This is a genomic window from Streptomyces sp. NPDC097129 (genome assembly GCF_055668065.1).
In genome coordinates, this window is record NZ_JBVOQE010000002.1 from 453244 (window position 1) to 510440 (window position 57197).

47 protein-coding genes (2 of these 47 only partly in view) are annotated in these 57197 nt (G+C 72.7%); 19 read left to right on the plus strand and 28 right to left on the minus strand.

Features of this window, described 5'->3' with window-relative positions; translation table 11 throughout:
- Nucleotides 1–68: the 3' portion of a VOC family protein gene (locus tag AC0B9F_RS07975; RefSeq protein WP_471999742.1), read on the plus strand. 283 nt of this gene lie to the left of the window's left edge; the window shows 68 of its 351 coding nt (coding positions 284–351); the start codon falls outside the window, past its left edge; the stop codon is at nucleotides 66–68.
- A 114-nt stretch (nucleotides 69–182) separates the two neighbouring features.
- Here AC0B9F_RS07975 and AC0B9F_RS07980 read toward each other — a convergent pair whose 3' ends face one another.
- From AC0B9F_RS07980 to AC0B9F_RS08035, 12 genes are all read right to left on the minus strand, one after another.
- Entirely contained in the window at nucleotides 183–2138 is a 1956-nt protein-coding gene (locus AC0B9F_RS07980) for a DUF5107 domain-containing protein (RefSeq protein WP_471999745.1), read from the minus strand.
- A 115-nt stretch (nucleotides 2139–2253) separates the two neighbouring features.
- Complete coding sequence (locus AC0B9F_RS07985) at nucleotides 2254–2805, minus strand: GNAT family N-acetyltransferase (protein WP_471999747.1); 552 nt, start codon at nucleotides 2803–2805, stop codon at nucleotides 2254–2256.
- A 33-nt stretch (nucleotides 2806–2838) separates the two neighbouring features.
- Entirely contained in the window at nucleotides 2839–4608 is a 1770-nt protein-coding gene (locus AC0B9F_RS07990) for a CocE/NonD family hydrolase (protein WP_471999749.1), read from the minus strand.
- Between the two features lie 175 nt (nucleotides 4609–4783).
- A complete protein-coding gene (locus tag AC0B9F_RS07995) occupies nucleotides 4784–5707 on the minus strand; it encodes a S66 peptidase family protein (protein WP_471999752.1) in 924 nt (307 codons plus the stop codon).
- Entirely contained in the window at nucleotides 5704–7635 is a 1932-nt protein-coding gene (locus tag AC0B9F_RS08000) for a S9 family peptidase (RefSeq protein ID WP_471999754.1), read from the minus strand. Before AC0B9F_RS08000 ends, AC0B9F_RS07995 begins: the two co-directional genes overlap by 4 nt.
- Before the next feature lie 12 nt (nucleotides 7636–7647).
- A complete protein-coding gene (locus AC0B9F_RS08005) occupies nucleotides 7648–8952 on the minus strand; it encodes a M20/M25/M40 family metallo-hydrolase (RefSeq protein ID WP_471999756.1) in 1305 nt (434 codons plus the stop codon).
- Nucleotides 8945–9778 carry a M55 family metallopeptidase gene (locus tag AC0B9F_RS08010; protein WP_471999758.1) on the minus strand — a complete coding sequence of 278 codons (834 nt, stop codon included), beginning with the start codon at nucleotides 9776–9778 and terminating at the stop codon, nucleotides 8945–8947. Before AC0B9F_RS08010 ends, AC0B9F_RS08005 begins: the two co-directional genes overlap by 8 nt.
- Before the next feature lie 686 nt (nucleotides 9779–10464).
- Entirely contained in the window at nucleotides 10465–10812 is a 348-nt protein-coding gene (locus AC0B9F_RS08015; RefSeq protein WP_471999761.1) for a DoxX family protein, read from the minus strand.
- A gap of 104 nt (nucleotides 10813–10916) precedes the next feature.
- Nucleotides 10917–11642: a methyltransferase domain-containing protein gene (locus AC0B9F_RS08020; protein ID WP_471999763.1), complete on the minus strand. Its 726-nt coding sequence runs from the start codon at nucleotides 11640–11642 to the stop codon at nucleotides 10917–10919.
- Between the two features lie 100 nt (nucleotides 11643–11742).
- A complete protein-coding gene (locus AC0B9F_RS08025; protein WP_471999766.1) occupies nucleotides 11743–14193 on the minus strand; it encodes an ATP-binding SpoIIE family protein phosphatase in 2451 nt (816 codons plus the stop codon).
- A gap of 160 nt (nucleotides 14194–14353) precedes the next feature.
- The gene (locus AC0B9F_RS08030; RefSeq protein ID WP_471999769.1) at nucleotides 14354–16807 is read right to left on the minus strand and encodes an MFS transporter; all 2454 of its coding nucleotides are present in this window, start codon (nucleotides 16805–16807) and stop codon (nucleotides 14354–14356) included.
- Between the two features lie 178 nt (nucleotides 16808–16985).
- Complete coding sequence (locus AC0B9F_RS08035) at nucleotides 16986–17429, minus strand: SRPBCC family protein (RefSeq protein ID WP_471999771.1); 444 nt, start codon at nucleotides 17427–17429, stop codon at nucleotides 16986–16988.
- Between the two features lie 201 nt (nucleotides 17430–17630).
- Here AC0B9F_RS08035 and AC0B9F_RS08040 point away from each other — a divergent pair, with 201 nt between their 5' ends.
- The 3 genes from AC0B9F_RS08040 (at nucleotide 17631) to AC0B9F_RS08050 (ending at nucleotide 20839) form a co-directional block, all read left to right on the plus strand.
- A complete protein-coding gene (locus AC0B9F_RS08040) occupies nucleotides 17631–18674 on the plus strand; it encodes an Rv2578c family radical SAM protein (RefSeq protein WP_471999773.1) in 1044 nt (347 codons plus the stop codon).
- Between the two features lie 136 nt (nucleotides 18675–18810).
- Entirely contained in the window at nucleotides 18811–20379 is a 1569-nt protein-coding gene (locus AC0B9F_RS08045; protein ID WP_471999775.1) for an alpha/beta hydrolase, read from the plus strand.
- Nucleotides 20380–20440: 61 nt separating this feature from the next.
- Nucleotides 20441–20839 carry a RidA family protein gene (locus AC0B9F_RS08050; protein WP_471999777.1) on the plus strand — a complete coding sequence of 133 codons (399 nt, stop codon included), beginning with the start codon at nucleotides 20441–20443 and terminating at the stop codon, nucleotides 20837–20839.
- Between the two features lie 7 nt (nucleotides 20840–20846).
- Here the strand turns inward: AC0B9F_RS08050 and AC0B9F_RS08055 are convergent, their stop codons facing one another.
- Nucleotides 20847–21422, minus strand: a complete 576-nt coding sequence (locus tag AC0B9F_RS08055; RefSeq protein WP_471999779.1) for an adenylosuccinate lyase — start codon at nucleotides 21420–21422, stop codon at nucleotides 20847–20849.
- 408 nt (nucleotides 21423–21830) lie between these two features.
- Here AC0B9F_RS08055 and AC0B9F_RS08060 point away from each other — a divergent pair, with 408 nt between their 5' ends.
- From AC0B9F_RS08060 to pssA, 9 genes are all read left to right on the plus strand, one after another.
- On the plus strand, nucleotides 21831–23636 hold the full coding sequence (locus AC0B9F_RS08060; RefSeq protein WP_471999782.1) for a 3-hydroxyacyl-CoA dehydrogenase family protein: 1806 nt from the start codon (nucleotides 21831–21833) through the stop codon (nucleotides 23634–23636).
- Between the two features lie 145 nt (nucleotides 23637–23781).
- Nucleotides 23782–24594 carry a TetR family transcriptional regulator gene (locus AC0B9F_RS08065; RefSeq protein WP_471999784.1) on the plus strand — a complete coding sequence of 271 codons (813 nt, stop codon included), beginning with the start codon at nucleotides 23782–23784 and terminating at the stop codon, nucleotides 24592–24594.
- A gap of 419 nt (nucleotides 24595–25013) precedes the next feature.
- Nucleotides 25014–26351: a crotonyl-CoA carboxylase/reductase gene (gene ccrA, locus AC0B9F_RS08070; protein ID WP_472000876.1), complete on the plus strand. Its 1338-nt coding sequence runs from the start codon at nucleotides 25014–25016 to the stop codon at nucleotides 26349–26351.
- 16 nt (nucleotides 26352–26367) lie between these two features.
- On the plus strand, nucleotides 26368–28416 hold the full coding sequence (locus AC0B9F_RS08075) for a protein meaA (RefSeq protein ID WP_471999787.1): 2049 nt from the start codon (nucleotides 26368–26370) through the stop codon (nucleotides 28414–28416).
- Nucleotides 28413–29375, plus strand: coding sequence for an HpcH/HpaI aldolase/citrate lyase family protein (locus tag AC0B9F_RS08080; protein WP_361684927.1), 963 nt, complete (start codon nucleotides 28413–28415; stop codon nucleotides 29373–29375). Before AC0B9F_RS08075 ends, AC0B9F_RS08080 begins: the two co-directional genes overlap by 4 nt.
- 5 nt (nucleotides 29376–29380) lie before the next feature.
- The gene (locus AC0B9F_RS08085) at nucleotides 29381–29893 is read left to right on the plus strand and encodes a MaoC family dehydratase (protein ID WP_030948303.1); all 513 of its coding nucleotides are present in this window, start codon (nucleotides 29381–29383) and stop codon (nucleotides 29891–29893) included.
- A gap of 3 nt (nucleotides 29894–29896) precedes the next feature.
- A complete protein-coding gene (locus tag AC0B9F_RS08090) occupies nucleotides 29897–31102 on the plus strand; it encodes an acyl-CoA dehydrogenase family protein (RefSeq protein WP_361627317.1) in 1206 nt (401 codons plus the stop codon).
- 170 nt (nucleotides 31103–31272) lie between these two features.
- The gene (locus AC0B9F_RS08095; protein WP_471999793.1) at nucleotides 31273–31926 is read left to right on the plus strand and encodes a phosphatidylserine decarboxylase; all 654 of its coding nucleotides are present in this window, start codon (nucleotides 31273–31275) and stop codon (nucleotides 31924–31926) included.
- Between the two features lie 22 nt (nucleotides 31927–31948).
- A complete protein-coding gene (pssA, locus tag AC0B9F_RS08100) occupies nucleotides 31949–32764 on the plus strand; it encodes a CDP-diacylglycerol--serine O-phosphatidyltransferase (protein ID WP_472000877.1) in 816 nt (271 codons plus the stop codon).
- A gap of 1224 nt (nucleotides 32765–33988) precedes the next feature.
- Here pssA and AC0B9F_RS08105 read toward each other — a convergent pair.
- Nucleotides 33989–35140: a glycerate kinase gene (locus AC0B9F_RS08105; protein WP_471999796.1), complete on the minus strand. Its 1152-nt coding sequence runs from the start codon at nucleotides 35138–35140 to the stop codon at nucleotides 33989–33991.
- Nucleotides 35141–35296: 156 nt separating this feature from the next.
- On the opposite strand from AC0B9F_RS08105, the gene AC0B9F_RS08110 reads away from it, so the two are divergent.
- Both AC0B9F_RS08110 and AC0B9F_RS08115 read left to right on the plus strand, forming a co-directional pair.
- On the plus strand, nucleotides 35297–36373 hold the full coding sequence (locus AC0B9F_RS08110; RefSeq protein ID WP_471999798.1) for an ADP-ribosylglycohydrolase family protein: 1077 nt from the start codon (nucleotides 35297–35299) through the stop codon (nucleotides 36371–36373).
- Between the two features lie 38 nt (nucleotides 36374–36411).
- Nucleotides 36412–36918 (plus strand): NUDIX domain-containing protein, encoded by a 507-nt coding sequence (locus AC0B9F_RS08115; RefSeq protein ID WP_471999800.1) that lies wholly within the window; start codon nucleotides 36412–36414, stop codon nucleotides 36916–36918.
- 32 nt (nucleotides 36919–36950) lie between these two features.
- Here AC0B9F_RS08115 and AC0B9F_RS08120 read toward each other — a convergent pair whose 3' ends face one another.
- A complete protein-coding gene (locus AC0B9F_RS08120; protein WP_471999803.1) occupies nucleotides 36951–37493 on the minus strand; it encodes a GNAT family N-acetyltransferase in 543 nt (180 codons plus the stop codon).
- Between the two features lie 117 nt (nucleotides 37494–37610).
- On the opposite strand from AC0B9F_RS08120, the gene AC0B9F_RS08125 reads away from it, so the two are divergent.
- Nucleotides 37611–38348, plus strand: a complete 738-nt coding sequence (locus AC0B9F_RS08125; protein WP_471999810.1) for an SIR2 family NAD-dependent protein deacylase — start codon at nucleotides 37611–37613, stop codon at nucleotides 38346–38348.
- Nucleotides 38349–38418: 70 nt separating this feature from the next.
- On the opposite strand, the gene AC0B9F_RS08130 is transcribed toward AC0B9F_RS08125, so the two are convergent.
- The 5 genes from AC0B9F_RS08130 to AC0B9F_RS08150 all read right to left on the minus strand — a co-directional run bounded on the left by AC0B9F_RS08130 (nucleotide 38419) and on the right by AC0B9F_RS08150 (nucleotide 41725).
- A complete protein-coding gene (locus AC0B9F_RS08130) occupies nucleotides 38419–38631 on the minus strand; it encodes a hypothetical protein (RefSeq protein WP_471999814.1) in 213 nt (70 codons plus the stop codon).
- A 451-nt stretch (nucleotides 38632–39082) separates the two neighbouring features.
- Nucleotides 39083–39259, minus strand: coding sequence for a hypothetical protein (locus AC0B9F_RS08135; protein ID WP_471999817.1), 177 nt, complete (start codon nucleotides 39257–39259; stop codon nucleotides 39083–39085).
- 109 nt (nucleotides 39260–39368) lie between these two features.
- Nucleotides 39369–39851 (minus strand): methylated-DNA--[protein]-cysteine S-methyltransferase, encoded by a 483-nt coding sequence (locus tag AC0B9F_RS08140; RefSeq protein ID WP_471999820.1) that lies wholly within the window; start codon nucleotides 39849–39851, stop codon nucleotides 39369–39371.
- Between the two features lie 8 nt (nucleotides 39852–39859).
- On the minus strand, nucleotides 39860–41329 hold the full coding sequence (locus tag AC0B9F_RS08145) for an AlkA N-terminal domain-containing protein (RefSeq protein WP_472000880.1): 1470 nt from the start codon (nucleotides 41327–41329) through the stop codon (nucleotides 39860–39862).
- Nucleotides 41330–41554: 225 nt separating this feature from the next.
- Nucleotides 41555–41725 carry a hypothetical protein gene (locus AC0B9F_RS08150; RefSeq protein ID WP_471999822.1) on the minus strand — a complete coding sequence of 57 codons (171 nt, stop codon included), beginning with the start codon at nucleotides 41723–41725 and terminating at the stop codon, nucleotides 41555–41557.
- Between the two features lie 35 nt (nucleotides 41726–41760).
- Here AC0B9F_RS08150 and AC0B9F_RS08155 point away from each other — a divergent pair, with 35 nt between their 5' ends.
- Complete coding sequence (locus tag AC0B9F_RS08155) at nucleotides 41761–42585, plus strand: MFS transporter (RefSeq protein ID WP_471999824.1); 825 nt, start codon at nucleotides 41761–41763, stop codon at nucleotides 42583–42585.
- Between the two features lie 96 nt (nucleotides 42586–42681).
- Here AC0B9F_RS08155 and lpdA read toward each other — a convergent pair whose 3' ends face one another.
- From lpdA to AC0B9F_RS08195, 8 genes are all read right to left on the minus strand, one after another.
- Nucleotides 42682–44094: a dihydrolipoyl dehydrogenase gene (lpdA, locus tag AC0B9F_RS08160; protein WP_471999826.1), complete on the minus strand. Its 1413-nt coding sequence runs from the start codon at nucleotides 44092–44094 to the stop codon at nucleotides 42682–42684.
- A gap of 246 nt (nucleotides 44095–44340) precedes the next feature.
- Nucleotides 44341–48237 carry a glycoside hydrolase family 2 TIM barrel-domain containing protein gene (locus AC0B9F_RS08165; RefSeq protein ID WP_471999828.1) on the minus strand — a complete coding sequence of 1299 codons (3897 nt, stop codon included), beginning with the start codon at nucleotides 48235–48237 and terminating at the stop codon, nucleotides 44341–44343.
- 232 nt (nucleotides 48238–48469) lie between these two features.
- Nucleotides 48470–48979, minus strand: a complete 510-nt coding sequence (locus AC0B9F_RS08170; protein WP_471999829.1) for an SRPBCC family protein — start codon at nucleotides 48977–48979, stop codon at nucleotides 48470–48472.
- 140 nt (nucleotides 48980–49119) lie between these two features.
- Nucleotides 49120–49629 carry an O-acetyl-ADP-ribose deacetylase gene (locus AC0B9F_RS08175; RefSeq protein WP_471999831.1) on the minus strand — a complete coding sequence of 170 codons (510 nt, stop codon included), beginning with the start codon at nucleotides 49627–49629 and terminating at the stop codon, nucleotides 49120–49122.
- Nucleotides 49626–51035 (minus strand): phytoene desaturase family protein, encoded by a 1410-nt coding sequence (locus AC0B9F_RS08180; RefSeq protein WP_471999834.1) that lies wholly within the window; start codon nucleotides 51033–51035, stop codon nucleotides 49626–49628. Before AC0B9F_RS08180 ends, AC0B9F_RS08175 begins: the two co-directional genes overlap by 4 nt.
- 262 nt (nucleotides 51036–51297) lie before the next feature.
- The gene (locus AC0B9F_RS08185) at nucleotides 51298–52134 is read right to left on the minus strand and encodes an inositol monophosphatase family protein (protein WP_471999837.1); all 837 of its coding nucleotides are present in this window, start codon (nucleotides 52132–52134) and stop codon (nucleotides 51298–51300) included.
- A gap of 144 nt (nucleotides 52135–52278) precedes the next feature.
- Complete coding sequence (locus AC0B9F_RS08190) at nucleotides 52279–54117, minus strand: gamma-glutamyltransferase family protein (protein WP_471999839.1); 1839 nt, start codon at nucleotides 54115–54117, stop codon at nucleotides 52279–52281.
- Between the two features lie 289 nt (nucleotides 54118–54406).
- Nucleotides 54407–54811, minus strand: a complete 405-nt coding sequence (locus tag AC0B9F_RS08195; RefSeq protein ID WP_471999842.1) for an ATP-binding protein — start codon at nucleotides 54809–54811, stop codon at nucleotides 54407–54409.
- 323 nt (nucleotides 54812–55134) lie between these two features.
- Here AC0B9F_RS08195 and AC0B9F_RS08200 point away from each other — a divergent pair, with 323 nt between their 5' ends.
- Complete coding sequence (locus AC0B9F_RS08200) at nucleotides 55135–55665, plus strand: methanogen output domain 1-containing protein (protein ID WP_471999843.1); 531 nt, start codon at nucleotides 55135–55137, stop codon at nucleotides 55663–55665.
- On the plus strand, nucleotides 55662–57197 hold the 5' portion of the coding sequence (locus AC0B9F_RS08205; RefSeq protein ID WP_471999847.1) for a SpoIIE family protein phosphatase. 57 nt of this gene lie beyond the right edge of the window; 1536 of the gene's 1593 nt are visible here — the first part of the coding sequence; its start codon is at nucleotides 55662–55664; its stop codon lies beyond the right edge, outside the window. Before AC0B9F_RS08200 ends, AC0B9F_RS08205 begins: the two co-directional genes overlap by 4 nt.

The following is a 57197-nucleotide window of genomic DNA, read 5'->3' on the forward strand; positions in this document are numbered from 1 at the left end:
GCCGCAATCTGATCGCCCGCCACCCGGACGGCGCGGTGTACGAGTACGTGGACCGCAACCGCCCCTAGCCTCACTGCCGCGCCCGTGGCCTCGCTGCCGCGCCCCTAGCCCGCCGCCGCGCCCCTGGCCTCGCCGCCGCGACCGTGGCCTGACCCCGCCGCGGGGCCGCCGCCGTCACCGCCTCACGACGGCCGCATCCGGAAGTCGTAGCGGTCCGGGAGGGGTTCGTCGGTGAGCCGGGCCCACAGCCGCCCGATCACCTCGTCCCCTTCCCTGAGGTCGGCGACCTCGAAGCCCGCGTCGAACACGGCCCGCGCCTGGACGCCGCGGCCCTCGGCGAGCAGCAGGGCCGCCTCGATCAGCCGGAACCGGCCGCGTTCCCGGGTCTCGGGGTGCAGCCGCTCCCACACGGCCCGTGCCGCGTCCGTCCGTCCGGCCGCGAGCAGCGCCTCGATGGCCTCGCGGCCGAGTGCGGCGCCGGCGGCCGTCCATTCGGGTCCGTCGCCGCGCGGCTCACGGCACAGGTCGTCGAAGGCCTCGGCGTACCGTTCGGCGGCCCGTTCCCCGTGGCCGCCCTCCCGGTCGGCGACGGCGAGGCAGCGCAGCAGCGGCCACCGCGCGGGCGCGAGCGGCAGCGCCCGTTCCCAGCTGCGCACGGCCTGGGCGCGGTCGCCGGCGTGCCACTGGGCGACTCCGAGGTGGTACTCGGTGTGCGGGGAGGCCGGCGCGGTCTCCAGCATGTCCCGCCAGTGCGGGGCGACGAGGCTCTCCCCGGGCGGCCGTTGCGGGTGCGGCGCGGGCAGCGCCCCGGTGCGCAGCAGCGTCAGCCACGGCGCCTGATCCTCGCCCAGGGTGCTCTCCGCGAAGGGCGTGCCGGGCAGCTTGAAGCCGCCGCGCAGGACCTCCAGCGCGCCCCAGCCGGAGCCGGTCGCGAGGGTATCGACGGGCTCGGTGTCGGCGTGACGCAGCCACGCGGCGTGGGCGGCGTCGACGTCGGCGGGCGGCAGTACGGCCGCCAGCCGGGCCTCGGCCCGGTCGACGACGGCGTTCCACTCCCCCTCGGGGTCGGCGTCGAGGGGGCCGTACGCCTCCAGCCAGGCGATCTCGCTCTCCTCCTCCAGCCGCACATGTTCCAGCTGGGTGCGGGCGAGGCCGGCCTGGATCTCGCAGTAGCCGCCGGTGCCGGGTTCGGTGAGCCACTGCTGCCAGCGGCGGCCGCCGGGCAGATGACCCCACACGAACAGCTTGCGTCCGCGCAGCCCGTCGGTGGAGGTCTGCACCAGGCCGTGGCCGCCTTCGTCGAGCGCGGCGATCCAGGGCCGGCGCCGCTCGGGCACGTCGTAGAAGTAGTCGGCGGCGTACGGGCTGCCCAGCGGGTAGGTGCGGTCGGCGCCGTCGTACGCCGGGACCGGGACCCGGCGCAGCCGGCGCTCGTAGCCGAAGTGGTAGGCCTCGGTGGCCGGGGCGAGCACCCGGCACTCCTCGGGGACGGCGATGTTGGACCACCAGTAGGTGGGCACGGGCCGCTCGTGCGGGTTGCGGACGCGGACGCCGACGTACAGGAAGTCGGAGCCGTCCGGCAGCCACAGGTCGACCTGGAAGGGCAGGTCGCGCAGCCGTTCCCACTCCCACAGGCGCAGCATGTCGGTGCCGTCGGGGCCGGGGACGCGGGCGGCGTGCAGGGGCGCGCAGGACAGGGTCGTATGGCCGGTGGCGCCGATGTTCCACTCGATGCCGCCGGAGTACCAGGCGCCGTTGAGGGCGAAGTTGGCGGGCTGCAACACCGGGTTGCGGTAGAGGAGTTCGCGTCCGGTCGGCTGGTGCAGCAGGGAGACGATCCGGCCGCCGAGGCCGGGCAGGACGGTGGCGCGCAGCCGGTCGTTCTCAAGGACGAGGGCGTCGAAGCGGCGCGGTGCGCGGTCGCGGCCGTAGCCGTCGCGCACCCGCACGGGCAGCAGGCCGGTCAGCGGGGCATAGCCGATCTGCCGGGCCATGTCGCGCGGCAGATCCTCCTTGTCACGGTCGTCGATGCGGTGCGTCTCGTCGAGGGCGCGCAGCGCGGGCAGCGGATTGTCCGGGCCGAGGTCCGCGGCGGACAGCGTCAGTACCTCACGTCGGATCGTCGTCACGATCACCATGGAAGCGGTTGCCCGGTGATCCGGCCAGGGTCACTGCGGGTCAGGATTGCGCAAAGCCACCGCTCGGGGCCGGTGCCGCTTACGGGCTGTGGTGCCGGACGCTCAGGACGCTCGATCAGTTGCCGGTGCGCATCTCGACGGTGAGCGCCCAGCGTTCGTGATCGCGCCAGGCCCCGTCGATGAAGAGCATCTTCGGCGAGAAGCCCTCGAGCCGGAAGCCGCAGGCGCGGGCGAGGCCGATGGAGGCGGCGTTGCCCGGCTGGACGTTGATCTCCAGCCGGTGCAGCCGCAGCGGGCCGAAGGCGTGGCCGACGACGAGGTCGAGGCCCTCCTTCATCAGCCCGCGTCCGGCCGCGTGCGCGAAGGCGCCGTAGCCGAGGGCGCCGCTGAGGAAGGCGCCCTCGACGATGTTGTTGATGTTGATGAATCCGGCGATGTCCCCGCTGTCCTTCTCGCACACCAGGAACCCGGCCTTCGACGGGTCCTCGATCAGCCGGGACGCGTACGCCGTGTAGGCGTCGGCGGTGTCCGGCGGGAACAGCCACGGGTGGTGCAGGTCCTTGCTCTCCCTGGCCCGGGCGGTGAACTCGGGGCCGTCGTCGTAGCTGAAGGGGCGTATGCCCACGCGGGGCCCTTCCGCCGGCCGGCGGGATGCGGTGTGCGGCATTCCGTCACTGTACGACGGGTGCTCCCGGGGCGCTCAGCCGCCGGTGACCGGCAGCTCCAGTACGCCGGTGTCCTGGGGTGAGCTGACCACGGTGACCGGCTTGATCCCCCGGTTGCCGGCGTACGCGTCGTCGCTGGCGGCGACCACGAACCGCAGCCGGTGGCCGGGCGCGTAGCGGTGCACGATGCCCGGCAGGGTCACGGTGAACGCCTTGGTGACGTCCGGGACGCGGACGGGCGCGACCAGGCGGTGCACCAGGGTCTGGGTGCCGTCGGGTGCCACGTCGTACAGCTTGGCGAACAGCACCAGCTTGTCGGCGGCGTTCGACGAGGTCTGTGTGCGCTCGGCCACGGGCGAGACCACCTTGAGCGTGGCGCGCGGCGCGCCGACGAGGTCCACGGGGTGCGTCAGCGGCTCGCTGGTCCAGGCGAGGCAGGTGCCCTTGGTGTCGTAGGGTGCCGGGTCGGGCAGGCCGATCAGTCCGGCCAGCGAGCTCTCCGAATGGCTCGTGGGGATCAGCCAGTTGGTGTAGGTGCGGCTGCCGCGGGCGACCTTGGCCCGGTTGTCGACGAGCTTGCCGTCGCCGGAGAGGTAGAGCTTCTGGCTGAGTGCGGGCAGGCGGCCGGCGGTGGCGTAGGTGGCCGACGGGTCGGTGATCCAGTCGCGGTAGTAGGCGAAGGCGGGCCCGGTGTCGGTTGGCTGCTTGCGCAGATAGCGGTCGAACCAGGCGAGGACGCGCCGGCCCACGTAGGAGGTCTCCAGGTTGCCGGTGGCGACGTTGAGTTCACCGGCGGCGGGGTCGGTGAGGCCGCCGCTGTGGCCCCAGGACTGCCAGATCATCTTGGCGGGTGTGCCCTGCGCCGTCAGCGCCTTGTACGTCGCGGTCGCCTCGTTGAGGTTGAACAGGCTGTCGGCCTGGCCCTGCACGAGCAGGGTGGGCGCGCTCACGTGGCGCAGGTAGCTGCGCGGGGACACGCTGCGGGCGTAGGAGAGCAGCTCGGCGGTCCGTTCGGGCGGGTAGCTGCCGGAGTCGAGCGTGCGCACGGTCCGGCAGGCCCGGGTGACGAAGTGCAGGCAGGCCAGGGAGTTGATGCGGGACGGGTCGAGACTCGGGGAGAGGAGCGGCTGCCCCTCGCCGATGAGGTAGAAGCCGTTGGTCCACTGCCACTTGAAGGCGCCGGGCACGTCGCCGGCGCCGGCCGCGTTGTTCGGGTCGAGCGAGTAGGCGAGGTCGTTCCAGGTGATGAAGGGGACGAGCGCGTCGACGCGGTGGTCGACGGAGGCGGTCGCCAGCTGGACCGCCCCGCCGTAGGAGGCGCCGATCATGCCGACGCGCGGGTCGCCCGCCCGGTCGAGGGTGACGAAGTCCGCGCGGGTGCCGTCGTCGGCGGCCCGGCTGCCGGCGAGGAAGTCGACCAGGCGGGAGGCGGCGCGGCCGTCGATGGCCGGGTCGTCCAGGGAGACCAGGCAGCCGGAATGGCCGAAGCCGAGACCGGAGTAGGTGAGGGCGACGTAGCCGCGCCGGGCGAAGGCCTTGCCGAGGGCGTCGGTCGAGCCGTCGGACTTGCTGCCGCCGAAGCCGTTGGTGGCCAGTACGGCGGGTGCCGGGTGGTCCCGGTCGGTGCCGGCCGGGCGGTACAGGTCGGCGTCGACGGCGCAGGTGCGGTCGCCCGCCTGGACGGTGAATCTCAGCGGGGTGACGGTGTACTGGCCGGTGGCGGAAGCGGGTGTGGCGGTCAGCGCCAGGGGTGTGGTCAGGGCGGCGCAGATGGCGGCGGCGAGGGCGGTTCGGGATCTGGGCACACGTCGGGGCACGTCGAAGACCTCCACACTGAGGACAACCCGAATACCGACCAGTAGGTACTGGCCGGTAGTCATGCTGTGACACGTGTCAGACGGCGGTCAATCGGCGTGACGGCGCTTTCTTGACGGAGATTCAGTGAAGACGCGCAGCGGCCGCGGCAGGCACAGTCGCCACTCACTCCAGCGCCGGCTCCTCCAGCGTCAACCTGCCTGCGTCCGTGTCGAGTTCCGCCATGACGCCGAACGGGATCGTCAACGCCCCCGGCCCGTGCCCGAATCCGAACTCCTCGGCGACGGGCACGCCGAGCCCGCCGAGCCGGTCGGCGAGCATCGCCCGGACCAGCTCGTAGGGGCCGCACTGCTCCCACGAGCCGAGCAGCACCCCGCGTACGCCCTCCAGCCAGCCGGCGCGCAGGAGTTGGGTCAGGTAACGGTCCAGGCGGTAGGGCTCCTCGCCCACGTCCTCCAGGCACAGCAGGGCGCCCCGCGCCGACGGCCGGGCGTGCTCGGTGCCCAGTTCGGCGGCGAGCAAGGACAGGCAGCCGCCGAGCAGCACGCCCCGCGCCCGCCCGGGTACCAGCGCGCCACCACAGGAGCCGATCGTGCGGACCGTGTCCGGCGCGAACAGCGTGGCCCGCAGATGCTCCTGGGCGTGGGCGTTCTTGACGAAGTCGATCCCGGCGGCCATCGGGCCGTGCAGGGTGACCAGGCCCAACCGGGTCGCGAACGCCTCGTGCAGCGCCGTGATGTCGCTGAAGCCGACGAACACCTTCGGACCGGCCGCCGCCATCGCGTCCCAGTCGAGCAGGTCGGCCATGCGCTGCACGCCGTAACCGCCCCGCGCGCACAGCACGGCGTCGACGGCCGGATCGCACCAGGCGGCCTGGAGGTCGGCGGCCCGGTCCGCGTCGGAGCCCGCGAGGTAGTCGAAGTCCCGGTGCCGGTCCAGCACATGGGGTGCCACGACCGGGTCCAGGTCCCAGCCGCGCAGCACGTCGAGCCCGGCCTGCAGCCGCTCCTCCGGGACGGGGCCGCTGGGGGCGACGACGGCCACACGGGCGCCGGGGGCGAGGCGGCGCGGCCGCAGCAGCGGCTTCACTTGGTCAGCTCCAGCCGCGGGACGCCTGTCACATCCAGCCCGAACACCTGGGCGTACAGGGACAGTTCCGCCTCCAGGGCGCGCACCATGGTCTCGGCCCGCCGGAAGCCGTGGCCCTCCCCCTCGAAGGCGATGTAGGCGTGCGGCAGCCGCCGGCCCTCGATGCGGGCGAGGAACCGCTCGCACTGATCCGGTGGGCAGATCACGTCGTCGAGCCCCTGCAGCAGCAGGAAGGGCGCGGTGATCCGGTCGGCGTGCGTCAGGGGCGAACGCCCGGCGTAGCGCTCCGGGCTGAACGGCCCGACGAGGGAGTCGAGATAGCGGGACTCGAAGTCGTGGGTGCCGCCCGACGCCCAGCCGGTGAGGTCGAGCACCGGGTAGATGATCGTGCCGCAGGCGTAGAGGTCCGTCGTGGCCAGGGAGGCGGCCGCGGTCCAGCCGCCGGCGCTGCCGCCGCGGATCGCCAGCCGGGCCCGGTCGGCGGCGCCCTCCTCGGCGAGGGCGAGCGCGACGGCCGCGCAGTCCTCCACGTCGACCACGCCCCACTGCTCCCGCAGCCGCTCGCGGTAGGCGCGCCCGTACCCGGTGGAGCCGCCGTAGTTGACCTCGGCGACGCCGATGCCGCGCGAGGTGAAGTAGGCGATCTCCAGGTCCAGCACGAGCGGGGACCGGCTGGTGGGCCCGCCGTGCGCCCACACGACGTACGGGGGCAGCTCGCCGTCCGGTGCCGCGCAGTGCGGGTGGTGGGGCGGGTACACGTGCGCGTGGATCTCGCGTCCGCCGGGACCGGTGAAGGTCCGGGTCTGCGGCTCGGGGCAGTAGGCGGGGTCGACGGCGTCCTCGTGGGCGGCGCCGACCACCCTGGCGCGTCCGGTGCGGGTGTCCAGCTCGACCACCTCGGGCCCGGTGCGCGGGCTCGCGCCGACGGCGAGGACCCGGTCGCCGTGCACGGCGAGGGTGGCGGCGAACTCGGTCCACGGGCCGACCGCGTCGGCCAGGTCGCCGGTCTCCGGGTCCAGTATCCCGAGTGCGGCGGGTCCGCGGCCGTGCAGCACGGCGATCAGTCCGCTGTCCAGCGGCGCGAACCAGCGCTGCCCCAGCGTCCACAGCGGCCCGCCGAACTCCTCCTCGCGCGGGCAGAGCGGCTCGCCGTCGCGGTAGAGGTTCCACCAGCCGGTGCGGTCGCTCGCGTACAGCAGCCGCCCGTCCGCCGACCAGTCGGCCTGCGCGACGGACTCCTGCGCACCGCCCGCGACGACCCGCGGCTCGGCGAAGGCGCCGTCCGCGCCGACGTCGGCGACCAGCAGCTCGGTGCCGTCCCACGGCATCCGCGGATGGTCCCACGCCAGCCAGGCCGCCCGGCGCCCGTCCGGTGCGAGCCGCGGCCCGGAGACGAACCGGTGCCGCTCGCCGGTCAGTTCGCGCACCGCGCCCCGGTCCTCGGCGGCCGATCCGTCCAGCGGTACGGCGGCCAGGACACGTCGCACGTCGGTGGGCGCCGGGCCGGTGAACTCCTCCAGCACGCACCACACCTCGCCGCGGTCGAGCAGGATCTGCGGCTCGGCCCAGCGCGGCCCCGCCGGGGTGAGCGGGCGGGGCTCGCCGCCGGGCTCGTACCTGTACAGCCGCTGGTCGGCGAAGTGCGTGAACACCACGAGCGGCCGGCCCCGGTCCAGAACCCCGGCCCAGGGCCGTCCGCCGTACTCGATGACCCGGCTGCGCACGTTCCACGGCGCGGGCAGCACCGGCTCCGCGCGGCCGTCGGCGTGCCGCCGCACCAGGGCGCGCCGGCCGCCCTCGGTGGGGCGCGGCTCGGTCCACCAGGCCTCGTCGCCGACGAAGCCGACGTGCTCGGGGCGCCCGTCGTGGGCCGCGGCGAGCGCCGCGTCGACCGGCGACGGCCACGATCCGTAGGGCAGGATCTGCACGGTGAGTCTCTCCTAGGCGGTGCGCAGGAAACGGTCGAGGACCCGGACGCCGAAGTGCAGGGCGTCGACGGGTACGCGCTCGTCGACGCCGTGGAAGAGGGCCTGGTAGTCGAAGCCCTCGGGCAGCTTCAGCGGGGTGAAGCCGTAGCCGGTGATGCCGAGCCGCGAGAACTGCTTGGCGTCGGTGCCGCCGGACATGCAGTACGGCACCACGTGCCCCTCCGGCGCGAACTCCTCCACGGCGGACCGCATCTTGGCGTACGTCGGTGAGTCCAGCGGTGCCTGGAGGGCGACCTCGCGATGGTGGAAGTCCCAGTCGACGTCCGGCCCGGTGAGGTCGTCGAGGGTGGCGCGGAACTCGTCCTCGTGGCCCGGGAGACAGCGCCCGTCGACGTGGGCGACGGCCTCGCCGGGGATGACGTTGACCTTGTAACCGGCGTCCAGCATGGTCGGATTGGCGCTGTTGCGGATCGTGGCCTCGACCAGCTGGGCGGCCGGGCCGAGCTTGCCCAGCAGCGCGTCCACGTCGTCGAGGTCGGGCTCGACGCCGTACAGCGCGGCGAGTTCGGTGAGCGCGGCCCGCACGGTCGGGGTCAGCCGTGCCGGCCAGCTGTGCTCGCCGATGCGGGTGACGGCGGCGGCGAGCCGGGTCACCGCGTTCTCCCGGTTGACCTTGGAGCCGTGTCCGGCCCGGCCGCGCGCGGTCAGCTTCAGCCAGGCGGTGCCGCGCTCGCCGGCGGCGATGGGGTAGATCTGCCGCCCGGAACCGTCGTGGAAGGTGAAGGCGCCGGACTCGCTGACGCCCTCGGTGCAGCCCTCGAACAGGTGCGGGTGATGGTCGGCGAGGAAGCCGGAGCCGTCCTCGGCGCTGGCCTCCTCGTCGGCGGTGAACGCGACGACGACGTCCCGGCGGGGCCGGAAGCCCTCGCGGGCCCAGGCTCGCACGACGGCGAGGATCATCGCGTCCATGTTCTTCATGTCGACGGCCCCGCGCCCCCACACGACGCCGTCGCGCACCTCCCCGGAGAAGGGGTCCACGCTCCAGTCCCGCGCCTCGGCCGGTACGACGTCCAGGTGACCGTGGAGCAGCAGCGCGTCCGCGGACGGGTCGGTGCCCTCGATACGGGCGACGACGTTGGTACGGCCCGGCGTCCGCTCCAGCAGCACGGGCTCCAGACCTGCCCCGGCGAGCCGCTCGGCGGCGTACTCGGCGGCGGGCCGCTCCCGGCAGTCGCCGCCGCCTCGGTTGGTGGTGTCGATACGGATGAGGCCGGAGGTGAAGTCGACGACCTCCTCCAGGGCCTGCTGGTCAGCCATACTGCTCCTCCACGGCGGCCGAGGCGATGGTGGTGACCGCCTTGAACGTGCGGATCCCCTCGTACATGGTGTCGCTGGTGTACGCCACCTTCCGCTCCCCGATCCGGCCGACGCCCGGCACGACGGTCGCGGCCATCGCCAGGTGCTCGGCGTCGAACTCGACGGCGACCGTGAACGGGCCTGCGGCGACCGCTTCCTGACGGACCGCCAGTCGCGCGGCCTCCTTGGCGGCGGCGCGGATGTCGGCGGCGGTGCGGGCGGGGGTGCGGCACACGGCGGCGTACCGCGACACATGGTCCTTGACGGCGACCTTCAGCGCCTCGGGGGCGTAGCCGAGGGCGTCCTCGCAGGCGACGTCGTCACCGGTCACCAGGACCACGGGGACCCCGTACTCGGCGACCACATGAGCGTTCAGCAGACCCTCGCTGGCCCGTACGTCGTTCAGCCAGACACCGGTGATCTGGTTGGCGAGGTAGGTGTGCGCGAGGACGCCCTCCATGCCGGCGCCCGCGTGGTAGCCGACGAAGGCGATGCCGTCGATGTCGCCGTGCTGCACGCCCTCGACCATCGACAGGTCCTTGTGCCGGCCGGTGAGCATCTGCGCCCGCTCGTCGAGCCGCTCCAGCAGCAGGTTGCGCATGGTCCAGTGGGCCTCGTTGACGACCACCTCGTCCGCGCCGCCGTCGAAGAAACCCCGCACGGCCGCGTCGACGTCGGAGGTGAACATGGCCCGGCACCGCTCCCACTGCGGCGTCCCCGGCAGCACGTCGGCCGGCCAGGTGACCCCCGTGGCCCCCTCCATGTCGGCACTGATGAGGATCTTCATGCTGCGCCACGTTACGCGCCGAGCGCCCCACCGACCAGGCTCCCGCCCCGGTGTCCCGCCCACAGCGCCGGCAGTTCCCCACGGCACCCCGAACACGGCACGCCCCGCCCACACGGGAACGCCCAGCCCCCGGACGCCCCGCACCCCGAGACCGACCACGGGGGGCGCCCCGAAGCCGACGGAACCCCCGGCGTGGGTCCGGAGCGCCTGGAACGACAACAGACCACCGGGCGGCCCAGCCCGCCGGAGCCGACCACCAAGAGACGGCACCAAGTCCCCGCACCGCCCGGGTCCGCAGGCCCAACCGCCGGAGGCGGCGCCAGGCCACCGACCCCTGCGCAGAAGCCGACCGCCCAGAGCCGTGCCAAGCGCCCGCGCACCGACCGCAGACCCAGCCGCCAGGGGCCGCATCCGAGCCACCCGGCACTCCAGCACCGGAGCCGACCGCCGGGGACGACGCCGGCGGCCCGAGCGGCCCGGGCCCCGTGGCAGGCGCGTGCGACCGGGAGGAGCCCGGAACGGGGAGCCACGCGGCGCGCCGGCGCGCGAGGGTGGCGGCATGCCGGTGGGCGAGCCCGCCTCGGCACGGCCCGCACGCCGTAGGCGCGTGGCGGCCGCCACGCGCGGCCGAGCCGCCGGTGCGTGCGGCCGGGCGTTGCGCGGTTCCGTGGGGCCCCGTGGCGTGCTCAGGCCGCCAGGCCCAGGGACAGTGACGCGACCGCCGGTGTCGCGTACACCAGGGGGAACGGGACGTGGGAGAACCAGCGGGCGCGCAGGACGGTGATGACCGCGCCGAGGAAGTACAGGACCAGGCCGGCCGCGGCCAGCCGGCCGATCACGGGTACGGCCAGGACGACCAGCAGACCGGCCGCGCCGGCGGCCTTGGCCGCGCCCAGCCACGGCCACCAGGCGCGCGGGACGCCGTAGTCGGCCAGCGGCTTGACGGTCCACTCGGCCCGGAGGAAGACCGCGCCGGCGGAGAAGGCCGCCATGGCGGCTGCGAGGACGGTGACGACCAGGTATGCGGTGGACATGGCCACCTGCTCCTTGGGTGGGCGGCCGCTGCGCTGTCACCGGTCTGACGGACCGCGACGCGTGGATGTGACCGGCGCAGGGCCGCCCCGCCCCGTGACCCTGGTCACACGGGCGTGCGGGCCAGCACGAACCAGTGCGCGGGCAGTTCCAGGAGGGTGCCGTCGGGCAGGTACTCGGTCTGCGCCAGCGCCGTGTCACCCTCGGCGAGGATCTCCAGACCGGCTCCACTCAGCAGGTGCCGGATCTCCTCGTCGGGGGCGTCGGCCGGCTTGAGCCCGTGCTCGAAGACCCGGCGCAGCTTGGGCCCCGGCCCGTCCGGCCCCTGCGCGGCCCGCTTCAGCACCTCGCGGGAGCCGGAGGTCAGCTCGACGACGAAGGCCCGGCCGCGGGCCCCCAGGAGCTCGGCGACGGCTGCCGCGACCGCGGACCGGGCCTCCGGTTCGCTCTGGTGGATGACCGCCCGCATATAGACGTTGGTGTCGCCGAGCCGCTCGTGCAGCGCGCGCACACCGTCGGTGTCGGTGAGGTCGAGCTGCTGGAACTCCACCCCGTCGCCCTCCCCGCCGCGCCGCGCGTGCTCGACGGCGGCGTGCGACAGGTCGACGCCGACGGCCCGCGCGAACCGGGTGGCGAGATAGCGGGTCTGGGTGCCGTTGCCGCAGCCGAGGTCGACGACCGGCAGGGCCGCGTCGGCGTGGGGCAGCAGCAGCTCGGTGTGCGGGACGGCGGTCAGTTCCGCTCCGGCGTCCCAGATCGCCTCGCCGGGCTCGTCGGAGGTCTTCTCCCAGTAACTCTCCCAGGCGTTGCGGTAGTTGTCCGAGACGTTCATACGTGCTCCCCAGAGTCGGCGTCGTGATCGACATATCGCGGCGCCCGAGGGCACGGCAAGGGGTGGGGAGCATGCTTTCACCGGATGTTCGACGGGATCGTCAGGACGTCAGCGCCTGTTCGAACCACACGGTCTTGCCGTTGCCGTGCACGCTGGCGCCCCACTCCCGCGCCAGCCGGCTGACCACCCGCAGCCCCCGCCCGTACTCCTCCTGCTGCCCGCTGCCGAGCAGCGCGGGCAACTCGGCTCCCTCGTCGGTGACTTCGACGAGCAGCGCGTCGGCGAGGACGAGCCGCAGCCCGATCCGGCGGCCGCCGGTGTGCCGTACGGCGTTGGTGACGACCTCGCTGACGAGCAGCTGTGCCGTCTCCACGGCGTGGGCCAGGTCCCAGCGCAGCAGTTGGTCGCGGACCAGCCGGCGGGCGCGGCCCACCTCGCGCGGGTCGTGGTCGAGCGGCCACTCGGCGATGTGGCCGGCGGGGATGCCGTTGAGCCGGGCCATGAGGAGCGCGACGTCGTCCCCGCGTTCGCCGCGCGTGTTGAGGGCCCGGATGATGGTGTCGCAGGCGTCGTCCATGGAGGCCGCGGGGTGGGCGGCGGACTCGCACAGCGCGGCCAGCCCGTCCCCGATGTCGGCGCCGCGCACCTCGACGAGCCCGTCGGTGCACAGCACGAGCCGGTCGCCGGGCGCCACCCGCACCACCGCGGTCTCGAAGGGGACGCCGCCGATGCCGACGGGCGCGCCGGTCGGCAGGTCGAGCAGCTCGCTGCGGCCGTCCTCGGCGCGCACCAGCACCGGCGGGATGTGCCCGGCGTTGGAGATCCTCAGCTCCCCGTGGATCGGGTCGTACACGGCGTACAGGCAGGTGGCGAGGTAGGTCTCGCCGAGCCGCCGGGCCAGGTCGTCGAGGTGGCGCAGCAGCTGGGCGGGCGGCACCTCCATGGCGGCCATGGTCTGCACGGCCGTACGCAACTGGCCCATCATGGCGGCCGAGTTCAGGCCGTGGCCCATGACGTCGCCGACGACGAGGGCGGTGCGGGCGCCGGGCAGTTTGATGGTGTCGAACCAGTCGCCGCCGACCCGGCCGAGGCGGGTGCCGGGCAGATAGCGGGTGGCGGTGTCGCAGCCCGGCATGCGCGGGGCGACCTGCGGCAGCATGCTGTCCTGGAGGGTCTCGGCGACGTTCTCCTGGTAGGTGTACATGCGGGCGTTGTCGAGCACCAGGCCCGCGCGGGCGGCGAGTTCGGCGCCGGTGGTGCGGTCCATGTCGTCGAAGGCGGCGCGGTCGGGGCGGCGCATGAGCACCATGAAGCCGAGGACGACGTTGCGCGCCTTGAGCGGCACGATCAGCAGGGACCGTCCGGTGATCAGGGGCCGGAGGTCGCGTTTTTCGAACTCGCCGGAGATCCGCTCGCTCAGCTCCGGGCTCACCCGCTCGATGAGGACCGGTTCGCCGGTGACCATGCACCGGTAGAAGGGCGTGTGCTCCGGGAAGGCGAAGGTCTCGCCGACCGGGACGGTGTCGTCCCAGCGGCCCGGTTCGTCGTTGTGCTCGACCCAGACGCGGTGCATCACGGTCTGCGCGTCCGGCGGCCCGTCCGGGAAGTCCTCCCCCGCCAGGACGGCCGCGCGCAGATGGGTGCCCGCGAAGTCCGCGAAGCGGGGCACCGCGGCGCTGGTGACCTCGCGGATGGTCGCGTCAAGATCGAGGGAGGAGCCGATGCCCCGGCTCACCTCGTTGAGGAACTCCAGCCGCTCGCGTACGGCCGCGTACTCCAGGTCCTCCTCGGCGCCCGCCGGTACGGCCGCCGGCGCCGCCGCCCGGGTCCGCGCGGCGGCGGCCGCCGCGCCCCGGTCGGCGCGGCGCGGCACGCCCCAGTCGGGGGTGACGGGCACCCGGTCGAACTGGCTGAACTCCAGGACGGGGTAGCCCAGTTCGAGCACCTGGGAGATGATCCGGGCGCTGCGGCCGGGGCCCATGTTGGGCAGGATCTCCGGCAGCCGGCGGGCCAGGCCCTCGGCGTCGGGCAGTTCGGTGTGACGGGCGAAGCCGGGCGAGATCCGTTCGATCAGCTCGTCGTCGTAGCCGCGTTCGGCGTGCAGCCGGGCCGCGTCGGCGGCGAGCACGAGCAGCCGCGCGGAGTCGGGGCCGACCAGCGGGTAGGCCCACCACAGGACGTCCAGCCGGTCCGCCCGGCCGGGGTGGGCGACGCGCGCCCGTCCCGCCGCCGGGTAGGCGGTGCGGCCGCCGAGCGAGGCGTCCAGGCCGGGGCCGAGGCCGTCGTACGCCTCGTACGCGTCCAGTGTCGGCGCGTCCTCCGGGTCCTCGGGCAGCGCGCCGGAGACCGGGAGCAGATCGACGGCCGCGCGGCCCACGGCGTCCTCGCGTGCGGTGCCGAACAGCCGTCGCGCGCCGGTGCTCCAGTGCGACACCAGGCCGCCCCGGTCGACGACGACCACGGCGAGCGGAATCCGCCCGGCGTCCGTCCGTGCGGCCCGGTCCCCGGCCGCGCGGCCGGGGTGCGCGCCCGTTTCGGTGCCATGGTCCATGACCCAGGCCCCTTCTCCCCCTCGACGTCACGTGGGTTCCCCGTGGGTGCCGCGCACTCAAGATCTGCGCCGCTCTCCCACGGTACGGTGACCGCGCACCGCGGTGTACGGCAATCACGGTAATTGCCGCGACCGGATGCGCCGGCGCTCACCCGGCAGCTCAGTCCTCGTGGCCGAGTTGCAGGTCCCGTTCGGTACGGCCGCCGCCGGCCACCTGCAGGACGGTGGCGACGGGCGGGTAGCCGGCGGCGATGACGGTGTACTCGCCGGACGACAGGTCGACGAAGCGGAATGTGCCGTCCGCCCCGGTGGTGAGGGTGTCGACGACGTTGCCGGCCGCGTCGAGCAGCGTCACGCGCGCGTCCTCCACCGGCCGTCCGGCGCTCGCCCGCACGGTGCCGCGCAGCACGGCGCCGCCCGCGAGTTCGACGTCCTGCCGGGTCTCGCGGGAGGCCTGCACGGTGACCGGGAGGGCCGCGGGGCGGAAGGCGGGGGCGCTGGCGGCGAGGGTGTACTCGCCGGCGACGAGTTCGGTGATGACGTAGCCGCCCTCGCGTCCGCTGCGGGTGGTGGCGACGACCTCGCCGTGCACGTTGGTGAGGGTGACGATGGCGTCCCGCACCGGGGTGCCGTCGGCGGTGAGCACGCTGCCCGCGAGGCGTCCGGCGCCACCGAGGACGACGTCGAGCTCGACGGGCCGCTCGCCGACGGTCACGGAGACGGCCTGCGGCTGGTGCCCGCCCGCGGCGGCGATGAGGACGTACGACCCGGAGCCGGGCGTGGCCAGCGCGTACCGCCCGTCCTCGCCGCTGGCGCCCCGGCCGATCTGCTGCCCGGCGATGTCGATGAGGGTGAGCGCCGCGCGGGGCACGACGGTGCCGTCGGGGTGCTGGACCGTGCCGCAGACGGGGATTCCGGCGCTGTGGGGCGGGCGATGCGAGCCGGTGGTCCCCCCGGCCGACGGCTGGGGGCGGGCCTGCGGGACGCTCGCGTGCACGGGCCCGGTCTCCGTCTCGGGAGCGGGGGCGTTGTGGGACTCTGCAGTGGTCAACAGGGGGGTCTCCTTGAGGAAGAAGGCGATGAGCAGGCCGAGGACGAGGACCGGCACCAGGTAGAGGAAGATGCGCGGCATGGCGTCGGCGTACGCCTGGATGTAGGCGTCGCGCAGCGCGGGCGGCAGCCGGTGGACGAGTTGCGGGGTGAGGGACTCGGCGTCCGGCAGGGCGGCACCCGCACGTGCCGGGAGGTGGTCGGCGAGGGCGTCGGTGAGCCGGCCGGCGAAGAGGGTGCCGAAGATCGCGGCGCCGACGCTGCCGCCGATCTGCCGGAAGTAGTTGTTGGCGCTGGTGGCGGTGCCGAGGTCGGCGGGGCGTACGGAGTTCTGCACGGCGAGCACCAGGACGGGCATCACCATGCCGATGCCCGCGCCGAGGACGGCCATCCAGATGCTGTAGTGCAGCCGGGGGGTGTCCACTTCGAGCCGGGACAGCAGCCACATGCCGAGCGCGGAGACGGCGCCGCCGAGCACCGGGTAGAGCTTGTAGCGCCCGGTGTGGCTGATGAGCTGGCCGGAGACGATGGAGGCGACGACGATGCCGCCCATCATGGGCAGCATCAGCAGTCCGGACTCGGTGGCGGAGGCCCCGTCGACCATCTGCAGGAAGGTCGGCAGATAGCTGGCGGCGCCGAAGAGAGCGACGCCGATCACCAGTCCGACGAGCGCCGAGACGTTGAAGACGGAGTCGCGGAACAGGCGCAGCGGGATGAGGGGTTCGGCCGCGCGGTGCTCGGTGAGCAGGAACAGCGCGGCGGCGACGAGCGCGCCGGCGCCGAGGCCGACGATGACGCGTGAGCCCCAGGCGTACTCGGTGCCGCCCCAACTGGTCAGCAGCACCAGGCAGGTGGAGGCGGCGGCGAGCAGCAGGGTGCCGAGGATGTCGAAGCGGGGCCGGGCGGTGGGCTTCGGCAGTTTCAGCACGGCGGTGACGACGGCGAGGGTGAGCAGGCCGAAGGGGACGTTGATGTAGAAGCACCAGCGCCAGGAGAGGTGATCGGTGAAGTAGCCGCCGAGCAGGGGTCCGGCGACGGAGGCGAGGCCGAAGGCGGCGCCGATCAGGCCCATGAACCGGCCGCGCTGCCGGGGCGGCACGATGTCCGCGATGATCGCCTGAACGCCGATCATCAGGCCGCCCGCACCGACGCCCTGCACGGCCCGGAAGGCGATCAGCTGGTCCATGCTCTGCGCCCGGCCGGCGAGCGCCGAGCCGACGACGAACGCCGCGATCGCGAACTGGAAGACGCTCTTGCGGCCGAGCAGGTCACCGAGCTTGCCGTAGACGGGCAGTCCGACGGTCGAGGTGAGCAGGTAGGCGGTGATCGCCCAGCTCATCCGCTCCAGGCCGTGCAGTTCGCCGACGATCTTCGGCAGGGCCGTGGCGACGATCATCTGGTCCAGCGCGGCGAGCAGCAGCGCGAGCATCAGGCCGAGGAAGACCAGGCGGACCCGGCGGGGGCTGAGCCCGGCCGGATCGCCGGGCTCGGGCGCGGGAGGTGCGGGCGGCGCCGCGACCGGCGCCTCCCGCAGCTCCTCCTGCGTCAGGGTGATCCCGCCCACGTGCCGCTCCCCTCGTCGCACCTGCCACACAATTCCCGCGTAAGGCGACAACTACGGGCAGGCGCGGCGAGTTACGGCGAATCGGCGCGTCGAACGGAGATCCACTCGAACCGGTGACGGAGTCAAGGCCCTTCAACGGGCGGGGACTTGTCAGGTTCCGGATGTCACCGGCGACGTGTCACTTCTCGACCTCGACGGCGAGCTTGGCGAGCATCGCGTCGTAGATCCGGGCGAGCCCCTTGGGCGCGAAGGTCTTCTCGAAGAAGCCGCCGATGCCGCCGGCGCCGTTCCAGGTGGTGGTCACCTGGACCCGGGACCTGCCCTCGCCGGCCGGGGTGACGGTCCAGGTGGTGACCATGGAGGAGTTGCGGTCCTTCTCCACCAGCTGTCCGTCGGTGGGCTCGGCGACCTCCATCAGGCAGTCGCGGATGCGCTTGCTGGTGGCCTGGAGCTTCCAGTGGACGAGGGTGCCCTCGCCGTCGCCGCCCTCGCGCACCTCGTACTCGCTGAAGTGCTCGGGCAGCAGCTTCTCGCGCGCGCCGCTGTAGTCGGCGAGGGTGTCGAACACCTTCTCCGGGTCCGCCGCGACGACCCGCTCGGTAGTGGCCTCGACCTGCGCCATCGGATCCCTCCAGGACCTCGTGTTCTCGGGCTTGGGGCAAGCCAACCACCCCGCCGCGCGGGCGCCCAAATCGGGGTGGCGGAAGTGATCGATCGGGGGTCGCCGGGTGACCGGAGCTGACGCTCGCACGATCATGGGAACAAGTGTTCTATTGTGTCGGCAGAGCCACCGAGACCTTCGCCAGAGCACCGAGGAGGCGTCATGCGCTGGGAGAACCTCACCGTGGACTCGGGCGAGCACGGCCGGGCCGAGGACGCCGCGCTGTTCGGCGCGGACGCGGTGGTCCGCCGCACGATCGACACGCCCGAGTTCCGCGGGATCACCTTCCACGAGATCCGGGCCCGCACGATCATCAACCGCGTCCCCGGCGCCTCCCGCATGCCCTTCGAGTGGACCGTGAACCCCTACCGGGGCTGCTCGCACGCGTGCGTGTACTGCTTCGCCCGCAAGACGCACAGCTATCTGGACCTGGACACCGGCCTCGGCTTCGACACCCAGATCGTGGTCAAGGTGAACGCGCCGGAGCTGCTGCGCCACCAGCTGGCCTCACCCCGCTGGCAGGGCGAGCACATCGCGATGGGCACGAACGTCGACTGCTATCAGCGCGCCGAGGGCCGCTACCGGCTGATGCCGGGCATCATCGCCGCCCTGCGCGATCGCGCGAACCCCTTCTCGATCCTCACCAAGGGCACGCTGATCCTGCGCGACCTGGAGCTGCTGAAGCAGGCGGCCGAGGTGACCGACGTCGGCATCTCCGTCTCGGTCGGCTTCGTCGACGGCGAGCTGTGGCGGACGGTGGAGCCGGGCACCCCGGCCCCGGAGCGGCGCCTGGACGTCGTACGGACCCTGGCCGGGCACGGCATCGGGTGCGGGGTGCTGATGGCGCCGGTGATCCCGTTCCTCGGAGACCGGCCCGAGGAGCTGCGGGCGACCGTGCGGGCGATCGCTCAGGCCGGGGCGACCTCGGTCACGCCGCTGGCGCTGCACCTGCGGCCCGGGGCCCGGGAGTGGTTCATGGCGTGGCTGGAGCAGCACCACCCGTACCTGGTGCCGCGCTACGAGCGGCTGTACGCCGGAGGCGCCTACGCGCCGAAGTGGTACCAGCGCCGGATCACCCGTCAGGTGCACGAGCTGGCCCAGGAGTACGGCATCGGTCCGGCCGGCCCGGGTCTGCCCCGCCGGATCCGGCCCGCTGAGGTCACCGGCACCGCGGCGTCCGAGCCGACCCAACTGTCGCTGATCTGAGAGCGTTCGGGGGCATCCGGCGGCCCAATTGGGTCAAGTATCGTCCGAACACGTTCTTCGGGGGTCCCTTGCCGGGACGATGCGGCATGGACCGTGAATCTCGCGGTCCACCACCCTCCGTCCTGGGAGGACCCCCATGAGCAAACGCGCAGTCGCGCTGTGCGGCGCCGCCGCCGTGCTGGCCGGAGCCCTGACGGCCGCGCCCGCGCAGGCCCGAGCCGCACAGGGCGCCCCCGCCGCCCACCTCAGCTGGAAGAAGTGCGGCACCACCGACTATCCGACGCTCCAGTGCGCCTCCCTGACGGTGCCGCTGGACCACGCGAGGCCGGACGGGCCGCAGATCACCCTGGCGCTCTCCCGCGTCCCGCACACGGCCCCGGCCTACCAGGGCCCGCTGCTGGTCAACCCCGGCGGCCCCGGAGGCAGCGGGCTCACCCTCGCCGGGTTCGTCGCCTCCTCGCTGCCCAAGGCGGTGGCCGCGCAGTACGACGTCATCGGCTTCGACCCGCGCGGGGTCGGCAGGTCCCGCCCCGCCCTGGACTGCGAGCCCGGCCACTTCACGCCGGTGCGGCCCGACTCGGTGCCGGCGACCGGCGCCCTGGAGCGGGCCAACCTGCGCCGCGCCACGTCCTTCGCCGCGGCCTGCGGCAGGAAGTACGCGGACCTGCTGCCCCACATGGACACGGTCAGCGCCGTGCGGGACATGGACGCCATCCGCCGCGCGGTCGGCGCGCCCCGGCTGAACTACTTCGGTTACTCGTACGGCACTTATCTGGGCGCCGTCTACGCCCGGCTGTTCCCGGAGCGGGTGCGCCGCCTGGTGCTGGACTCCGTCGTCGACCCCACGGGTGTGTGGTACGACGACAACCTCACGCAGGACTACGCCTTCAACGACCGCCACCGGGCGCTGATGTCCTGGATCGCGAAGTACGACGCCACCTACCACCTGGGCACCGACCCGGAGCAGGTGGAGGCGAAGTGGTACGCGATGCGGGCGGCGCTCGCGAAGAAGCCGGCCGAGGGGAAGGTGGGCGCCTCGGAGCTGGAGGACACCTTCATCCCCGGCGGCTACTACAACGGCTACTGGCCCTACCTCGCCGAGGCGTTCGCGGCGTACGTCACCAAGAAGGACACCGGGCCGCTGGTCGAGGCCTACGACAACTTCGGCGCGGTGGGCGCCTCCGGTGACAACGGCTACAGCGTCTACACGGCCGTGCAGTGCCGGGACGCCTCCTGGCCGCGCGACTGGCGGCAGTGGCGCAAGGACAACTGGGCGGTGTACGAGAAGGCGCCGTTCATGACCTGGAACAACGCCTGGTACAACGCGCCGTGTGCGTTCTGGCCGACGTCGGCGCAGCAGCCGGTGAACGTCGCCAACGCGAGCCTGCCGCCGGCGCTGCTGTTCCAGGCGACGAACGACGCCGCGACCCCCTACCGGGGCGGCACGACGGTCCACCGGCTGCTGAGCCGTTCCAGCCTGGTCGTCGAACAGGGCGGCGGCAACCACGGCATCACGCTCAGCGGCAACGGCTGCCTGGACCGGTATCTGTCGGCGTACCTGGCCGACGGCACCGTGCCGCGCGGCGGCGGGGCGGTCGACGCGGTGTGCGCGACGCTGCCCGACCCGAAGCCTCTCGGCACGAAGGAGGCGTCCAGCGGCTCACGCGGCTCGGCGCTGCACGGGCTGCTCGGCTTCCGTAGCTGAGCGCGCCTTTGACGTCCCGTCGGGGACGGTGGTTGTCAGACCCGTGCTCCATGATGGACGCATGAGTGAGCTGACGAGGATCACCGCCCCCGACGGAGTCGCGCCCGCGGCGCAGTACAGCCATGTCGTGACCGGCGCCGGCCGCCTGGTCGCCGTCTCGGGACAGCTGGCGGTGGCCGAGGACGGCACCGTGGTCGGCGAGGGCGATCCGGCGGCGCAGGCCCGCCAGGTCTTCGACAACCTCCGCCGCTGCCTGGCCGCGGCCGGGGCGACCTTCGACGACGTCGTCAAGCTGACCTACTTCGTCACGGACATGGCCCATATGCCGGCCGTCCGCGCGGCCCGCGCCGCCCACATACCGGACGACCGCCTCCCGGCCGCCTCGGCGGTCCAGGTGGCGGCGCTGGTGCGCCCGGAGTTCCTGATGGAGATCGAGGCGCTGGCCGTCGTGCCGGCCTGACGGCCGCTCACCGCTGCCGCGGGATGCGGGCCAGCGCGTGGACCGCCGCCTCGGCGAGGGCCGGGTGGGCCAGGGCGTCGGTGAGGACCTCTCGCGCGCGGGCGTCGGCCAGCGCTCCGAGGCCTTCCACGCAGGCGAGGGCCACCTTGCGGTAGGGGTCGTGGGGGCTCAGGCGCCGCCGCAGAGTGGTGATCAGGGCGGGCACGGACTCCGGGGCGTCCAGCGCGACCAGCAGGCGGACCGGGTGCAGGGCGTAGGCCACGCGCAGTTCGTTGGTGGCGAGGGCGGCCGCCGCGCGGGCCGTGCGCGGGTCGCCGAGGCGGGCCAGGGCGTGCGCGGCGGACGCGCAGCGCTCGGGGTCGCGGTGGTTGAGCAGCAGGACGAGGGCCTCGAAGGCGCGCCGGTCACCGGCCCGGCCCAGCTGGAAGGCGGCCAGCTCGCGGGCCCACAGCGGCTCCGCGGGCGCGGTGAGTACCCGGGCCAGCACATCGGAGTCCTCCGCGGCGAGCAGCCGCTCGAAGTCCGGCCCGCCGCCCGACTCCCGCCGTAAGCGCTCCGTGAGCGCTCGCAACTCTTCGTCCATGTCAGAGAGGGTAGGACGCCCGCGGCGTCGAGGGACGTACATCACAAAGTCCGAGGGCTGGCGCGCTCGTTACCCGCCGGTTAAGCTCAAGCGAGCGAGTTACCCACTCGCACCCCTCCCCGTGGCGGTTTGGTGACGCAGCCCCACGGGAGCAGTCGGTTCGGTACTTCATGTACCGCAGTGCGACCCGGCCTCGGGACAGGGCCGGTCGGTTCTCCGCCGTCTCCTGGGCGTGTGCACGCCCGCCCCGCCCTCGGGTCCGTCCGAGCGGGGCAGCCGGCGACGGCGCCGGGCGTGTGCGCTCAGCAGCCCGGACATCACACCCGCACTCCTGCACGCACCCGGTGCGCCCCCGTGGCGCACCCGGGCGCACTCCTCGTCGTCACCCCTCATTCCTGGAGTCCCGCGATGGCCACTCCCCTGTCCCCCAGCTCTCCCTCCGCCCTGCAGAAGATCGCCGTCGTCGGTCTCGGCACCATGGGCACCGGCATCACCGAGGTCCTGGCCCGCGCCGGCCGCGAGGTGACCGGCATCGACATCAGCGAAGCGCAGGCGGCGAGTTGCGTCGCCGCCCTGGAGGCGTCCACCGCCCGTGCCGTCGAGCGCGGCCGGCTGACCGAGCAGGAGCGCGCCGACGCCCTCGCCCGCGTCCGCACCAGCACCGAGCTGTCCGCCGCGGCCGACGCCGACCTCGTCATCGAGGTGGCGCCGGAGTCGTACGAGATCAAGCAGCAGATCTTCCGTGAGCTGGACGGGATCGTGCGTCCCGAGACCATCCTCGCGACCGGCACCAACGCCCTGTCCGTGACCCGGCTGGCCGCCGACTCGGCCCGCCCGGAGCGGGTGCTGGGCCTGCACTTCTTCAACCCGGCGCCGGCCATGAAGCTGGTCGAGGTCGTCTCCTGTGTGCTGACCGCGCCGCAGGCCGTCGCCATGGTCACCGACCTGGCGATCGAGCTGGGCAAGGAGCCGGTGGCGGTCGGCGACCGTCCTGGGTTCGTGGCGGACGGGCTGCTGTTCGGCTACCTCAACCAGGCGGCCGCGATGTACGAGGCCAAGTACGCCTCCCGTGAGGACATCGACGCGGCGATGCGGCTCGGCTGCGGCCTGCCGATGGGCCCGCTCGCCCTGCTCGACCTGATCGGCGTCGACACCGCGCGCACGGTCCTGGAGGCCATGTACGCCGCCTCCCGCGACCGGCTGCACGCCCCGGCGCCGATCCTGAAGCAGCTGAGCGAGGCGGGCCTGACCGGCCGCAAGGCGGGCCGCGGCTTCTACACCTACGAGGCCCCCGGCAGCGCCACCGTCGTGCGCGACGCCCTGACCCCGCTGGAGGGCGACTCCCTCACCCCCGGCCGCCCGGTGCGCTCGGTCGGCGTCGCCGGCTCCGGCACGATGGCCTCCGGCATCGCCGAGGTCTTCGCCAAGGCCGGTTACGAGGTGGTCCTGGCCGCCCGCAGCGAGGAGAAGGCGCAGACGGCGAAGGCCCGCATCGGCAAGTCGCTCGCCCGCTCGGTGGACAAGGGCCGGCTGACCGCCGAGGCCGCGGCCCAGACCCTGGAGAGGATCACCCCGGCGGGCTCCTACGAGGCGTTCGCCGACGTCGACCTGGCCGTCGAGGCCGTCGCCGAGGACCTGGAGGTCAAGCGGCAGCTGTTCGCGGCCCTGGACAAGGTCTGCAAGCCGGGAGCGGTCCTCGCGACGACGACGTCCTCGCTGCCGGTCGTGGCCTGCGCCCGCGCCACCTCGCGCCCGCAGGACGTGATCGGCATGCACTTCTTCAACCCGGCGCCGGCGATGAAGCTGGTCGAGGTCGTCCGTACGGTGCTCACCGCCGACGACGTCCACGCCACCGTCCGGGAGGTCTGCGCCAAGGTCAGGAAGCACGCCGTGGACTGCGGCGACCGGGCCGGGTTCATCGTCAACGCGCTGCTCTTCCCGTACCTGAACAACGCGATCAAGATGGTCCAGGAGCACTACGCCTCGCTCGACGACATCGACGCGGCGATGAAGCTGGGCGGCGGCTACCCGATGGGCCCCTTCGAGCTGCTGGACGTCGTCGGCCTGGATGTCTCGCTGGCCATCGAGAAGGTCCTGCACCGCGAGTTCCGCGACCCCGGTCTCGCGCCCGCCCCGCTCCTGGAGCACCTGGTGGCCGCGGGCTGCCTCGGCCGCAAGACGGGCCGCGGCTTCCGCGAATATGCCCGCCGCTGAGGGATCCGGCGACCGGCTGCGCGTGGAGGACGACCGCGCGGACTGGGGCGGCCTGCTCGATCCGGCCGCCCCTCCCCCGCCCTTCGAGGGCGGGGGAAGCCCCGGACCTGCACGGCGAGCTGCGGACATGCAGTACGTTCGGGTCATGTCCCAGCCCGCCAAGTCCTCACGTACTCCCGCCACGCCCGACGCGCCGGAAACCGCCGCGGGCTCTCGCGCGGCTGCCCAGCGGCTGAAAATGCGCCGAGAACTGGCGGCCGCCGCGATGGAGCTCTTCGCGACGAAGGGGTACGAGGCGACCACCGTCGACGAGATCGCCGCCGCGGCCGGCGTCGCCCGCCGCACCTTCTTCCGCCACTTCCGCTCCAAGGAAGAGGCGATCTTCCCGGACCACGACGACACCCTGATCCGCGCCGAGGCGGTCCTCAACGCCGCGCCCGCGCACGAGCACCCGCTGGACACGGTGTGCCGCGGCATCAAGGAAGTCATGAAGATGTACGCGGCCCGCCCGGAGATCTCCGTGGCCCGCTACAAGCTCACGCGCGAGGTGCCCACCCTGCGCGAGGCCGAGATCGCCTCGGTGGCCCGTTACGAGCGCCTGTTCACCCGCTATCTGCTGGGCCACTTCGACGAGCACGCGCACGACGACGACGCCAACGACGACCCGCTGCTGGCCGAGGTCGCCGCCTCGGCGGTGGTCACCGCGCACAACCACGTCCTCCGGCGCTGGCTGCGGGCCGGCGGGCAGGGGGACGTGGAGGCGCAGCTCGACCACGCCTTCGCGATCGTGCGCAAGACGTTCGGCACGGGGATCATGGCCGGGCGTTCCGCGCAGCCCGCGCCGCCGGCCGCGGCGACGACGTCCGCCCAGGGCGAGGTGCTGGTGACGGTCGCCCGCACCGACGCCCCGCTGGAAGAGGTCATGCGGACCATCGAGCAGGCGCTCAAGGAGCGCTAGGCGCCCGCCTCACCTGTGACGACGGCCACCCCTCGGGGTGGCCGTTTTGGCATGCCGCGAGCCGTTTTCCACCAGCTCTCCAGCGGTGTTCGATCGATCATCGCTCATTTGTTGCGTAAAGATTTCATCTGAGAGCAAGTTCTGGCACTCAGTGCCTTGTCACCTGACACGCTGTGCCATACGTTGAGAGTGTTCCGGGCGGCCGGCGCGCAGCGAACCGCGATCGTGCCGGCTGTCCCCGCAAGCCTTCGGCCTGCGCGCCCGGACGCCTGCGTCACAGGCACCCTCCCGCGCCACAAAGCGCTGCCGAACAGCACCACCCGCCGAACCGACGGCACACCCTCAACCCTCAGCAGCACCGACGTACCCCTCAGCGCCCCTCCCTCAGGGCGCTCACCGCCGGAGGCAACACCGTGACCGTGAAGGACATCCTGGCCGCGATCCAGTCGCCCGAGACCACCTCGGCCGACTTCGCCAACCTGCCGCTCCCCGAGTCGTACCGAGCGATCACCGTCCACAAGGACGAGACGGAGATGTTCGCGGGCCTGGACACCCGCGACAAGGATCCGCGCAAGTCGATCCACCTGGACGAGGTCCCGGTGCCCGAGCTGGGCCCGGGCGAGGCCCTGGTGGCCGTCATGGCCTCCTCGGTCAACTACAACTCCGTGTGGACCTCGATCTTCGAGCCGGTGTCGACCTTCGCGTTCCTGGAGCGCTACGGCAAGCTGTCCCCGCTGACCAAGCGGCACGACCTGCCGTACCACATCATCGGCTCCGACCTGGCCGGCGTCGTCCTGCGCACCGGTCCCGGCGTCAACGCCTGGCAGCCCGGCGACGAGGTCGTCGCCCACTGCCTCAGCGTCGAGCTGGAGTCCCCCGACGGACACGACGACACCATGCTCGACCCCGAGCAGCGCATCTGGGGCTTCGAGACCAACTTCGGCGGCCTCGCCGAGATCGCGCTCGTCAAGTCCAACCAGCTGATGCCCAAGCCCAAGCACCTGAGCTGGGAGGAGGCCGCCGCCCCGGGCCTGGTCAACTCCACCGCCTACCGGCAGCTCGTCTCCCGCAACGGCGCGGCGATGAAGCAGGGCGACAACGTCCTGATCTGGGGCGCCTCCGGCGGCCTCGGCAGTTACGCCACCCAGTTCGCCCTGGCCGGCGGCGCCAACCCCATCTGCGTCGTCTCCTCGCCGCAGAAGGCCGAGATCTGCCGGAAGATGGGCGCCACGGCGATCATCGACCGCAACGCCGAGGGCTACAAGTTCTGGAAGGACGAGCACACCCAGGACCCCAAGGAGTGGAAGCGCTTCGGCAAGCGCATCCGCGAACTCACCGGCGGCGAGGACATCGACATCGTCTTCGAGCACCCCGGCCGCGAGACCTTCGGCGCCTCGGTCTACGTCACCCGCAAGGGCGGCACCATCACCACCTGCGCCTCGACCTCGGGCTACATGCACGAGTACGACAACCGCTACCTGTGGATGTCCCTGAAGCGCATCATCGGCTCGCACTTCGCCAACTACCGCGAGGCCTACGAGGCCAACCGGCTCATCGCCAAGGGCAAGATCCACCCCACGCTGTCGAAGACGTACTCCCTGGAGGAGACCGGCCAGGCGGCCTACGACGTGCACCGCAACCTGCACCAGGGCAAGGTCGGCGTGCTGTGCCTGGCGCCCGAGCAGGGCCTGGGCGTGCGCGACCCGGAGATGCGCGCGCAGCACATCGACGCCATCAACCGCTTCCGGAACGTCTGAGCAGCGGGGGCCGCAGATGACTGAGCGTCAGCCCGCCGAAGGCAGGCGGGAGAAGGACCGGCCGTGGCTCATGCGCACGTACGCCGGTCACTCCACGGCCGAGGCGTCCAACGAGCTGTACCGGCGCAACCTCGCCAAGGGCCAGACGGGTCTGTCGGTGGCGTTCGACCTGCCGACGCAGACCGGCTACGACTCCGACCACATCCTCGCCCGCGGCGAGGTCGGCCGGGTGGGCGTGCCCGTCGCGCACCTCGGTGACATGCGCCGGCTGTTCCAGGACATCCCCCTGGAGCAGATGAACACCTCGATGACGATCAACGCCACCGCCATGTGGCTGCTGGCGCTCTACCAGGTCGTCGCCGAGGAGCAGGGCGCGGACATCACCAAGCTCCAGGGCACGACCCAGAACGACATCGTCAAGGAGTACCTGTCCCGGGGCACCCATGTGTTCCCCCCGGGGCCGTCGCTCCGCCTGACGACGGACATGATCGCGTACACGGTCTCCCACATCCCGAAGTGGAACCCGATCAACATCTGCAGCTACCACCTGCAGGAGGCCGGGGCCACGCCGGTGCAGGAGATCGCGTACGCGATGTCCACCGCGATCGCCGTCCTGGACGCCGTGCGCGACTCCGGCCAGGTGCCGCAGGAGCGCATGGGCGATGTGGTCGCCCGGATCTCCTTCTTCGTCAACGCGGGCGTCCGCTTCGTCGAGGAGATGTGCAAGATGCGCGCCTTCGGCCGCATCTGGGACCAGGTCACCCGTGAGCGGTACGGCATCGAGAACCCCAAGCAGCGCCGCTTCCGCTACGGCGTCCAGGTCAACTCGCTCGGGCTGACCGAGGCGCAGCCGGAGAACAACGTCCAGCGGATCGTGCTGGAGATGCTGGCGGTCACCCTCTCCAAGGACGCACGCGCGCGTGCGGTGCAGCTGCCCGCGTGGAACGAGGCCCTCGGCCTGCCCCGCCCGTGGGACCAGCAGTGGAGCCTGCGCATCCAGCAGGTCCTCGCCTACGAGAGCGACCTGCTGGAGTACGACGACATCTTCGAGGGCTCGAAGGTGATCGAGGCGAAGGTCGACGAGCTGGTCGAGGCCTCCCTCGCGGAGATCGAGCGGATCCAGGAGATGGGCGGCGCGATGGCCGCCGTCGAGTCCGGCTATCTGAAGTCGCAGCTGGTCGCCTCGCACGCCGAGCGCCGGGCCCGGATCGAGTCCGGGCAGGAGAAGATCATCGGCGTCAACATCTTCGAGTCGACCGAACCCAACCCGCTCACCGCCGACCTGGACACCGCGATCCAGACGGTCGACCCGGCGGTCGAGGCCCAGGTCATCGCCTCGCTGCAGCACTGGCGGGACACCCGCTACCAGCCGCCCTTCAACCACCCGCGCCCGTGCAAGGCGCTGGAGAAGCTGAAGGAGGCCGCGAAGGGCACGGACAACCTCATGGAGGCCACCCTGGAGTGCGCCCGCGCCGGCGTGACGACCGGCGAGTGGGCCGGGGCGCTGCGTGAGGTGTTCGGCGAGTTCCGGGCGCCGACGGGCGTGTCGTCGGCGCCGGTGGCGGTCCCCGCCGAAGAGGGCTCGGCCATGTCCGAGGTGCGCCGCAAGGTCGACCTGACGGCGAAGGACCTCGGCGTGGGCAAGCTGCGCTTCCTGGTGGGCAAGCCGGGCCTGGACGGGCACTCCAACGGCGCCGAGCAGATCGCCGTGCGGGCCCGCGACGCCGGGTTCGAGGTGGTCTACCAGGGCATCCGGCTCACCCCGGAGCAGATCGTGGACGCGGCCCTGGCCGAGGACGTGCACGCGGTGGGCCTGTCCATCCTGTCCGGCTCGCACGCGCAGCTGGTGCCGGACGTGCTGGAGCGGCTGCGTGTGGCCGGTGCCACAGATATACCGGTGATCGCGGGTGGCATCATCCCCAGCGGGGACGCCGCGCAGCTCAGGGCCGCCGGCGTGGCCGCCGTCTTCACCCCGAAGGACTTCGACATCACCGGGATCATCGGCCGCATCGTCGACGAGATCCGGACAGCGAACAAGCTCGACCCCCTGGAGGTCCCCGCATGACGACCGTCAACCGCCTTCGCCCGCGGCGCTCCTGCCTGGCCGTACCGGGCAGCAACCCGCGCTTCCTGGAGAAGGCGCAGGGCCTCCCGGCGGACCAGGTCTTCCTCGACCTGGAGGACGCGTGCGCGCCGCTCGCCAAGCCCGAGGCGCGGCACACCATCGTCAAGTTCCTCAACGAGGGTGACTGGACCGGCAAGACCAGGGTCGTGCGCGTCAACGACTGGACGACCGAGTGGACGTACCGGGACGTCGTGACGGTGGTCGAGGGCGCGGGCCAGAACCTCGACTGCATCATGCTGCCGAAGGTGCAGAACGCCGAGCAGATCGTCGCCCTCGACCTGCTGCTGACGCAGATCGAGAAGACGATGGGCTTCGAGGTCGGCAAGATCGGCATCGAGGCGCAGATCGAGAACGCGCAGGGCCTGAACAACGTCAACGCGATCGCGCAGGCCTCCCCGCGCGTCGAGACGATCATCTTCGGCCCGGCCGACTTCATGGCGTCGATCAACATGAAGTCCCTCGTCGTGGGCGAGCAGCCGCCCGGCTACCCGGCGGACGCCTACCACTACATCCTGATGAAGATCCTCATGGCCGCCCGCGCCAACAACCTCCAGGCGATCGACGGCCCCTACCTGCAGATCCGCAACATCGACGGCTACCGCGAGGTCGCCCAGCGCGCCGCCGCCCTCGGCTTCGACGGCAAGTGGGTGCTGCACCCGGGCCAGGTCGAGGCGTCCAACGAGATCTTCTCGCCGTCGCAGGAGGACTACGACCACGCCGAGCTGATCCTGGACGCGTACGACTACTACACCTCCGAGGCGGGCGGCAAGAAGGGCTCCGCGATGCTCGGCGACGAGATGATCGACGAGGCCAGCCGCAAGATGGCGCTGGTCATCTCCGGCAAGGGCCGGGCCGCCGGCATGCAGCGCACGAGCAAGTTCGAGATCCCGGAGGCCTGAGCGCGATGCAGTTCGGACGCACCTACGAGGAGTTCGAGGTCGGGGCGACGTACAAGCACTGGCCGGGAAAGACGGTCACGGAGTACGACGACCACCTGTTCTGTCTCCTCACCATGAACCACCACCCGCTCCACATGGACACGAACTATGCGGAGAAGACGACGGACTTCGGCAAGAACGTCGTCGTCGGGAACTACATCTACTCCCTGCTGCTCGGCATGAGCGTGCCGGACATCTCCGGCAAGGCGATCGCCAACCTGGAGATCGAGTCGCTCAAGCACGTGGCGCCGACCTTCCACGGCGACACGATCTACGGCCAGACGACCGTGCTGGACAAGTGGCCGTCGAAGTCGAAGAACGACCGAGGGATCGTCTACGTCGAGACCAAGGGCTACAAGCAGGACGGCACCCTGGTGTGCGTCTTCCGCCGCAAGGTCATGGTGCCCACCGAGACGTACATCAAGGAGCGCGGCGGCGAGCAGCCCGGCCGCCCCGAGCTCAAGGAGCAGGAGAAGTAAGCCATGGCCCGTCTCGCCCAGACCGCCGGTCTGACCGACGTCCAGCAGGAGATCCTCTCCACCGTCCGGGACTTTGTCGACAAGGAGATCATTCCTGTCGCGACGGAGCTGGAGCACCGCGACGAGTACCCGCAGCAGATCGTCGACGGGCTCAAGGAGCTCGGCCTCTTCGGTCTGATGATCCCCGAGGAGTACGGGGGCCTGGGCGAGTCGCTGCTCACCTACGCCCTGTGCGTGGAGGAGATCGCCCGCGGCTGGATGAGCGTCTCCGGCATCATCAACACGCACTTCATCGTCGCGTACATGCTCAAGCAGCACGGCACGCAGGAGCAGAAGGACCACTTCCTGCCGAGGATGGCGGCCGGCGACATCCGCGGCGCCTTCTCGATGTCGGAGCCGGCCCTGGGCTCCGACGTGTCGGCCATCACGTCGAAGGCGGTGAAGGACGGCGACGAGTACGTCCTGAACGGTCAGAAGATGTGGCTGACGAACGGCGGCACGTCCTCGCTCGTGGCGGTCCTCGTCCGCAGTGACGAAGGGCACCCCGAGGGCACGGCGCCCCACAAGTCCATGACGACCTTCCTGGTCGAGAAGGAGCCGGGCTTCGGTGAGGTCCGCCCGGGCCTGACCATCCCCGGCAAGATCGACAAGATGGGCTACAAGGGCGTCGACACCACCGAGCTGATCATGGACGGCCTGCGGATTCCGGCCGACCGGGTGCTCGGCGGGGTCACGGGCCGAGGTTTTTACCAAATGATGGACGGCGTGGAGGTCGGCCGCGTCAACGTCGCCGCGCGTGGCTGCGGTGTCGCTCAGCGCGCCTTCGAGCTGGGCGTACAGTACGCCCAGCAGCGCCACACCTTCGGCAAGCCGATCGCCCAGCACCAGGCGATCCAGTTCAAGCTCGCCGAGATGGCCACGAAGGTGGAGGCCGCGCATGCGATGATGGTGAACGCAGCGCGCAAAAAGGACTCCGGTGAACGAAACGACCTCGAGGCGGGGATGGCGAAGTACCTCGCCTCCGAGTACTGCAAGGAGGTCGTGGAGGATGCCTTCCGGATCCACGGCGGCTATGGCTTCTCCAAGGAGTACGAGATCGAGCGCCTCTACCGTGAGGCACCGATGCTGCTCATCGGTGAAGGTACCGCCGAGATCCAGAAAATGATCATCGGGCGCAGGCTGCTCGAAGAGTATCGGTTCCAGGGCTGATTGTCCGGGTACGGGGTGTTATCTCCGGGAGGAAGATCACACCCCGTAGGCACTCTTCGGACGCCGACTCGGCTTCCTGGCTTACCCAGTTGTGCCCGTGAACCGCTACGATCGCGGAAAGCCGCCGTCCCCCTCCTGAAGCGCGGCATCATCCGCTACGAAGGTCATCCATGCCCCACAGCCAATCTGCACCTCGCGACAGCCGAGCCGGCGTACGCCTCGCGCGCGGAGCATCGCCGTGGCTTCTCCCGACCGTCGCCACCGCAGCCCTCAGCCTGGCCCGGGCGCGCCGCTCCGGCGCCGCCAGGGCCGTCGCCGTTCCCGCCACCGCGCTCGCGGCGGGGATGCTGTGGTTCTTCCGCGACCCCGAGCGTGAGATCGCCCAGGGCCGGGTCATCTCCCCGGCCGACGGCGTGGTGCAGAGCATCATGCCGTGGAAGGACGGGCGGACCCGGGTCGCGATCTTCATGAGCCCGCTCAACGTACACGTCAACCGCGCCCCGCTGGCCGGCACCGTGACGTCGGTCGAGCACATCTCCGGCGGCTTTGTTCCGGCTTTCAACAAGGAGAGCGAGAACAACGAGCGCGTAGTCTGGCATTTCGACACCGAACTCGGCGACATCGAGATGATCCAGATCGCCGGCGCGGTGGCCCGGCGCATCGTGCCGTACATCCCGCAGGGGACGAAGGTCGAGCAGGGCGACCGGATCGGGCTGATCCGCTTCGGCTCGCGTGTCGACCTCTACCTGCCGGAGGGTGTGGAGGTCGCGGTCGAGGTCGGTCAGAAGACCGTGGCTGGGGTGACTCGCATTGACCGTGATTGATCCGCAGACTCAGTCGGGCTGGGTGCCCGAGGCGGGCGAGGACGACGAGGAGGAGATGCCTCTCTCCCTCCGCCTCTCAATAGCGGACACCCTCACCCTCGGTAACGCCACGTGCGGCTTCATGGCGGTGTACTTCACCACCACCGGCATCCTGATCCCGCACCTGACCGGCAGCCAGGAATCCGGCATGGCCCGCCACAGCGCGGCCACGGCGGTCATCCTGATGCTGTGCGCGGCGGTCTTCGACCTGTTCGACGGCCTGGTCGCGCGCAAGCTGCGTTCCTCGCCGATGGGCGCCGAGCTGGACAACCTCTCGGACCTGATCAGCTTCGGCCTGGCCCCGGCGTACTTCGTCCTGGTCTACGGCATGGTCGCCGACGACGCCCACCAGAGAGTGGCCGCGGTCGGCGCGATCGTCGTTCTGCTGGCGGTCGTGCTGCGGCTCGCCCGCTTCTCGTGCGTGACGGTGAAGGACGGGACCTTCCAGGGCATGCCGAGCCCCTTCGGGGCGCTGACGGTCGTGGCGATCGTCCTGCTGGAGCTGCCGTTCGCGGCGACGCTGCTGGCGATCATCGGTACGGCGTGGCTGATGGTGAGCCGCGTGGAGTATCCCAAGCCGCGTGGGCGTCTCGCGGTGGCGATGCTCTCCTGGATCGTGCTCAGCATGGGCCTGCTGGCCGCGTGGGCCTTCGGCGCGCCGAGCGGGCAGCTGCTGCTGCAGACCGGCTGTGCGCTGCAGCTGGTGATGGGCGCGGTGATCCCGCTCTTCGCGACCGCGCGACGGGTGAACAACTTCCGCGACAACCGGCGCGAGGCGCGGGCCGCGCAGTTGCCGTAACGGCATCCTGAGGGCCCCGGACCATTGGGTTCGGGGCCCTTTGCCATGTACGCGGCCCGTGTGCCGGTCACTGTCACTGTCCTGGGGCCCTTCCCCAGACCCCATCAGGGTCCCGGGTCGGCGCCCGGCAGGAGGGTCCGTGAGAGGAGCTTCGGCGAGCGGCACCCCGCAGCCGATGGGCCCGGGCGCCGCCCTGGCGCTCGGCGCCGAGGAGGCTCGAGCCCGAAAGACGCTCCCACCAGGCCCGGGGCCTGGGCCTGGGCCTTGTACAGCGCCCGGCAGCGGTGCTCTCGGGCGCGCCCACCAGGCCCGGGGCCTGGGCCTGGGCCTTGTACAGCGCCCGGCAAGCGGTGCTCTCGGCCACGCCCGGAGCAGGCGCCCCAAAGCAGCGCCGGGTAGCGGCGGCCCCGCGCGGCACCCGGAAAACGGCGCCCAACGCAAGGCCCGACAGCAGCGCGCCAGGCCACACGCCGGAAGGCAGCGTCCGGCAACCCCCCGCTCGTCCGCCGCGAAGACAGCGGCCGGCAACACCGGGACGGCACTCGGCGCGGCACCCGGCGACGCGGGAGGCCCCGGAAAACGGCCACCCCGGGGACGACGTCCGTGAAGACGGCGTCCCCGGGGTGGCCGTTCGGCGACGGGGCTCCGGAGCCCGGCCGGGAACAGGGGCCGAGCCCCGGGGCCCGCCGGGAACAGGAGCGGCGCCCGGGACCCGCCGGGAACAGGAGCGGGGCCCCCGGACCCAGCGGGAACAGGAGCGGAGCCCCGGAACCCGCCAGGAACAGGGGCGGAGCCCCGGAACCCGCCAGGAACAGGGGCGGAGCCCCGGAACCCGCCGGAAACAGGAGCGGGACTCCGGGACCCGCCAGGAACAGGAGCGGGGCCCCGGAACCCGCCGGAAACAGGGGCCCCCGGAACCCGCCAGGAACAGGAGCCGAGCTCCGGGCCCTGCCGGGAAACAGGGGCCCCCGGAACCCGCCAGGAACAGGAGCCGAGCTCCGGGCCCTGCCGAGGGCCGCGCTCCGGGACCCGCCGGGAAACAGGGGCCGAGCTCCAGGCCCCGCCGAGGGGCCACGCTCCGGGGTCCCGCCGACGGGCCGGGCTCCGGAGCCCCGCCGGGGACAGCTGCTGCGGCGTGGGCGCCGGGAACGTGGGGCCCGAGGTGGCCGCCGGAAGACGGGCTGCGGGCTCTCAGCCGGACGGCGGGCTGGGGCCCCGGGGGGCTCAGCTCAGGTAGTCCTTCGCGATCTGTTCCGCCACCCGCTCCAGGATCGGGCCCGCGTCCGCGATGCACTTCGCGACGTCCGGCTCGATCTCCGTCAGCGGGTACGCGCGGCGGATGCCCGCGCGGCCCAGGGCCTCGTGCCGCAGGGCGAGACGGCCGCAGACCGCGACGACCTCCTTGTCCGCCGCCCGCGCCGCCGCCGCGACGCCCGCCGGGGCCTTGCCGTGCAGGGTCTGCTCGTCCAGGGAGCCCTCACCGGTGATCACCAGCGTGGCCCGCTCCAGGGCCGGGGCGAAGCCGAGCACGTCCAGCATCAGCTCGATGCCGGGCCGGAAGCTCGCGCCGAGCAGCAGCGCGCCGTAGCCGATGCCGCCCGCGCCGCCGGCGCCCGGGGACGCGGCGAGCTCGGCGGCCTTCGGGCCGATGGCCTTCTCCAGGACCTGCGCGTAGTGGGCGAGGGCCGCGTCGAGCGTCGCCACGTCCTGCTCGGAGGCGCCCTTCTGCGGTCCGTACACCGCCGCGCAGCCCTTCGGGCCGGTGAGCGGGTTGTCCACGTCACTGGCGAGGACGAAGTCCACCCCGGCGAAGCGGGGGTCCACGCCCGACAGGTCGGCCGAGGCGAGGTCCGCCAGGGCGCCGCCGCCCGGACCGACCGGCGCACCGTCGGCGTCCAGGAACACCGCGCCGAGAGCGGCCAGCATGCCGGCGCCGCCGTCGGTGGTGGCGCTGCCGCCCACGCCGAAGACGATGGTGCGGGCGCCCGCGTCGAGCGCGGCCTTCAGCACCTCGCCGGAGCCGTACGTGGTGGCGGTCAGGGGGGCGAAGACGCCCGCCGGGAGCAGCTGGAGGCCCGAGGCCTCGGCCATCTCCACCACCGCGGTGCCGTCGCGCAGCGCGAAGGCAGCCGTGACCGGCTCACCGAGCGGGCCGGTGACCCGGACCTCCCGGCGTTCGAAACCGGCCGCCACGGCAGCCGCCACCGTGCCGTCACCGCCGTCCGCGACGGGGAGCGTCTCGACCTCCACGCCGGGTACGACCCGGCGCAGCCCGGCCGTCACCCGCTGGGCGACCTCGACCGCCGTCAGCGAGCCCTTGAACTTGTCCGCGGCAACGAGCACCCGCCGGGTGCCCTCCACAGCAGCGTCCGCCACCTTGCTATCCCCTTGCTCTCCGGGCCCGACGCATGTCAGGGCCAGTCGCGCCGCTGCGACCATAACCGGAGGACACCCCTGCCGTCATGCCCAGCCCGCTCCCTGGAACGCCCGCTCGCCTGCGCAGACCCCGCCGCGAGCGGGTACCCCTCCCCCATGACCGCTGTGGGCACTGGGCCGGACCTGGCCGACCGCATCCTCGGAGGCTGGCTGGGCCGGATCGCGGGCAACATGCTCGGCAAGCCGGTGGAGCAGGGCGAGGTGTGGACCCGGGACCGCATCGACCGCTATCTGCGGCGGGCCGCCGCGCTGCCGCTGACCGACTATCTGCCCGAGCCCGCGGACGGCGGTGAGCACGACCCGCCGCTGCGCCCGGAGTGGCGTGACTGCGTGCGCGGCCGCATCCACGGCAGCTGCCGGGACGACGACGTCGACTACGCGATCCTCGGTCTGCACCTGCTGGAGACGTACGGTTTCGCGTTCAGCACCGAGCAGGTCGGCGACCTGTGGCTGCTGCGGCTGCCGTATCTGCAGACGTTCACGGCGGAGCGGGCGGCGTACCGCAATCTCGCCAACGGGCTCAAGCCGCCGCTGACGGCGACCCTGGACAACCCCTACCAGGAGTGGATCGGCGCCCTGATCCGCGCCGACGTCTTCGGCTGGACCTGTCCCGGCGCCCCGCACCGCGCGGCCCTGCTGGCCCGCCGGGACGCGGTGCTGTCGCACACCGGCAACGGCGTGTACGGCGCGATGTTCGCGGCCGCGCTGGTCTCCGCCGCGTTCAGCGCGCCGACCGTGCGCGACGCGCTGGAGAGCGCGCTGGCCGTCGTACCGGCGGGCAGCCGTCTGGCGCGGACCGTGCGCCGGGTGATGTCGCTGCACGAGACGCGGCTGCCGTGGGAGGAGACGCTGGCCACGCTCGAGGAGGAGACAGCCGGCCTGGGCTGGATCCACACCGTGCCGAACGCCGCGGTGCTCACCGCGGGCCTGCTCTACGGCGACGGGGACTTCACCCGCACTCTCGCGCTCACCGTGCGCGGCGGTCTGGACACCGACTCCAACGGGGCGACGGCGGGTTCGGTGGCCGGGGTGCTGGCCGGGGCCGCGGCGATCCCGGCGCAGTGGACGGAGCCGCTCGAGGACACCGTGCGCAGTGCGGTGTTCGGCTTCGACGGGGTGCGGATCAGCGAGCTGGCCGAGCGGACGCTGCGGCTGGCCGGGCGGGAGGCGTGAGCCGTCCCGGGAGGGCCGGGGCTGGTTACCCTTCCTGGATGACCGCAGCTGACTTCGCGACGTACATCGCCTCCCTCCCGCGCGTGCTGGCCGGGGCCGCCGCGCTGTTCCGGGACGCCGAGGGCCGGGTGCTGCTGGTGGAGCCCGGCTACCGGGAGGGCTGGGCGCTGCCGGGCGGCACGATCGAGTCCGACGACGGTGAGACACCGCGGCAGGGCGCGCGGCGCGAGACGCTGGAGGAGATCGGTCTGGACCGGCCGCTGGGCCGGCTGCTCGCCGTGGACTGGTCGCACGGCCCTGGCCGGCCGCCGCTGGTGGCGTACCTGTACGACGGCGGTGTGCTGACCGAGGACGACCTCAAGGCGATCCGTCTGCAGGAGGAGGAGCTGCTGTCGTGGCGGCTGGTGCCGCGCGAGGAGCTGTCCGGCTTCCTCCTCGACCCGCTGTGCGGTCGCGTCCTGGTCGCCCTCGACGTCCTGGCGGACGGCTCGGGTACGGCGGAACTGGAGAACGGCCACCGCGTCGCCGGAGCGGCGGACCGGTGAGCGACCACCGGCTCGTGTGACCGGCGGCGCCCTCAGCGGTGCCCCGAGGGGGCGGGCAGCCGGTACACCACGCTGCGGCGCAGCGGGCCGTCGGGCATGCCCGGGTCGTCGAAGTCGTCGGCCGGGTCGTGGGTCATGCCGAGCCGGAGCATGACGGCCTGGGAGCGGGCGTTGGCGGCCGCCGTCACCGCGAGGACCTCCGGGAGCCCGAGACGCGTGAAGCCGAAGTCCATCACCGCCCGGGCGGCCTCGGTGGCGTACCCGTGCCCCCACGCCGGGCGGGCCAGCCGCCACCCGGCCTCCACCCCCGTGAACGGCATGTCCTCCTCCACGGGGTCCAGGCCGGTGAACCCGATGAAGGCGCCGGTGTCGCGCACCTCGACCGCCCACCAGCCCCAGCCCCGCCGGTCAAGATCGGCCTGGAAACGCGCCACGGACGCGTCGCTGCGCTCCGGTGTGAGGACGTCGGGGAAGTACGCGCGTACCTCGGGGTCGGCGTTCATGGCCGCCCATGGGGCGAGGTCGGACTCGCGCCAGTGGCGCAGCAGCAGCCGGTCGGTCGTCAGCTCGGGCATCGGGCCAACGTAACGCGACCCCGCACGACCGCACGACCGGTTATCGCCGCCCCGGTGCGGGCCTTCCCCGCTCGGACACCGCTCGATCCGCGCCGGCCGGCGTCCTACGCTCGGCCCATGACCAGGCCCCTCGTAGCGATCCTCAGCGGCGCCGGGATCTCGACCGATTCCGGCATCCCCGACTACCGCGGTCCCGACGGGCTGTGGCGGCGCGATCCGGACGCCGAGAAGCTCGTGACGTACACGTACTACATGGCCGGTCCGGAGATCCGGCGGCGCTCCTGGCTGATGCGGCGCGAGACCGGCGCGCTCCAGGCGCGGCCCAACGCCGCGCACCGGGCCGTCGCGGAGCTGGAGCGGGCCGGGATGCCGGTGCGGGTGATCACGCAGAACGTGGACGGGCTGCACCAGCTGGCGGGGATGCCCGCCCGCAAGGTGCTCGAACTCCATGGCAGCGCCCGCAGTGTGGTGTGCACCGAATGTCATGCGCGCAGTGCGATGGAGGACGCCCTCGCCCGGGTCGACGCCGGCGAGGCGGACCCGCCCTGCTGGGACTGCGGCGGCATTCTCAAGCCTGCGACCGTCATGTTCGGCGAGCGGCTCGACCCGATGGTGCTCGGCGAGGCGGCCGCGATCAGCAAGGCGTGCCAGGTGTTCATCGCCGTCGGCACCAGCCTTCAGGTGCAGCCGGCCGCCGGGCTCGCCGGCGTCGCCGCCGACCACGGGGCGCGGCTGATCGTCGTCAACGCGGAGCCGACGCCGTACGACGAGTTGGCGGACGAGGTGATCCGCGAACCCATCGGCACGGCCCTGCCCGCACTGCTCCGCGGGCTGAGCGGCGAGGCGGGCGAGTGAGGCTCCCGGCCGGCCGGTCGTCCGGCCGGCCAGGAGCCCGGTTCCTCTGTACGGCCGTTCGGCCGCGAGATCAGAAGGAGACGGTGACGCCGGCCTGGTGGTACTGGCCGGCGGTGCCGAGCACCGTGGCCTGGGCCGCGCCGGCCTGGGCCAGGAGGTCCGAGTCGCTGACCGCGGTGGGGCCGGCGACGACGGAGGCGTGCGGAGCCGCGAGGCCGCCGGCCACGCCGTCGAGCTCGGCGTCGGCGATCTCGGCGGTCTGGATCTGCGGAGCGGAGTTCATGGGGGACTTCCCTTCGTACTGATGTGTACCCGTGGGGGTGGGCCCGCTCGGGGACGATTGCGGGCCGCGACGGATACAAGCACGGGGCTCGGCCCGATCTCCACCCGCGGGCCGCCGCCACCGGGGCGCACGCGTGCCGGACGCTCTGATCTGTGGAGACGCGCCCACGCCTTCGAAGCGACTTCTTCATCTGCGCCGCCACTTCGGAACACCGACGGCCTTGCCACAGCGGTACCGAACAGGACACTTGGCCGAAACCGTGCACCGACGCCGGGGCCCGGCGCCGGACGTGGCCCGGATGCGCAGTGAGTGTGCAGATTCCGGTGAGCCCTGGGTGACGGCCCGTCAGGCGAGCACGGACCGTCAGGCGAACAGCAAAGTGCCCGTGGACCTCAACCGTTCCTGCCCACGGCAGGGTTGAGGACCACGGGCACCCGGGGTCAGCCGCTGATCAGAGGGCTACCTCGACGCAGACCTGAGCCTGCAGGCCCGCCTCGACGGTCCCCGCGGCGCCGACGGCGAGCCCGCCACCGAGCCCCACACCGGCGTGCACGGCGAGACCACCGGCGACGTTGTCGAGTTCGGCCTCGGAGATCTCGGCGGTCTCGACCTGGTAAACGGAGTTCATGCGTTTTCCCTTCGTACTGGCTGCCGAAAGATCCAAACACGGGTCCGGAGGGCCGTCGGCCGGTCCCGAGGGGCCTGCGGTGAATCTGCACAGCACATGCGCACGTCGGTCAGAACAGCGCCGCACCGCCTTCGAAGTCCAGCAGTTGGCGCTTGCGGCACAGGCCGCCGCCGTAGCCGGTGAGGCCGCCGTCGGCGCCGACGACGCGGTGGCAGGGGACGATGATGCCGATCGGGTTCCTGCCGTTGGCGAGACCGACCGCGCGGGAGGCGCCCGGCGCGCCGAGGGCGGCGGCCAGGTCGCCGTAGGTGCGCCGCTCGCCGTAGGGGATCGCCCGCAGCTGTTGCCATACGCTGCGCTGGAACGGGGTGCCGTGCAGGCGCAGTTCGAGGGTGAACTCCCGCAACTCGCCCGCGAAATAGGCCTTCAGCTGGTGCTCGGCCTCGGTGAACGGGGTCGGGTCGCGATCTCCGAAGGTCTCCTCGGGTGGGCGGTGGCGCTGCGCGGTCATGTACAGCCCGCACAGGACACCGTCGTCGGCGACGAGGGTGAGCGGGCCGCACGGGCTGTCGATCACGGTGTGCTGCTTCATGAACGTCCTCACACGGGCAGGAAGTTGATGGGGTGGTCGTCGGTCGCCCACAGGTACTGCACGGCGTACGCCCGCCAGGGGCGCCAGGCCGTCGCGCGGGCGGTGAGGGCGGCCGGGGTGGCGGGCAGGCCCAGGTCGGCGGCCGCGCGGCGGATGCCGAGGTCGGTGGGGAGGAAGGCGTCGGGGTCGCCGAGGGCGCGCATGGCGATGACGTCGACCGTCCAGGGGCCGAAGCCGGGCAGGTCCAGCAGCCGGGCGCGGGTCTCGGCCCAGTCGCTCTCGACGCCCAGATGGAGGGAGCCGTCGGTCAGGTGACGGACCAGGGTGGTGAGGGTGGTGCAGCGGGTGCGGGGCATCGCCAGGGTCTCGGGGTCCACCGCCGCGAGGGCCTGCGGGGACGGGAACAGGTGGGTCAGGCCGCCCTCGGGGTCGGCGACCGGCTCGCCGTGCGCCGTGGTGAGCCGAGCGGCGTGGGTGCGGGCGGCGGCCGTGGACACCTGCTGCCCGAGCACGGCCCGCACGGCGAACTCCGCCTCGTCGACCGTGCGCGGCACGCGCCGCCCGGGTGCCTTGTCGACCAGGGGCGCGAGCAGCGGGTCGGCGCGCAGTGCGTCGTCGACGGCGACCGGGTCGGCGTCCAGGTCGAGCAGACGGCGGCAGCGGCTGATGGCGACGGTGAGGTCGCGCAGGTCGGTGAGGGTGAGGCGGCAGGCGATGTGGTCGGGGCGCGGGGTGAGGGCGGCGATGCCATGCCCGTACGGCAGCCGCAGCGTGCGCCGGTAGGAGCCGTCCCGCCACTCCTCCACGCCGGGTACGGCGGTCGCGGCGAGGTGGCCGAAGAGGTTGTCCGGGTTCAGCGGGGCCCGGAAGGGCAGGCGCAGCGACAGGGTGCCGGGGGCGGCCGGCGTGGCGCTGCGCGGGACGCGGGCGCGCAGGTCGCTCGGGGCGACGGCGAAGACCTCGCGGACGGTGTCGTTGAAGGTGCGGATGGAGGCGAAGCCGGCGGCGAAGGCGATGTCCGCCATCGGCAGCTGCGTCGTCTCGATGAGCAGGCGCGCGGTCTGGGCGCGCTGTGCGCGGGCCAGGGCGAGGGGCCCAGCGCCCAGCTCGGCGAGGAGCTGGCGTTCGACCTGGCGGGTGCTGTAGCCGAGACGGGCGGCGAGGCCGGGCACGCCCTCGCGGTCCACGACGCCGTCGGCGATCAGCCGCATGGCGCGGGCGGTGAGGTCGGCGCGCTGGTTCCACTCCGGTGAGCCGGGGCTGGTGTCGGGGCGGCAGCGTTTGCAGGCGCGGAAGCCGGCCTGCTGGCAGGCGGCCGCGCTCGGATGGAAGGTCATGTTCTCGGGCTTCGGCGGTACGGCCGGGCAGCTGGGCCGGCAGTAGATGCCGGTGGTCAGGACGGCGGTGAAGAACCAGCCGTCGAAGCGCGCGTCCTTGGACTGGACGGCGCGCACGCACCGCTCCCGGTCGGTGTGCATCCCGTTCTGCATGCCTCAAGCATCGGCGACGCGGGCGGCCAGGGCTGGCGGGAATCCGACATCGACGCGGCGTGGGCTGCGCAGGGACGGATCACTGACGCGACACGCTCGCCTCTCGGCGCCGCGTCGTGACGACACCCCCGCCTCTCGGCGCCGCGTCGTGACGATACGCTCGCCCTCTCGGCGCCGTGTCGTGACGACACGGCCGTGGCCTCGCAGTCGTCATCAGCCGCCGGCCGGCTCGCGGAGCATCCCCGGCCGGGCAGCCGTGACCCTGCCGGGTGAGCCGGCGCCGTGCCGGGCGCGGGCACCGCTGTACGCGGCCGGCTTCACCACCGCCTTCGGGGCGCACGGCATCGCGGCGAGCCCCGGCGCGGCCGACGCGGACGCCGTCACCTCCCTGCTGGTCCTCTGGACCGCCCCGGCCGGCCGTGGGCGGCACGGCTCGGGCAGGGCGCCGCGGCCTCCGCCTTCTCGCCGTCGGCGTCGGCGGCGGCGCTGGTGTCCCGGCTGAACCCGGCGGCGGGGCAGGGCCGTGCCGTGCCGTCGGCAGCTACGGCTTCCTCAAGTCCGTCGGCTCCACGCTGGGCCCGCTGCTGGGCGGGGTGCTGGTGTGGGCCAGCGGGCTGCGGCTGCTGTTCCGGGTGCTCGCGGTGCTCGGCGCCGGGGCCGCGCTCTGGGCGTGGGCGGCGGTGCCCGACGTACCGCCGCTGCCGAAGAAGCGGCAGACGGTGCTGGATCTGGCGCGGCGCCCGGCCGATCCGGTGTTCCTGGTGCCGAGGGCGGCGCCGGCCGGGGCGACGGCCGCGCTGTCGGTCGGGGTGGGTTTCCTGCCGGTGTCGGGGCGGGCGGCCGGGCTCCGGCCGGTGGCGACGGGCGCGGCGGTGTCGGTGCCGGCGGCGTGCGCGGCAGTCGTGCGGCCGCGGGCCGCGCGGGCGCTGGACGCCGGGCGCTGGACGCCGGGCGCTGGACGCCGGGCGGCTGCGCACGGGCACCGGGCTGGGCGCGGTGCTGCCGCCGGCGGCGGCGGCCGGGGCGGAGTGCGCGATGCTGCCGAGGCTCACGGGTGTGTGCTCGCCGCCGCGCTGATCGGTCTCGGTACCGGGCTGATCACCCCGCTGGGGTACGCCGCGCCGGCCGCGGGGGCGCCGAAGGAGCGGCTGGGGCAGACCATGGGGCGGCGGAGCCGGGCCGGGAGCCCGGCGACGCGGGCGGGCCGCTGCTGGTCGCGGGCGTGGCGTCGGCGTCGACCCTAACGTACGGGTACGCCGCGCTCTGCCGGCGCTGGGGCCGGTGCTCGCCCGGGTGGGGCGAGCACCGGTGCGGCGCGTCGGAGGCCGGTCAGACGCCCACTAGAAGTTGATCATGTGGCCGGCGAGTCCGTGGACGGCCTCCTTGACGGCCTCGCCCAGCGTCGGGTGGGCGTGCACGTTGCGGGCGACCTCGTGGACGGTGAGGTCCCACTGCTGGGCCAGGGTCAGCTCGGGCAGCAGTTCGGTGACGTCGGGACCGATGAGGTGTCCGCCGATCAGCTCGCCGTACTTGGCGTCGCTGATCAGCTTGACGAAGCCGGTGGAGTCGCCGAGGCCGTGCGCCTTGCCGTTGGCGGTGAAGGGGAACTTCGCGACCTTCACGTCGTAGCCGAGTTCGCGGGCCTGGGCCTCGGTGTAGCCGAAGCTGGCGATCTGCGGCTGGCAGTAGGTGGCGCGCGGGATCATCGCGTACTCCAGCTCCATGGTCTCCGCGTCCGCGATGGTCTCGGCGGCGACGACGCCCATGGCCTCGGCGGCGTGCGCCAGCATGAGCTTGGCGGTGACGTCGCCGATGGCGTAGATGTGCGGCACGGAGGTGCGGCAGCGGCCGTCGACGTCGATCGCGCCGCGGTCGGTGACCTTGACGCCGGTGGTCTCCAGGCCGTAGCCCTCGACGTTCGGGGCGAAGCCGATGGCCTGGAGCACCTTGTCGGCCTCCAGCACCTGCTGGGAGCCGTCCTTGGCGGTGACGGTGACGCGGACCTGCGGGCCGGACTCGTCGATGGCGTCCACGCGGGTGGAGGTGAGCACGTCGATGCCGAGCTTGCGGTACTGCTTGGCCAGCTCCGCGGAGACCTCGGCGTCCTCCAGCGGGGCGACGCGGTCCAGGAACTCGACGATGGTGACCTTCACGCCGTAGTTGTGCAGCACGTAGGCGAACTCGATGCCGATCGCGCCGGCGCCCGCGATGACGACCGACTGCGGAAGGTCCTCGGCGAGGATCTGCTCCTCGTAGGTCACCACGCGCGCGCTGCGCTTCGTACCGGGCAGCAGCTTGGGGGTGGCGCCGGTGGCGATGATGCAGTTGTCGAAGCCGATCGTGCGGGTGTTGCCGTCGTAGTCGGTGACCTGGAGCGTGTTCGCGTCGAGGAAGATGCCGCGGCCGTCGAACTCCGTGATCTTGTTCTTCTTCATCAGGTAGTGGACGCCCTTGACCCGGCCGTCGGCGACGCGGCGGCTGCGGCGGAAGGCCTCGCCGTAGTCGAAGGAGATGGGACTGTCCGACGTGATGCCGAAGGTCTTCGCCTCACGGGTGACGATGTGCGCGAGCTCGGCGTTGCGCAGCAGCGCCTTGGTGGGGATGCAGCCGACGTTCAGGCAGACGCCGCCCCAGTACTTCTCCTCGACGACGGCGACGCGCTTGCCCAGCTGAGCGGCGCGGATCGCGGCGACGTAGCCGCCGGGGCCCGCGCCGAGGACCACGACGTCGAAGCGCTCGTCCTGCTCGACCATGAGGACTTCCTTTTCGGGTGTTCCGTGAAGTGCTGACCCCCGGATTCTTTCTCCCCCACAGCCTCCCCGCCACGCCGATCACACATCTCACCCGGCCCGGGGGTGTGATCTTGGTCCTTGCCTGGTCCTTGCCACGGGATGACCGGGGAGGCCTTCACGAGCGCTCCTCGCCGGCACCCAGGGGGCCATCCCGCCTGGCCCGCGCCCCCTGGGGCCGTCGTCCGTCGTGCGCTTGCGTCGTCCGGGTCAGCCGGTTCCGGTCGGCCGGCGGGTCAGCGGGGTCGCCGCGTTCACGTCCTTGAGGGGGCGCAGACGGTAGGTGTACGTGTAGTCGCGGTCGGCGAGGAGTGTGTACTCGTCGTGGGTGTGGGCGCCCCAGCTGTTGTCGCCGCCGACGCCCATCTGACGGTGGTTGACCCGCAGCACGACCTCCTTGCGCGGGGTGAGCTGGTAGTCGTGGCGGACGCCGAGGGACAGGTCCTCCGGGGTGAAGTGGGACGCGTTGACCTCGATCAGCGGCTCTCCGCTCACCAGCAGGCCCCGGCCGGCGGCGTCGGTGAGGGCGGCCCAGCGCACGTCGGTCTTGTTGCCGTTCTCCTGGGGGCGGATGTAGGAGATCCACTGCTCGGAGACGGTCCCGGAGTACAGGCCGACGTCGGTGCCGTCGTTGCGGTCCCAGTAGTTGTCCTCGGGGCCGCGCCCGTAGTAGTGCAGGTGCTCCAGCCGCTCCGGCAGGAACAGCATCGTGCCGACCTCCGGGATGTACGGCAGGCTCGCGGCACCCGGGCGCAACGTGTGGTCGACGCGGATTTCGCCATTGCCGAACACGGTGTAGGTGGTGGTGTATGTGGAGGCCACCGTCGTGGGCAGGGTGCCGGCCACCTCGATCACGACGGCGCGGTCCCGCAGAGGCCGCACGGTCACACCGGTCACGGCACGGCGGGCGCCCGCGTCACGCCAGGTCTGGTTGCGGGTGTGCTGGCCGTTGCCGCGGTCGTTGTCGGTGGGCGCGCGCCAGTAGTTGGGCATGGGACCGGAGGTGATCAGCTGCGTCCCGGCCGCCTCGTAGGTGGTGATGAGACCGGTGCGCTTGTCGACGGCGACCGTGAAGTCCGCACCGGTGACGGTGACGGACGCGGCCGTGTCGGCGTACCGCAGCGCCGGGACGGAGCCGAGCGGCGCGGGGGTCACCGCCGGGCTGCCGGCGTCGAGGGCGATCTGCTGCCGGGCCACCTCGAAGCCGGCCTTCGCCCAGGGCGTGGCCTCCTTGGTGGTGAAGGACAGCTCGAGGAAGTACTCCGTGCCGGGCGCGGGGCTGCCCGGCAGGGTCAGCGGCACGGTGACGTCCTTGCTGGTGAGCGGCGCGACGTCCAGCTGACTCCGGGACAGCTTCCCCTTCTGGACGACGGTCCCGTCGGCGACCAGTGACCAACTGCCGTCGAAGTCGCGGATGTTGGTGAACAGGTACTCGTTGGTGAGGGTCACCCGGCGCGGGTCCGCACCGGCCGGGGCGGCGTTGATCGCCTGGTAGATCCGCTTGACCTCGGCGGCCTTGCCGGTGTGGCCGCGGTCGGCGGTGATGATGCCGTCGGCGGCGAAGGCGCCGTCGTTGGGGTTGTCGCCCCAGTCGCCGCCGAACGCGAAGAACGTCTTCTGCTTCGGCGTGACCTCGCTGAGAGCGACGGTCGCCGCGTCGAACCAGAACCGCACGCCCGCGTCCCCGGGCCCGCGCCCCTCGGCGGCCAGCTCACCGGCGCCGAGCGCACGGGCGTAGACCCGCGCCCGCCGGATGGTGCCGCTGAACTCGCGGGTCGGGTTGTCGGCATCGGTGGCGAGGGAGAGCGGCGCGGTGGTGCTGGTCGGCCGCAGGGTCGTCGCCCGCGACGCCCTCACCGCACCGTCGACGTACAGCGCCACCGTGCCCGCGTCCGCGTCGAAGACGCCGGCGACGTGGTGTTCGCGGCCGCTCCAGCCGGCGGGCAGCGTCCAGCTCGCGGTGATCCACTGGCCGGCGCTGTGGATGAAGAACTCCAGCGTCCCGTTGGTCTGTTTCAGTGCGTACTGGGTGTCGCCCTTGGCGATGACCGGCTGGTGGTAGCCGGTGACGCCCGGGGTGATCCACGCCTCCACGGTGAGCGAGCCGGTGAGGTCGAGGCGGTCGTCGCGGGCGAAGACGGTGCCGCCGCTGACGCCCTTGGCCCGGTCGAAGCGGCCGTACGCCGGCAGGATCTCGCCGCGCAGCCGGCCCGGCCCGGTCTCGGTGAGCAGCGTGCGCGCCGGGGTCGGCCAGCTCAGCGACTGGTCGACGAAGTCCCAGATCCAGCCGCCCTGCAGAACGTCGTAGCGGCGGACCAGATCCCAGTACGCCTTGAGGTTGCCGTTGGAGTTCCCCATCGCGTGGGCGTACTCGATCATGACGTACGGCCGGGTGTCGGCAGGGTCCTTGGCCCGTTGCTCCACGCGCGCCGGGGTGTCGTACATCTCCGAGCGGATGTCGCTGACGCCGGGCCGGTCGTCGCCCTCGTACTGGATGACGCGGGTGGGGTCGTAGGAGTGGATCCAGTCGTGCATGGCGCTGAAGGTGCTGCCGCCGCCGGCCTCGTTGCCGAGCGACCAGATGACCACCGAGGCGTGGTTCTTGTCGCGGTGGACCATGTTCTGGGCGCGGGCGACGCAGGCGGCGGTCCACTCGGGCCGGCTGCCGGGGTACTGGTCGCGGACGCCGTGCGTCTCCAGGTTGGTCTCGTCGACGAGGTAGAGGCCGTATGCGTCGGCGAGTTCCAGCCACTGCGGGTTGTTGGGGTAGTGGGAGGTGCGGACGGAGTTGATGTTCATCCGCTTGATGATCTCGATGTCGCGCACCAGGTCGGCGCGGGTGAGCGCGGTGCCGCGGTCGGGGTGCATCTCGTGGCGGTTGGTGCCGCGGAAGGACACCGGCTGCCCGTTGACGCGCATCAGACCGTCCCTCAGCGCGAACTCGCGCAGCCCGACGCGGTGCGAGAGCGTCTCGGTCACCTTGCCCGCCGGGTCGCGCAGTTGGAGGACTGCGGTGTAGAGATACGGCCGCTCGGCCGACCACAGCCTGGGATCCGGTACGGCTCTGGCGGCCTGCACGGTCAGTTCGCCGCCGGAGCCGAGGTCGGCGATCTGCTGCAGGGGCCGGGGCCACACCGGGTGGCCGTCGGCGTCGTACAGCATGCACTCGACGGTGTGCCTCCCGCCGCCGTCGCCGCCGTAGTCGCGCACGCTCGCGGTCACCTTCAGCTCGGCCGACCGGTAGTCGCCGCCGAGCGGGGTGTCCAGCTTGAAGTCGCGCAGGTGCACGCTCGGCGTGGAGTACAGGTAGACCGAGCGGAAGATGCCGCTCAGCCGGAGCATGTCCTGGTCCTCCAGCCAGTCGCCGTCGGAGTAGCGGTAGACCTCGACGGCGATCTGGTTGGTGCCGGGCTTCAGAAGGTCGGTGATGTCGTACTCGGCGGGGGTGTAGGAGTCCTCGTGGTAGCCGACGAGCTGCCCGTTGATCCACACGTAGTGCGCGGACTTGACGCCCTCGAAGTGCAGGAAGGTGCGGCGGCCGGACCAGTCCCGCGGAACGGTGAAGGTGCGCCGGTACTGGCCGACGGGGTTGTAGCGGGTCGGCGCGGCGGGCGGCTGCACCTCCTCGCCCAGGCCGTTGGGGCCCCAGTAGGGGTAGGTGATGTTGACGTAGATCGGGAAGTCGTGGCCGTGCAGCTGCCACACGGAGGGGACGGGGATGGACTCCCAGTCCCGGTCGTCGAGGTCGGTGCGGTGGAAGTCGGCATCCCGGTCGTCGGGGCGGTCGGCGTAGGCGAACTTCCAGGTCCCGTCGAGGCTCAGCCGGAACGGCGAGGCCGTGCGGTCGGCCTTCAGCGCCTGGGCGAGGTTCGCGTACGGCATGAGGGTGGTGTGCGGTGGCTCGGTGCCCACCTGGAACAGGGTCATCTGCCCGTTCCACTCGGAGCGGTCGTCCGCCGCCTCGCGCGGATCGGCGGCGTGCGCGGCGACGGACGGGCCGGACAGGGCGAGCGCGCCGAGCACGGCGGCGGAGGACTCCAGGAGACGACGGCGGCTGACGACCGTGGGCTCGGGGCGGGCGGACGGGGACGCGTTCGGGTGCGGCATGACCGTGGCCTTCCTGAGGACGGAAGCGCAACTCATGGTGAGCAGGGGGCTACTGAGCCCCCGTCACCCTAGAACCCGAACACATTCCTATCAACGATTCTGTCGGAGTTTGTGCGATCCTGATGGACTCGCTTCGCCCATCAGGATCAGCGGCATGCCGGAACCGGCCGGCGGGGACACGGAACCGGCCACGCCTCGGCACCGAATCCGCCGCACGTCGACGCGGAATCGGCTACGCCTCGGCCTCGGCCTTCACGCCGGCGAGCGTCGCCTCGATGCCGGTGCGCAGCAGGGCGAGCCGGCCGTCGATGATCTGCTCCTCACGCTCCGGATGCTTCTCCACGAAGTCCTGCAGCGGGCCGCGGCCGGGGCCGATGCGCATCCCGTGCCGCAGCCGGGTGCCGGCTCCGTCGGCGACCGGCTCCAGGGTGTAGGTCCACACGGCGAGCGCCTTCGCGTCCGGGTCGCGGCGCAAGCCGACCTCCCAGGCGAAGGTGCTCGGCTCCTCGCACGCCGAGACGCGGCTGACGGTGCGCCAGTCCCCCATGTGCTCGTTGTGGTTGCGGCCGGAGAAGCACGCGCCGACGGCCGGCCCCCGCGCCCCGTCGAGCCACTCCACCTCCTGCAGCTCCGGGCTGTACTTCGCCGAGGTGGCGATGTCCGAGACGACCTTCCACACCTGCTCCGGCGCGGCCGCTATCTCGATCTCACACTCCACCCCGGGTCCATCGGCAAGACGCATCGCTTCAACCTCCAGAAAAGGGAACAGCTCCATGCCGCGCAGCCCGTGAACGATCACCGGCTGTGCGGCGCGGCCAGGCTAGCGCGGGCCTGTGACGCACCGTCGGCGACGGGGACGCTTTGGGGGCCGGGGCCGCCGCGTCAGCCCAGTTGCCGGGCGAACGCGTCGTACGCGCGGTCGTCGAAGAGGGCGAAGCGGACCTCTTCCACCGCCGTGGGCGTGGCGCGGACCGTCTCGACCGCGATGCGGGCCGCGTCGTCCATCGGCCAGCGGTAGACGCCCGTGGAGATCGCCGGGAAGACGACCGTCCTCGCGCCGAGTTCGTCGGCCACGCGGAGGGACTCCCGGTAGCAGGAGGCGAGCAGGCCGGAGCGGTCCTCGCTCACGCTGTGGACCGGGCCGACCGTGTGGATCACCCAGCGGGCGTCCAGCTCGCCCGCGGTGGTGGCGACCGCTTGGCCCGTGGGGAGGCCCTTACCGTAGTCAGAGGCGCGCAGCTTCCGGCAGTCGTCGAGGATGGCCGGGCCGCCGCGGCGGTGGATCGCGCCGTCGACGCCTCCGCCGCCCAGCAGGGAGGAGTTGGCCGCGTTGACGAGGGCGTCGGCGCTCTGCCGGGTGATGTCGCCCTGGACCAGGGTGATGGTGGTCATTCCTGCCTCAGCCTCCTCCACACGGCCTTGGCCGCGTTGTGCCCCGACATGCCGTGCACGCCCGGGCCCGGCGGGGTGGCCGACGAGCAGATGAAGACGGCCGGGTGCGGGGTGGCGTACGGGAACAGGGACAGTCTGGGGCGCAGCAGCGTCTGGAGTCCGGACACCGCGCCGGAGGCGATGTCGCCGCCGACGTAGTTGGCGTTGCGGACGGCCAGTTCGGGTGGTCCCGCAGTGGCGCGGGCGAGGACGCGGTCGCGGAATCCGGGCGCGAAGCGCTCCAGTTGGCGTTCCAGGGCGTCGGTGAGGTCGCCGGTCCAGCCGTTCGGGACGTGACCGTAGGCCCAGAAGACGTGTTTGCCCTCGGGCGCGCGGGTGGGGTCGACCACACTCGGCTGCACGGTGATCATGAACGGGCGCTCGGGGGCGCGGCCCTCGCGGGAGGCGGCGCGCAGTGCGGCGCCGATCTCCGCGCTGTTCGCGCCGATCTGCACCGTGCCGGCGCTGTGGGCCTCCGGCGCGGTCCACGGGACCGGGCCGTCCAGGGCGTAGTCGATCTTGAAGGCGCCGGGGCCGTACCGGTAGCCGTCGTAGAAGCGGCCGAAGCCGGCGATGCGGGCCAGGGCGGTGGGTGAGGTGTCGAAGACGTAGGCGCGGGCGGGGGGCAAATCGTCGAGCCGCTTGACCTCGTAGTCGGTGTGGATCTCGCCGCCCAGGTCCGTCAGGTACGCGGCGAGCGCGTCGGAGATGGTCTGGGAGCCGCCGCGGACGACGGGCCAGCCTCGGGCGTGCGCGGCGAGCGCGAAGACCAGGCCGATGGCTCCGGTGGCGAGGCCGCTGAGCGGGGCCATGACGTGCGCGACGAGACCGGCGAACAGCGTCTTGGCCTTCTCGTCGCGGAAGCGGCGGGTCAGCCAGGTGGACGGGGGCAGGCCGACGAGACCGAACCGGGCGAGCGTCACCGGGTCGCGGGGCAGCGCGGTCAGCGGCAGGGACATGAAGTCCCGCGCCAGGGTGTCCCATTTGTACAGGAACGGCTCCACCAGCCGGCGGTAGGCGCCGGCGTCGCGCGGGCCGAAGGACGCGGCGGTCTCGGCGACCGAGCGGGCGAGCACGGCCGCGCTGCCGTCCGGGAAGGGGTGCGCCATGGGCAGCTCGGGGTGCAGCCACTCGAGCCCGTAGCGCTCCAGCGGCATGGTGCGGAAGGCGGGCGAGTTGACGGCGAGGGGGTGGGCCGCGGCGCACGGGTCGTGGCGGAAGCCGGGCAGCGTCAGCTCCTCGGTGCGCGAGCCGCCGCCGACGGTGTCGCGGGCCTCGAACAGAGCGACGGAGAAGCCGCGACGGGCCAGCTCCACGGCTGCGGTCAGGCCGTTCGGCCCCGCACCCACCACGACCGCATCGAGCATCGACGGCACCTTCGGACCCCTTCGTCAGCCGACGGCCTGCCTGAGGGGTTCAGGATATGCCGGGGCACCGACAGGCTCGGCGGCGCGGTGGGCTGCCGCCCGGCCGAGGGGTGGCCTTCCGCCCGGCCGAGCGGTGGGCTGCCGCCGTCGGGTCCCGGTCTCTCGGCCTCGCGGCGGCGCCGCCCCGCCCGTCGTGTCGCCGTTCGCCGTCCCTTACGCCCTATGCCCCCACGCTCCCCACGCTCTTACGCCCCCCACTCCCCTACGCCAGCAGCGCCCGTATCCGGCGTGCCGTGGCCGCGTCGCGGGCCGCGGTGAACGGCAGGGCGTTGCCGCCGGTGATGCGGAACGGCTCGCCGGTGACGGTCAGGTGGGTGCCGCCGGCCTCCTCGACGAGCAGCAGGCCCGCCGCGTGGTCCCAGGCCGCTTCCCAGGAGAACGCCACACCGTCGGATTCGCCGCGCGCGACGGCCAGGTACTCCAGACCCGCCGAACCGCAGTCGCGCGGCGCGACACCCGGCGTGCGCAGGCCGAGCAGGGCGCGCTTCTGCTCCTCGGTGGTGTAGTCGGGGTGCGAGGTCGCGACCCGCAGGTCCTCGCCCGGGGCCGGCGGCCCCGCGTACAGCCGCTGCCCGTCGAGGTGGGCGCCGCCGCCGCGCACGGCGGTGGCGAACTGGCCGCGGGCGGGCGCGTACGTCCACGAGGCGCGCAGGACGCCGCCCTGGGCGAGCGCGACCAGGGTGCAGAAGCCGTCCTCGCCGCGCACGAACTGCCGTGTGCCGTCGACGGGGTCGACGATCCACACCGGCGCCTCGCCCCGTATCGCCTCGTATGTGGCGGGGTTGGCGTGCACGGCCTCCTCGCCGACCACCACGGAGCCGGGCAGCAGGGCGAGCAGGGTCTCGGTGAGATACACCTCGGCCTTGCGGTCGGCGTCCGTCACCAGGTCGTGCGGCCCGCTCTTGACGTCCACCTCGTGGTCGGCGAGCTGCCGCCAGCGGGGCATGATCTCGGCCGCGGCGGCCGCGCGGACCGCCTCCTCCACGTCGGCCGAGTGGCGGGCGAGAAACTCCTCGATGGTTTCCGTGTCTTCGATCATGCCTCCATCACAGCATGCGGCACTGACATTCCTCGCCCGGCCCGTGCACACCGGGTGGAATCGCCATGAACGTGCGGCTCCGCGCCTTTGCCCCGAGCGCCGAGCCCTGAGCCCCGAGCCCCGAGGTCGCGGGACCGCGGGGGCTCAGCGGCCCACCGCATACCCCTGCATCCCCCGTGGATTCGCCGCCGCCGACAGCACGCCGGTGCGCGGGTCGCGGGCGACGGCGCACAGCCGGCCCTCGGACCACGGCGGCCCCACGGTCACATCGTGGCCGCGGCGGCGCAGTTCGGCGACGACGCCGGGATCCGTGCGGGACTCGACGGTCAGAGCGCCCGGCCGCATGGCACGCGGGTAGAAGGAGCCGGGGAAGCTGTCGTTGTGCCAGTTCGGGGCGTCGATGGCGCCCTGCAGGTCGAGTCCGCCGCGCACCGGGGAGCGCAGGGCGGCGGCGAGGAAGAAGTGCAGCTGCCACTGGTCCTGCTGGTCGCCGCCGGGGGTGCCGAAGGCGAGGACGGGCACGCCGTCGCGCAGCGCGAGCGACGGGGTGAGGGTGGTGCGGGGGCGGCGGCCGGGCGTCAGGGAGTTCGGCAGGCCCTCCTCCAGCCACGTCATCTGCAGCCGGGTGCCGAGCGGGAAGCCCAGCTCGGGCACCACGGGGTTGGACTGCAGCCAGCCGCCGCTGGGCGTGGCGGAGACCATGTTGCCCCAGCGGTCGACGACGTCCAGGTGGCAGGTGTCGCCGCGCGTGGCGCCGTCCGCGCCGACCAGCGGCTCACCCGGGACCGGGGAGGTGGACGGCTTGGCGACCGTGGGTTCGCCGACGCCGAGCGCGGCCAGCGGATCGGGGCCCGGCTCGACCGTGGCGGCCACGCGCGCGTGCCCGCTGAGCCGCGGGCTGCGGCCACCGGGACTGCCGGGCCGCAGCTCGGTGGAGGCGGTGTCGCCGATCAGGGTCCGGCGTGCCGCGTTGTACTCCTCGGACAGCAGCACGTCGACGGGCACGCGGGCGGCGTCGCCGTACCAGGCCTCGCGGTCGGCCATGGCGAGCTTGCAGCCCTCGACGAGCAGGTGGACGTAGTCGGCGGAGCCGTAAGGGGGCAGCTCGGCCGGGAGCAGGGCGAGCTGCTGGAGCAGGACGGGGCCCTGGCTCCAGGGGCCGGCCTTGCACAGCGTCCAGCCGTTCCAGTCGTACGTCACCGGTGCTTCGTAGGTCGCGGACCAGCCGGCGAGGTCGGCGGGCGTGAGGGTGCCGGTGTGGTGCGCGCCGCTGGTGTCCAGCGTGGGCCGCCCGGCCTGCCGTACCAGCGCCTCGGCGACGAAGCCCGAGCGCCACACCTGCCGCGCGGCCTCGATCTGCTCCTCCCGGCCCCCCGCCCCGGCGGTCTCGGCCAGCAGCCGCTTCCAGGTGGCGGCGAGCGCGGGATTGCGCAGCAGCTCACCGGGCCGGGGCGCGCGGCCGCCGGGCAGATAGACCTCCGCCGAGGACGTCCACTCGGTCTCGAACAGCTCCCGTACGGTCTCCACGGTCGCGCCGACGTTCTCCACGGGCGCGTGCCCGTGCTCGGCGTACCCGATGGCGTACGTCAGGACGTCGGCGAGGGACTTGGTGCCGTGGTCGCGCAGCAGCAGCATCCACGCGTCGAACGCGCCGGGCACGGCGGCGGCCAGCGGGCCGGTGCCGGGGACGAGGTCCAGCCCGAGTCCCCGGTAGTGCGCGACGGTGGCGCCCGCCGGGGCCACGCCCTGTCCGCACAGCACCCGCACCTCGCCGCCGGCCGGGGCCAGCAGGACCGGCACCTCACCCGCCGGCCCGTTCAGGTGCGGCTCCACCACGTGCAGCACGAACGCCCCGGCCACGGCCGCGTCGAAGGCGTTGCCGCCGCCCTCAAGCACCGCCATGGCCGACTGGGAGGCCAGCCAGTGGGTGGAGGACACCATGCCGAAGGTGCCGCTCAGGGCGGGGCGAGTCGTGAACTGCATGTCTGACCTCGGTGTTTGATGTACGTCAGCGGGCCTGTGCGACAGCGAGAGTGGTCGTCGGGAGAATCCGGGGACACGCGCCATCAAAACACCGGTGGAGGACAGGGGCGTTCAAGTTGCCCTCTGTTCGCGCAAGTTGCCCTCCGTTCGCGCCCCTTCTCGGACCGCGGACGCGAGGCCGCCGACCACGGCGCTGCGGAGGACCACGCGGAAGGGCGCAACCTACCGGCGAGCTGCTGTCCGACGGCGACGCGGCCCGCTGGTACGAGCGCCGGGAGGGCAGGGCGGCTCAGGGGCCGAGGCTGAGTTCCGCCCAGACCGTTTTGCCAGGGTGACGTGGGGTGACGCCCCAGCGTTGGGCGAGCCGTTCGAGGAGCTGCATGCCGAAGCCGCCGGGCTCGCTGTTCTTCGTGGCACGCACGCGTGGCCAGCGGTCGCTGTAATCGCTGACCGCGATCCGCAGCAGCCGGCCGTTCCAGGTGAGCCGGATCAGGGGCGGGCCGGTGCCGTGGCGGATGGCGTTCGTGACCATTTCCGAGACGAGCAGTTCGGCGGTCTGGATCAGCCGTTGCCGGCGCAGCGGCCCACCGAAACCTTCCACACAGTCGCGGACCCAGTGCCGGGCGGCCGCGATGCTCGCCGTCACTGCGGGGAAGCGCGACTCGCAGATCGGAATGGTCGGTTCGCCGTTCACGGGGTTCCTCCAGCGTGGGGCCCTGCGCCGCCGCCTGCCGTCGCTGTGCACGGCCGGTGCCGGTCATCTGCCGGGTTGCCCCTGCGAGCCTTCTGAACCATCCGTGTTTGCCGGGTCATCGGCAGATCCTGTGAAGGGCCGTCCGCCGGGAGACCGACAGGGCTGGTGGTGCCGGGCTGGAAGGCGCTGGCAGAATCAGATCGCGTCGCGCCACAGGAAATGCCGCGTCACACGAAATGTCGCGCCACAGGAAATATCGCGTCATACGAAACAAGGCCAGGCCGGTCGCGCTGCCGCCGTGGCCCGAGGGCGAGGGAGCCGGCATGGAACAGCTTTCCGATGTGGAGATTCCACTGGACCGTGATGTGTTCCTGCGAACGCTGGTGCGTGAGCTGGCGACGTCGCTGGAGTCGGTGATCGGTCTGGAGGAGGCGTCCGGCTACGTCAGCGTGGTGGGGCAGGCCGTCGGCACCCAGATCGACGAGATGTACCTCAAGGCGCTGGGAACCGACCGGCTCACGGGTGAGCAGGTCGCCGAGGCGCTCGTGGACCTCAAGCGCCGCATCAACGGTGATTTCTACGTCATCGAGCACGACGAGAAGAAGATCGTGCTGGGCAACCGGGTGTGCCCGTTCGCGGAGAAGGTGGTGGGCCGGGAGTCGATGTGCATGATGACGTCGAACGTCTTCGGCACCGTCGCCGCCCGCAACCTGGGCTATGCGCGGGTGGAGCTGGAGCAGACCATCGCGCGCGGTGACACGGCCTGCCGCGTGGTGGTGCACCTGGTCCCCGACGTGGATGTCGAGAGGGTGAGTGGCCGTGAGTACTTCGGCGACCCGGCTGTGGCTCCGTGACGCTTGGCCTCTTCCGGGCCATCACCAGACCGCTGCCCCACCCGGTCCTGCTGTGCGGGGCCGACGGCCGCGTGCTGGCCGCCAACCCGGCGGCGAGCCGCTGTGACGACCGGCTGCACCCGGGCGCCAGCCTGTTCGACCTACGGCCCGACGACACACCGCGGCTGCGTCAGCAGCTGACTGTATGGCTGCGCAGCGGCAGCCCGGTGCCCGGCGCGCTGGTCATCAAGGACGCTGACGGCCGCATGCGGCGGCTGCGCTGTCACGGGGCCCGGGCCACGTGGTGGGACGGCCCGCAGCCGGCCGTGCAGCTGCATCTTGTCGAGGCCGGGGCGTCCGACCAGTTCGTCGTCCTCAGCCGGCAGGTGGAGGCGCTGAACCGGGAGGTCGCCTTCCGCCGGGCCACCGAATTGGACCGGGCGCGACTGCTGGCCGCTGAGCAGACCGCCCGTGCCCAGTTGCAGCACCTGTACGACCTGACGGCCGCCCTGGCCGGTGCGATCACCCTCGCGCAGGTTTCCCGCGTCGTCAGCGAGGTGGCGCCGGCTGCCCTGGGGGCCACCGCCGCGGAGCTCTTTCTGCACTCGGCGCGGCTGGTGCCGCCGCTGCAACCGGAGGACAAGAGCCTTCCGGCCGAGGCGGGCGGCTGGACCGACCTGGACCGGCCCTCTTCCTCGGACGGCTCGCTTCCCGACGAGGTCGCGGATGCGGTTCCCCTTGCCCTGTCGCTGGAGGCGGACAGTGTCCAGCTGGGCATGTTGATCGTGCACGGCGCAGACAGCTCCACCGCGCCCGAGCATGTGACGGCTGTGGCGCAGCAGATCGCCCAGGCCCTGCGCCGGGCGGGGCTGCACGAGCACGAGCACCGGGTCGCCGAACGCCTGCAGCTCAGCCTGCTGCCCCAGCTGCCGCACCTGCCCGGTCTGGAGGCGGCCACCTGCTACGCCCCCGGCAGTGACCTGCTCTCGGTCGGCGGCGACTGGTACGACGTCTACGACGTGGACGCCGATCACATCGGCCTGAGCACCGGTGACGTCGCCGGCCACGGACTGCACGAAGCGACCGTCATGGCACAGATCACCGCCGCCCTGCGCAACATCGTGCCCCGCTGCAGCACCGACCCCACCGCCGTCATGGACGAACTCAACACCTTCCTGGGCCGCTACCATCAGCACCGCATGGCCACCGCCTGCTACCTGGTCTTCGACCGCCGTACCCGCACACTGACCTACGCCACCGCCGGCCATCCGCCACCGCTGCTCATCCACGCCGACGGCAGCAGCGCCTACCTCAACCACGCCGTCTCACCACCCCTCGGCCCCATCCGGAACGTCTGTTACCGACAGGCCGACACCACCGTGACCGAGAACGACACCCTGCTGCTGTACACCGACGGGCTGATCGAGCGCCGTCGAGAAGACCTCGCCATAGGGATGGAACGGCTGACCGCGTGCGCCCGCACCACCGGCGGCCTGGACATCGCCGAGCTGTGCAACCGCTTCCTGCACCACCAGCCCGAGGCGGCGTTCCCC

Excerpts from the sequence above, each read along its gene's own strand:
- AC0B9F_RS08185 (WP_471999837.1), bottom strand. The coding sequence starts at position 52,134 with ATGATCGAAGACACGGAAACCATCGAGGAGTTTCTCGCCCGCCACTCG.
- AC0B9F_RS07980 (WP_471999745.1), bottom strand. The coding sequence starts at position 2,138 with ATGGTGATCGTGACGACGATCCGACGTGAGGTACTGACGCTGTCCGCC.
- AC0B9F_RS08180 (WP_471999834.1), bottom strand. The coding sequence starts at position 51,035 with ATGCTCGATGCGGTCGTGGTGGGTGCGGGGCCGAACGGCCTGACCGCA.
- AC0B9F_RS08045 (WP_471999775.1), top strand. The coding sequence starts at position 18,811 with ATGAGCAAACGCGCAGTCGCGCTGTGCGGCGCCGCCGCCGTGCTGGCC.
- AC0B9F_RS08090 (WP_361627317.1), top strand. The coding sequence starts at position 29,897 with ATGGCCCGTCTCGCCCAGACCGCCGGTCTGACCGACGTCCAGCAGGAG.
- AC0B9F_RS08110 (WP_471999798.1), top strand. The coding sequence starts at position 35,297 with ATGACCGCTGTGGGCACTGGGCCGGACCTGGCCGACCGCATCCTCGGA.
- AC0B9F_RS08055 (WP_471999779.1), bottom strand. The coding sequence starts at position 21,422 with ATGGACGAAGAGTTGCGAGCGCTCACGGAGCGCTTACGGCGGGAGTCG.
- AC0B9F_RS08135 (WP_471999817.1), bottom strand. The coding sequence starts at position 39,259 with ATGAACTCCGTTTACCAGGTCGAGACCGCCGAGATCTCCGAGGCCGAA.
- lpdA (WP_471999826.1), bottom strand. The coding sequence starts at position 44,094 with ATGGTCGAGCAGGACGAGCGCTTCGACGTCGTGGTCCTCGGCGCGGGC.
- AC0B9F_RS08025 (WP_471999766.1), bottom strand. The coding sequence starts at position 14,193 with ATGGACCATGGCACCGAAACGGGCGCGCACCCCGGCCGCGCGGCCGGG.
- AC0B9F_RS08165 (WP_471999828.1), bottom strand. The coding sequence starts at position 48,237 with ATGCCGCACCCGAACGCGTCCCCGTCCGCCCGCCCCGAGCCCACGGTC.
- AC0B9F_RS08040 (WP_471999773.1), top strand. The coding sequence starts at position 17,631 with ATGCGCTGGGAGAACCTCACCGTGGACTCGGGCGAGCACGGCCGGGCC.
- AC0B9F_RS08010 (WP_471999758.1), bottom strand. The coding sequence starts at position 9,778 with ATGAAGATCCTCATCAGTGCCGACATGGAGGGGGCCACGGGGGTCACC.
- AC0B9F_RS08175 (WP_471999831.1), bottom strand. The coding sequence starts at position 49,629 with ATGACCACCATCACCCTGGTCCAGGGCGACATCACCCGGCAGAGCGCC.
- AC0B9F_RS08125 (WP_471999810.1), top strand. The coding sequence starts at position 37,611 with ATGACCAGGCCCCTCGTAGCGATCCTCAGCGGCGCCGGGATCTCGACC.
- AC0B9F_RS08145 (WP_472000880.1), bottom strand. The coding sequence starts at position 41,329 with ATGCACACCGACCGGGAGCGGTGCGTGCGCGCCGTCCAGTCCAAGGAC.
- AC0B9F_RS08050 (WP_471999777.1), top strand. The coding sequence starts at position 20,441 with ATGAGTGAGCTGACGAGGATCACCGCCCCCGACGGAGTCGCGCCCGCG.
- AC0B9F_RS07985 (WP_471999747.1), bottom strand. The coding sequence starts at position 2,805 with ATGCCGCACACCGCATCCCGCCGGCCGGCGGAAGGGCCCCGCGTGGGC.
- AC0B9F_RS08190 (WP_471999839.1), bottom strand. The coding sequence starts at position 54,117 with ATGCAGTTCACGACTCGCCCCGCCCTGAGCGGCACCTTCGGCATGGTG.
- AC0B9F_RS08065 (WP_471999784.1), top strand. The coding sequence starts at position 23,782 with ATGTCCCAGCCCGCCAAGTCCTCACGTACTCCCGCCACGCCCGACGCG.
- AC0B9F_RS08075 (WP_471999787.1), top strand. The coding sequence starts at position 26,368 with ATGACTGAGCGTCAGCCCGCCGAAGGCAGGCGGGAGAAGGACCGGCCG.
- AC0B9F_RS08020 (WP_471999763.1), bottom strand. The coding sequence starts at position 11,642 with ATGAACGTCTCGGACAACTACCGCAACGCCTGGGAGAGTTACTGGGAG.
- AC0B9F_RS08035 (WP_471999771.1), bottom strand. The coding sequence starts at position 17,429 with ATGGCGCAGGTCGAGGCCACTACCGAGCGGGTCGTCGCGGCGGACCCG.
- AC0B9F_RS08115 (WP_471999800.1), top strand. The coding sequence starts at position 36,412 with ATGACCGCAGCTGACTTCGCGACGTACATCGCCTCCCTCCCGCGCGTG.
- AC0B9F_RS08080 (WP_361684927.1), top strand. The coding sequence starts at position 28,413 with ATGACGACCGTCAACCGCCTTCGCCCGCGGCGCTCCTGCCTGGCCGTA.
- AC0B9F_RS08005 (WP_471999756.1), bottom strand. The coding sequence starts at position 8,952 with ATGGCTGACCAGCAGGCCCTGGAGGAGGTCGTCGACTTCACCTCCGGC.
- AC0B9F_RS08060 (WP_471999782.1), top strand. The coding sequence starts at position 21,831 with ATGGCCACTCCCCTGTCCCCCAGCTCTCCCTCCGCCCTGCAGAAGATC.
- AC0B9F_RS08085 (WP_030948303.1), top strand. The coding sequence starts at position 29,381 with ATGCAGTTCGGACGCACCTACGAGGAGTTCGAGGTCGGGGCGACGTAC.
- AC0B9F_RS08130 (WP_471999814.1), bottom strand. The coding sequence starts at position 38,631 with ATGAACTCCGCTCCGCAGATCCAGACCGCCGAGATCGCCGACGCCGAG.
- AC0B9F_RS08140 (WP_471999820.1), bottom strand. The coding sequence starts at position 39,851 with ATGAAGCAGCACACCGTGATCGACAGCCCGTGCGGCCCGCTCACCCTC.
- AC0B9F_RS08120 (WP_471999803.1), bottom strand. The coding sequence starts at position 37,493 with ATGCCCGAGCTGACGACCGACCGGCTGCTGCTGCGCCACTGGCGCGAG.
- AC0B9F_RS08095 (WP_471999793.1), top strand. The coding sequence starts at position 31,273 with ATGCCCCACAGCCAATCTGCACCTCGCGACAGCCGAGCCGGCGTACGC.
- AC0B9F_RS08170 (WP_471999829.1), bottom strand. The coding sequence starts at position 48,979 with ATGCGTCTTGCCGATGGACCCGGGGTGGAGTGTGAGATCGAGATAGCG.
- AC0B9F_RS08200 (WP_471999843.1), top strand. The coding sequence starts at position 55,135 with ATGGAACAGCTTTCCGATGTGGAGATTCCACTGGACCGTGATGTGTTC.
- AC0B9F_RS08015 (WP_471999761.1), bottom strand. The coding sequence starts at position 10,812 with ATGTCCACCGCATACCTGGTCGTCACCGTCCTCGCAGCCGCCATGGCG.